Source organism: Bifidobacterium sp. UTCIF-39 (assembly GCF_006408715.1).
GTDB classification, from domain to species: Bacteria; Actinomycetota; Actinomycetes; order Actinomycetales; family Bifidobacteriaceae; genus Galliscardovia; species Galliscardovia tissieri.
The window spans coordinates 1-54,377 of sequence record NZ_JEOG01000023.1; the positions used below are offsets into that span (position 1 = coordinate 1).

The window sequence follows — 54,377 nt, forward strand, 5'->3', positions numbered from 1 at the left end:
CAAAGAATCCGCCATGAGACTGACGCATTTCCGCATTAAGAAACGTCCAGGAATGAGGGGATGAGGTATTTCCATGAGCGAAATCGATGAAGGGTACAACCTGTTCGTTCCGCTGGATGCTCAGGGGGAACAGGATATGCAGTACGCGGATTTTGATACCGAGCACTGTGCGACGTTTGAACTGCGGCAGGCCGAATACAATGCGCTCAGCCCCCTGTGGGACGCCTACAATTTTGCATTCCGGATCATCATTGACGAATACGAGGATGAGGAACTTCCCGCGCAATATATTGATACCGCTCTGACTATGGCAGAAACTGCATTGAAGAAGTGTACCAATGACGTGGAACGCAGTGGTCTGCATACCTTGATCGATGCACTTCGGGTCGCTCAGGAGCACCACACGTTCGTAGAACTGGTGTTCTAATGCACATGCACAAGAGATCTGCGCCGAAGGAGGCCTGGTACCAACATCTGACGGATGAAACAGGCATCCGACGCGGCAATGTGAGTCACGATCAAGATTCAGAAACGGCACAGCACATGAAGGATGACGTTTTTCATCGTAATGCGGAGGTTGCTCCTGAGTACGACCGCGCATCGGGAAAGATCAATGCGTCCAGTTTTGCCATTGATGAGTCTTCGTTCGGAGAACCCTACAATTTGTGGGATGCCGAACGGGGAACCATCATCCGCCATGTCAATGCTACATGGCTGGATGTCGCTGGTCAGACTGCGAGCGGTTTGGACGAGTTCCTTGACGCAGTTGAAAAGATGAATGTGGCAGAGATCGTCATCTATGATGATCGGCCACGATGTGGCAATCCCGCATATCGAGCGTTTTCTCGCCGTTCGCTTGACGCATTTCGTACGATGATTGAACGATCAGGAGCCGTATGCCGAGTCGTATGACATGCCCGCGCGCTCGTCCGTTTCTGGGCTGCGGCGTAGGCGTATACGAAAATACGGGCTAAACAAGACGGTTCCGGCGATTCGTAGTGGTGTACGGACGTTTTGGAGTCGTATAGCGTCCGTAACCCACTACGAATTCGGGATTTCGTCTTGTTTAGCCCGTATTTGTCTGCCTGTTGCGCGACGACTACTTGCGCACCTGGGTGAGCTGGTAGCCGACGAACAGGATCACCAGCCAGATCACGCCGGCGATCACGGCCACGCGGTAGCTCGGCGAGAAGCACATGAGCACCACGACGAGCGCGAGGAACGCGAGCACGATCCACGGGGTGACCTTCGCGAACGGCAGCTTGAAGTGGATCGCCGCCAGCGCGTCCTTGCCGGAGAGCCCGTGCAGCGCGGAATCCTCCGGTGAATTGCCAGCCTCGGCCACGCGGCGGAACTTCATTTCGGTGATCATGATCATCGTCCAGTTGATCACACCGGCGATCGTGGCGATCGACATCAGGTAGTTGAACGCGAACTCAGGCCACAGGAACACGACCACCACGGCGATGGCGGTGATCACGGCGGAGGTGATCACGCCGGCCACGGGCACGCCGTTCTTGTTGAGCTTACCGAGGTAGGCGGGCGCGTTGCCCTGCTTGGCGAGCGAGTACAGCATGCGCGAGTTGGCGTACAGGCCGGAGTTGTAGACGCTCATCACGGCGGTGAGGCACACGAAGTTGAGGATGCCGGCGGCCACGTGCACACCCACGGAGTCGAAGATCTGCACGAACGGGCTGGACTTGCCGTCGATCGTGTTCCACGGCACCACAGCCATGATCACGCCGAGCGCGCCGATGTAGAACACGAGGATTCGCCAGATGATGTCGTTGGTCGCGCGCGGGATCGTGCGACGCGGGTCCTCGGTCTCGCCGGCGGTGATGCCGATGAGCTCGGTGCCGCCGAAGCTGAACATCACCACGACGAGTGCCATGAGCAGGCCGGTCCATGTGCCGTCGGCGGTGTGGGACATCAGGCCGTTCGGGAAGAATCCGCCGTCGATGTTGAACCAGTTGGCGAAGCTGGCCTTGATACCGGAGTCGGTGGGCAGGCCGAAGACGATCACGGCAAGTCCACCGAGGATCATGGCCACCACGGCCACGATCTTGATGATGGCGAACCAGAACTCGAACTCACCGAACTGGCTGACGCCGAGCAGATTGGCGGCGGCGATGATGATGAGGAACGCGGCGGCGGACACCCACGTCGGGATGTCGGGGAACCAGTAGTTCACGAATGATCCGACGACCGACAGCTCCACCATCGACACGAGGATGTAGTTGAACCAGTAGTTCCATCCGGATACGAATCCGGCGCGCTTGGACCAGTACTGGGTGGCGTAGTAGCTGAAGGCGCCGGCCTTCGGGTCCTCCACCGACATTTCGGACAGCGCACGCACGATCATGAAGATCGCGAGGCCGCCGATCAGGTAGGCCAGCAGGATTGACGGTCCGGCGAGCGCGATGGATTCGGATGAGCCGTAGAACAGGCCCGTGCCGATGGCACCGCCGAGTGCGATGAGCTGGATGTGACGGTTTTTCAGTGATTTGCGAAGCGATGCAGGGACCGGCACGTCGTCGGTCTCGCGCGGTTTGGTCGATTGTTCGGCCATGGCGTTCCCTTCCTCTCTGATGGCTGTGCGAATGCCGCGCGTGGTCGCCGAGTGGACGTTCCACGTGAAACATTCGATACGGGCACCTTTGCCGATGACTCGGTTTGGGCGTCGTTCGAGCAACGTGTACCGAGGGTAGTCGCATGGCACGTCACTCGCGGGTTTGAACCCACTACGTGGAAGGCGCGTGGCGTGCGTGTGGAAGATAGTGTGACGAATGTGGAATGTAGTCGTATTTGCCGGGTGCGGCTTGATGTGTCAAAACCATTGAAATTTCAAGGGAAAACGCACGGAACGCCGAATGGTTGACACTATAAAATATTGATGATAAAAAGTATTCGGAAATCGAGAAAGGAACGATCATGGGATTTGCTGAGGACGCGGTATCGGAGATGTTTTCACTCACGATGAACGATCGCGGCAAGTCCTTTGACAGGATGAACCGCGGATCGCGCGGCGAACGCCCGGCGTTGCATATACTGGCCGCGTCGAGCGTGCCGTTGACGCCGGGGCGCATATCCGACGATCTGGGTGTCAGTCCGGGTCGCGTATCAGCGATTCTGGATCGGTTGGAGAAGAAGGGGCTGGTCGTACGCGAAACCGACCCATCCAATCGACGCAACGTGCTGGTGAGTGTCACCGAGCTCGGCCGTGAAACGGACGAGGCGATGTTTCGTGAGATCCATGATCGGTTTGTCCGCGTCTTCGAACGAATGGGGGAGGAGCATACCCGACAGTTTCTTGATCGTTGCAAGGAATTTGTCGACTGCATGCACGATGAAGGATTTCCCGGCCCACCTGCGGGTCCGCCATGCAAGATCTGAGTCGCGTGTCGTGCGAGCCGACCATACGCCCGGTGTTCAAGCCGGGTTTTCTATTGCAGAATACTGAACACTATAAATAATGACCACTCAAAATAATCAAAACAACCTATCCACATTCTTAGTGTGATCACACTAAAAATGTAATGTTCTGGTGAATGGGCCTTAAATCCTTGATATTGCAAGGATTCTGGGACTGCTTGCTTGGGGCCTGCCACCTTGGTGTGATCACACTAAGGATGAGGGGCCGGGGGATGTGAGTGGGATATGACATGAGGGGAGCGTAACCGTGCTGAAAATCAGTAAATACCTATCCAAGGCCGAATGGGGGCAGCTGTTCGTCGGCCTGCTGCTGGTCATCGCGCAGATCTGGTTCAACCTGGAACTGCCCGATTACATGGCCGATATCACCCGACTCGTGGAAACGCCTGGCAGCGAGATGCGCGACATCTGGATCGCCGGCGGCAAGATGCTCGCCGTATCGCTCGGCGCGGTCGTGTGCATGGTGTTCATCAGCCTGATCGCCGCGCGCGTAGGCGCATCGTTCAGCCAGCGTCTGCGTTCGTTGGAATTCCACCGTGTGGAATCGTTCGGTCCGGCGGAGATGAGTCGGTTCTCGTCCGCCAGTCTGATCACCCGCTCGACCAACGACATCACGCAGATCCAGATGTTCATGACCATGGGCCTGATGCTGCTCGTACAGTCGCCGATCATGGCCGTGTGGGCGGTGCTCAAGATCGCCGGCAAGGGCTTCGAATGGACGCTGGCCACCGGCGTGGCCGTAGCGGTCCTCATGGTGGCCATCGTGATCCTGATGGCGCTGGTCATGCCCAAATTCAAGGCCATGCAGGCCCTTACCGACAACATCAACCGCGTTTCACGTGAAAACCTTACCGGCCTGCGCGTGGTCCGCGCATACAACGCCGAGGCCTATCAGGAGGCCAAGTTCGACAAGGCCAACACTGATCTGACCGAAACGCAGCTGTTCGCCAACCGTGCGATGAGCGTGATGATGCCGCTTATGAACACCGTGATGAACGGTCTGATGCTTGCCGTCTACTGGATCGGCGCCTATCTGATCGACGCTGCCGGCATGATGGACAAGCTCACCCTGTTCTCGAATATGGTGGTGTTCTCCAGCTACTCCGTGCAGGTGATCATGAGCTTCCTCATGATGAGCATGGTGTTCGTGCTCTGGCCGCGCGCCGACGTGTCCGCCAAGCGCGTGCTTGAGGTGCTGGACACCAAGCCGACCGTCACCGACGGCGAGCGCGTCGACGGCGAGCGCACCGCCGATGGCCGCGAGCTGCGCGGAGAGGTCGAGTTCCGCGACGTGAGCTTCACCTACCCCGACTCGCGTGAGCCGATGCTTGAGCACGTGAGCTTCAAGGCCGAACCCGGACAGACCGTGGCGTTCATCGGTTCCACCGGCTCCGGCAAGTCCACGCTCGTGAATCTGGTGCCGCGCTTCTACGACGCCACTGAAGGACAGGTGCTCGTCGACGGCGTGGACGTGCGTGACTACACGCTCAAGGCGCTGCACGACCGCATCGGCTATGTGCCGCAACGATCCGTGATGTTCAAGGGAACCGTGGCGAGCAACGTGGCATACGGCGACAAGGATGCACGAAACGCGTCCATTGCCGCGTCCGCTTCCGATAAGGCCGATACCGATACCGATGCCGACGCCGTCGCCGACTCCGTGCACGCCGCCATCGATGTGGCGCAGGCCAGCGAATTCGTCGACAAGATGCCGCGCGGCATCGATTCCGACATCGCCCAGGGCGGTTCCAACGTGTCCGGCGGCCAGAAGCAGCGACTGTCCATCGCGCGCGCGGTATGGCGTCACCCCGAGATCCTCGTGTTCGACGACTCGTTCTCCGCGCTTGATTTCCGTACCGACCGCGAAGTGCGCGAGGCGCTCGCCCGCGAATGCGCCGACTCGACCAAGCTGATCGTCGCTCAGCGCATCGGCACGATCATGCACGCCGACCAGATCATCGTGCTCGACGGTGGCCGCGTGGTCGGCCACGGCACGCACAGAGAACTGCTCGACACCTGCGATGTCTACCGCGAAATCGCTGAAAGCCAGCTCAGCCAGTCCGAGCTCGCCGCCTGAACCGGACCGCCACATCACAGTCAAGTCGCACAACGTACAAGTCGTATAAGGAGAAACCAATGCCAGGACCAATGGGGCCGCGCCGGCCACAGGAAAAACCGCAGGACTTCCGCAAGATCATGGGCAAGCTCGTCCGCTTCTGCAAGAGGTACCTGCCCGTCATGGGTATCGCGCTGATCCTCGGCGCGATCGGAACGGTCTGCCAGATCATCGGACCGGACAAACTCAAGGAAGTCACCAACGAGATCACCAAGGGTCTTCCCGCCATGGTGAACGGACGTCCGATCGTGAACGCGATCGACATGGACGCCGTCACGCGCATCTGCGTCACGCTCGTGGCGCTCTACGTGGGCTACGCACTGCTCACCTACGTGCAGAGCTGGCTCATGGCCACCGTCACGCAGCGCACCGCCCAGCGTCTGCGCGACGCCATCTCGAAGAAGATCAACAAACTGCCGCTCAAGTACTTCGACAAGGTCAGCTACGGCGACGTGCTCAGCCGCATCACCAACGATGTGGACGCCATCGGACAGACGCTCGGCCAGTCGCTGGGCGCGCTCATCACATCCGTCACCCTGTTCGTCGGCTCGCTCGTCATGATGTTCTACAACAACGTGATCATGACGCTCACCGCGATCGGCGTGAGCGTGGTCGGCCTGCTGCTCATGCTGATCATCATGAAGGCGTCGCAGAAGTACTTCACGCTGCAGCAGCTCGCGCTCGGCGAGGTCAACGGCCACGTGGAGGAGATGTACGCGGGTCACACGATCGTCAAGGCATACTCCGGTGAGGATGCGTCGATCGCGCAGTTCGAGAAGTACAACGACCGTCTGTACGTGTCCGGCTGGAAATCGCAGTTCCTGTCCGGACTCATGATGCCGCTCATGCAGTTCATCGGCAACATCGGCTACGTGGCCGTGTGCGTGGTGGGTGCCGCGCTCGCCATGAACGGCGACATCGAGTTCGGCGTGATCGTGGCGTTCATGATGTACATCCGCCTCTACACGCAGCCGCTCTCCCAGTTCGCGCAGGCGTTCCAGAACCTGCAGCGCTGCGCCGCCGCATCCGAGCGCGTGTTCGGCTTCCTTGAGGAGCCTGAAATGAGCGACGAGACCGCGCTCGCCGGTCGTCACATCACCGACGAGGCCGGTGACGCCAACGGCCTGCGCGGCGACGTGGAATTCGACCACGTAAGCTTCGGCTACAAGCCCGGCGAACTCGTGATCCACGACTTCAGCGCCAGCGTGAAGGCAGGCCAGAAGGTGGCGATCGTGGGCCCGACCGGCGCCGGCAAGACCACCATGGTCAACCTGCTCATGCGCTTCTACGATCTCAACGGCGGCGACATCCGCATCGACGGCGTGTCCACCTCGTCCGTGCCGCGCAGTGAAGTGCACGACCAGTTCGCCATGGTCCTGCAGGACACGTGGACGTTCGAGGGCACGATCCGCGAGAACATCGTGTACTCCAAGCAGGGCGTGACCGACGAACAGGTGCGCGAGGCGTGCCGCGCCGTGGGCCTCGACCGGTTCATCAACTCGCTGCCCGACGGCTACGACACCGTGCTCAACGACAACACCAGCCTGTCCGCGGGACAGAAGCAGCTGCTCACCATCGCACGAGCCATGATTCAGGATGCGCCCATCCTGATCCTCGACGAGGCGACCAGCTCCGTGGACACGCGAACCGAGGAGCTGATCCAGAAGGCCATGGACCAGCTGACCGTGGGACGCACGAGCTTCGTGATCGCGCACCGGCTGTCCACGATCAAGAACGCCGACATGATCCTCGTGATGAAGGACGGCGACATCATCGAACGTGGTACGCACGACGAGCTACTCGCCGCCGGCGGATTCTACGCCGACCTGTACAACAGCCAGTTCGCCACCCTCGCCGCGTAAACGCGCACGTCGGTGTGCATGGTGCCGACGCGTAGTCCGTGCCGGCGTGCGCACGGTGCGCCACGGATTTGCCGGTCGATGTCGAATGAACGACGTCGGCCGGCAATGCCGTTTCGGATCCCCGGCGACATGCTGGAAACATTGGGGATACCCTGAACGGCTTCGAACGGCTAAGGTGTTGCCTTGAGAGACGATCGTGATGGAGAAGTGGCACGGTGCGTGCCGCAAGGTGCCGCGGGGCATCGGGGGAACGCACAACGCGTGAGCAACCGCCGAGCAGTTGAAAGGGGACTCATATGGCGCAGTTGGCAGGATTCGAGACACCGCGATTGGGTATGGGAACGATGGCTCTCGCCATCGAGGGGCGGCCGACCGATCGCGCCGAGGCGATCGATACGATTCATGCCGCGCTCGACGAAGGCGTGCGCTACCTCGACACCGCATGGTCGTACTATCTGCCAAGCCGTCCCGGCACCGGCGAGCCGGAGGATCTCGGCTACGGCGAACAACTCGTGTATGACGCATTGCGCACGTGGGATGGGCCGCGTGACGAGGTGCTGGTCGCCACCAAGACCGGATGGCTGCGCACGCTGTCCGCTCCGGTCGCCGTTGAGACTGTTGCGGATGGGGAAATGCTGGGGAACAATGCCGGCTCCGATTCCGATGCCGATCAGAATCGTGCCGTCATCGCCGATCGGACCGGCGCGGTCAGCGGCAACGCCTTCGGCGAATACGGATGGCAGGCCGACGCCCGACCGGAGACCATCATCCTTCAGGCCAAGGAATCGGCGCTGCGACTCGGCGTCGACACGTTGAGCCTGCTGTATTCGCACTGCAACGATCCGCAGGTGCCGTACGACGAGCAGATGGGGGCGTTCCGGCAGCTTGTGGACGAGGGCGTGGTGCGCTACGTGGGCATCTCCCGAGTGAACGCCGACGACATCGAAACCGCGAACGCGATTCTGGAAGACGCGTTCATCGCCGTGCAGAACCAGTTCTCCCCGTCATATCCCGACCCGGATCACACGCTGGAATACTGCGAGCAGTTGGGGTTGGCGTTCGTCTGCTGGTCTCCGCTCGGAGGATTCCTCGACAAGGTGGATCAGCGTCGATACGACGCATTCCGCACGGTCGCCGCTGTGCACGACTGCTCATATCAGCGTGTGGTACTGGCGTGGGAGCTGGCCCAGTACGATCAGCTGTTCACAATCCCCAGCGCCCGCAACCCGCACGAAATCAAGGATTCGTTCGCCGCGACCCGCCTCGTGCTCACCCCCGACGAACTGCGCTTCCTCAACGCCTCCGTGAGTCGGTGAGATTGCTTCTTCTACGGACGCTGGGATGGCTTAGAGCTCGATGACCACGCCGGTATTGTATTCGATAGCGCGGCGTGCGTAGTCATCGAGTTTGCGGTAGATCTCTGCCAATCGTGGTGTGATCGGCTGTGTGAGACGGGCCTCAATCCAGCCTGCCAGCAACCGACATTGCGTGGCGTCGAGAAAATCCACATCATACGGACCAAGTAATGCATCGCATAGATTGTTGACAGGGTCCACGAGATCGGCGTCCATCAGATCGCGATCGGCGTCCGCCGTCATACGAAAGATCTCAACCTGTGATGGAGGGCATCCGATTCTTTGGGGGATTCTGTGCCAGAACTTGACATTGTCGAAATTATGAAACAGAGCGAACATCATGATCGCATATCCTTCCTCTTGAGGATTTTAAAATGTGTTTCCGGATCATCGCCGGGTGTTCCATCAAGTTTGACGAACTGACTGGTACGTCGGTCGACGATACGTAGGTATCCGGCGATCATGTCTGCTAAAACAATGTAGTCCTTGCCAACATATTTATATTTATAGCCTTTCTTTTTTCCGGTGGATCCTGGGGCGAATTGTTGGATAATATCATTGAGATTGACCGAGAGTCTGCCCCAATCATCGTTATACTTGGCTTCGCGTTCCTTAGCCTTGCGGTACCGTTCCTGTTCAGTTGGTGATTTGGGGACGACATCTTTGATATAGTGCTTCGATGCTGCCGAATACGCGGTTTTCGTGTCGGACATGAAAACTCCTTATAGTGCATCCGAATCGAATTTTGGATAATGACAATTTGTAGAATATTTCCTAACAATGCCACATAAGTAAACTGCGGTATGAGGGATGTGCGAATCCTTGTGAGGGTACTACTGGTTAGCTCCGACTCATGATGAGCGTCTTTGTTGTCATTTGTTCAATTTGCACTCCAGTTCTGTCCGTAAAGAGAAAGAGTCTGCCTTGTACAATGTGTGAACATCGTCATATCGCCGATAAGGAATTTCGGCGGAATCCAGCTGCTGCTCCATGATAAGGTCCTCCTTGCCATAGAGCATGACCGCGGATGGTCTAAGCGTATGAAGCTTGACTGAATATGAGATATCTCCTTGTTGTGTCGGGGAACAACCAAGCGTGCTAGAAGCACACATGACATTTGCCGGTATGTTGAGAAGACACGCAAGAGTTGATGGCAAACCAATACGTAGATTCTGTGCAATTCTGATGCCGTTGACTGCGAGAATGGCATTGAATAATTGGTTAAGAAGGATGGTTGTTCGTTGCCACTCAATATCCATGTCCTCCGTAACGGTGACGTCTGAGCCAATGATGCCCATGAATGGCCGATAATTATCGATCTCATCTAGTGCGTGTTCGAGACGCGGATAGATGAGTCCGTCTGCACAGTAGAAGCACAATACGGTATTCGACGGATTCTTTACGAGCGTGGATTTGCGTTCCTTATACGTCACGATTACGTCTGGCCATTCTTTTAAATACCATTCGCGTCGCAGGTGAGGAAAGCCTTGACTGTCAAAGTTAACCCCTTGCTGTTCGAGGTAATGTTGATACTGTTCAATCAATTTCAAGATATCTACCAGCGTATGGATCATGAGACCGACTTTCGATTTGGTGGTTGCATCAATGTCACTGCAGTGTCTGGGACTAAGTCTTCCAACAAGCGGAGTGCCTGACGTATTCGATGTTGGAAGAACTTGTTAGCTATGCTCCCGTAAAACTCAGGTTTGTAATCACAGATGATGGCGATTGCAGTAACATTCAATAATTGTCGAGCAAGTGAATCGACTGCTGTCTGAGAGCTCAGTGAAAGCAGTTCGGTGAGGCTGATGCAACGGTGCTTACCGTTGTAATCGAATAAGCATTCTGGATGGCCGACCTTCAAATAAAATGGGTTATAAGCAACTGACTCTAGTGCTGAAATAGATTCTGGTCGATGATCCCAGAATACGCCGGGAAGACGGTATGATTTTTTCATTGATCATCTCCTGAAAATTAATGACTATATTGATGTCGTAGTTCTTGAATTTCTCGTTAATCTCCACCAGTTACAGCGTTACTGGTCACTGACAAGGTGGAATTCAGACCAGTTCATAAGAATCCGACGCTGTCTAGTATTGAGAAGTAGTGTCACTGTGATCTGGCGCAATGCCATATGCGCGTCTTTCTATGCCGGTGAAATCGATGTTCACTGGATTGTGGTTGCATCCATGTATGCAGTTTGCTTCAATGCGATAATATGGAACCGCCTTTCACGATGTACGATAATTAAATCGGGGATATAAAATGCGCTCATTCTCATGATGCTGGGAGATTTACAGTGTTCTCAGAGTGTTCTCGTGTATTCATTTGCTTATAATTGAAGGCATCTTTCCTCTGAAGTTCTTCCCTTTGCACGTTCTCCAAGTAACAGTCCTTGCATATAAAGATCGATGATGCTGTCATCAATTTGCTTATCATTGATGCGATGATTCTGCCATTTCATATAAGCGTTGAATGCATAGCCGGCACATTCGTTTGAAAGGCCGAATTGATCGGCTACTTCAGCAGCTGATCTCAGTCCTTTGCAATAGATGAGAGCTGGAGGAGCAATTGCATATCGTGCCCACAAATTGGCTTGTCGCTCAGCAAGTTCGCTATCTTCTTTATGACCAAGAAAGCAGTGGGCTGCCTCATGTGCGACAGTGAAGCGGATTCGGCCTTGTGACTCATAATCGTTATAAAACGCTAGTTTAGTGGTGTTCTTTCTCCCCTCGAGGGCGATCGACATGCCACTGGGACAGGCGCTCAGTGTCATTAAATCGTTGAGATTCCAAATATTGAGACCTATAGAGTAGGGGATTGCTTGGATGCCATCTGATGCTAGAAGTTCCAGCGGATCGACGGGGATGCGGATGAATCCCAGTTGTCTGTAAGCTTTCACTACATTCTGTTTTAGTTCGCAGTACATCTGATCATCGAGTTTGATCATTGCGCTCCTCTCGCGCTTTGAGCAGAGTTGTTATGAGTTCAGATACCTCGGCTTCGCTGAGCTCGCCTCCATGTCGAGCGCAATATTCCTTGACGAAGCCGAACGGTGTGACGATCGTTGGTTCGGGCTTACCCAAGAGATTGGCAGAGGTGGTATGCAATGCTGTCGCGATGTTTGCTAGAACGTTAGCGTTGGGTTCCTGCGTTCCGGACAAGTACTTCGATATGCTCGACTGAGATGTGCCCGCATACGCTGCGAGCTTTGCTTGTGTTATGCCGTATTTTGTCATCAGTGCTCTCATTCTTTCTCCCAGTTGCTCCGTCATGCGGTCTCCTTGCTGATATTTTGTTTCCGAATAACAGCATACACCAATTATTCGAAAATGAATAATCGCATGTGCTTGTATCCTGCTGCTATGTAGAGATAGATTGCGGCCATGAGTATTGCCGGCGTGCTTGGCCTCCGACCCCCGTTCGTGTGTGGCGGGGAGGGGGTTGCGGGTGATCGAGCGGATATGGGACGATGGATACGACGGACTGATTGGCTCCGTTGATGCATGAACGATGCCGTGTGCGCTTCCGATAGGGGTTTGGGTTGGATCCGCGTGGATGACGGCGACGCATGCCTCTGACAATGACGCCGAAAGGGGAGCGCCATGAACGCAATGTGGAACAAGGTTGGATGGAATGGGGCCGGAGTCCGCTCCGGTCGCGATCGCAGGTTTGCCGTGGTGATGGCGGCGCTCGCCGCCGTGCTGCTGCTGTTCGGATTGTCCGCGTGCGGCAGCTCCTCCGACGATGACGCTCCGGCGGATTCGCCGAGCCAGTCGTCGACCAGCGGTTCGAATGGTTCCGGTGGTTCCGATGCGGGTAATTCCGGAAACTCCGGCAATGCCGGCAATAGTCAGTCCAATACCGGAGACGACGATGCTGACGATCGTAACGACGATCAGGACGATCAGAATGACGACGCCGATGACCAGAACGATGATCAGGACGATCAGGACGATCAGGACGATCAGAATGACGACGCTGACGATCAGAATGATGATCAGGATGATGATCAGGATGACGATAGAGACGACAACTGACCCTGATACGAAACCCTGATATAGGAACCTGATACAACGGCGATGGCTGGCGGTAATTCGCCGGTCATCTCGTTTTGTGGCCCTTCCGCCATCGTGGTCTTTTCACTTCATGAAGAACCGTCCCGGAAAACCGGGGGATTTGGCGACCACGCGGTCGGCGGTGACGAGCGCGCACTGGAAATTGAATGATTCGGCGAGCGCGGCCGCCGACGTGACGAACAAGGCGGTTGCCAATCCGTCCGCGACCATGGTCGGATACGATTCGTGGGCGCTGACGTCGTTGTTGTTGCCATTGAGCATCACCCACGAGGCGCGTACCTCGTCTGCGGGAAGCCCGTCGATCGCGTTGAGCAGATGATGGGCTTCGCGCAGAGCCTCGGAGGTTCCGCGTACTGGCCAGTGTCGGCGACTGGGGGCCGATGCGCATAGCGAGGCGTTCGTGAGTGCGAGAACACCGATGGCCCGCGTGGTGTCGTCCGGGTCTTCCAATGCGATGCGGGCGGGGCGCTCGCCGAAGTCGGACTTCCGATCGTCGGCGTGATGTTCGTTTTCGGGCAATGCATCATGTACGCGTATTCTCAGGTCGCCGCCGGCATCAATCACATAACGCAGTGGGCTGCCGGTTTCACGGGCGTACTGCTCCAGCATGTCGCCGAGCAGATCCACCATGAGTCCTTTGCCCGCGGCCCCGAAATCCAGCCGCACCGGACCGGTGGTGATCAGCGTGGTGCCGTCGCGCCGCACCGAATTCCATGTGGCGCGCCCGTGCTCCCTGCCAAGGTGTGCGAACGCTTCGGATTCCATGCGAAACGTCAGATTCGCGTCATAGCCCAGTCGCGCAAGGTCCTCGCCCACGCACGGGTCGATCGCGCCCTGCGAGGCCGCATACAGCCGGTCATGGAACTCGAACAGGGGACGCGCGAAGCCAGGGAATTCGAATCGTCCCCCATGTACGGCCCGGGCCATATCCGCAACGATCGAATCATCTCGGAACCGCGACAATGCCCGCTCGAACTCCTTGATGCGCGCCGCCATGCGTTCGCGCAGCTCGGAGGGGACGCCTCTCGACGTGGTGACGACTATTCCGCCGCCCAGAGCTTTGGAAAAGGCGATCGAGTGATTCATGGGTTCGATGGTAGTCCCCATAGTGCGGTGAGTCGTCATGCTTTCACTTCCGCTCTCCCTCTCTATGCCGTGTCTGTGTTCCCTTTTGGTTGAAAACTTGCGATTGAGCTCTTGGGGGTGTGTGGTTTTGTGAATGGCTCGGGACGCGGTGACGCACAACTCGAAGGTATGAAAAACGGTGCCGCGGAATTCCAACGATCGTATTTGGGTATCTTCGAGTTGTGTGATTTCAACTATTGAGACAAGCCCTTGAGTTGTGCCAGTTTTTCCTCCAAATGAACAAAACATAGTGCGCACAACGGTTTATGAGCGCTCACATACGTGCAACTCATCCAGAACGGTGGCCAATATCATCCACTGTGAAAATGTCAAGACTTTCTTTTTCCCCAAAGTGGTTCTAAGTTTCCGTAACGGTTCATGGAAATGCTATGGAAGCCTTGGAAACATTGGTTTTCCTAACGTGCTTCCCTAGTGGCTGGAATTGAGAGGAATTATGCGTTCACTAAGCACCATACTTGTACGCTATGAGCGAAATGCCGAAATCGGCGGCTCGGCCCGTGGCGTCGCCCGCGTCTTCGCGGCCATGATCATGGCGGTGCTTATGGTGGCGACCCTGTTCGCCGCGCCGAACGCCGCCATGGCCGCCTCCGGTTCGGACGGCGTGCCCACCAAGGCATCGTTCGACTACACCACATGGACCCAGATCTCCGACAAGATCGCCGAACAGCTCAACGAAGGCTCCTCCGACTACAAGAACGGCGACCACTCCGGTGCCGCATCCGCCTTCAACTCGGCGTACAGTATCACCTACGTGTCCACCAACTTCTCGCAGGCCACAATCGACAAGCTCGGTCAGGAGAAGTTCCAGTCCCAGCAGCAGCAGTTCAACTCGCTCAAGTCCCTGGCCTACCAGCAGGGCAAGGAAGGCGACATCGATTCCGGCATTGCTGCGCTCACCGCCGACGTGGCCGACACCGCCACCCAGCTTGACAACGCCTCAGACCTGCTCAAGCCGCAGGAATACTACACGGCCCGCGCCGAGAAGACCAACGCCCAGCGCAAGACGCTCGAGGCCAACAAGGTCAACAAGAACACCGGCAAAGGCAACCGCTCCTGGACCGATGTGGCCAACGAAATGACCCCGATCCTCGACAAGGCCCTCGCCGCGGCCAAGGCCGGCGACGGCCGCAAGGGCTCCGACCTCGTCAACAACGCTTACTACCAGTACTACGAGAAGCTCGGCTTCGAAAAGAACGTAATGAACGCCATCGGAGGCGACCTCGTCTCCAAGGTGGAATCCACCTTCAAGGAGGCCCGCAAGGCCATGGTCGCCGGTGAAGACGCCACCCAGCACATCACCAGCCTCAAGTCCATGCTGGTGGAGGATGCCGGCAAGCTCGACGGCGGTGCCGCAGACAACGTCAACGGTTTCACCAAGTTCATCACCAGCTCGGTCGGTCAGGCGTTCCTGATCCTTATCCGTGAGGGTCTTGAGGCGCTGCTCGTGGTGGCCGCCATCATCGCCTACCTGATCAAGTCGGAGAACAAGCGCTTCGTCAAGTGGATTTACCTTGGTGTGGTGGCCGGTCTGGCTGGCTCCGGCATCATCGCCGTGCTCTTCGGCCTGCTCTTCGGCGGCAGCGGCCCGATCCAGGAGATCATGGAAGGCGTATGCGCCCTGATCGCCATGGGCATGCTGCTGTGGACCAGCAACTGGATGCTCAACAAGTCCAGCGTCGAAGCATGGAACACGTACATCAAGAACAAGACCGAATCCGCCGTGGCATCCGCCAATGCGGTGGCAGCCACCAGCACGAAGACCACGATGGGCACCATCGTGTCGCTTGCCATGCTGAGCTTCCTCGCCGTGTTCCGTGAGGGTGCCGAAACCGTGATCTTCTACGAGTCGATCTATTCGATGAGCCAGGATTCACGCGGTATGTGGATCGGCGGTATCGCGGCGGCGGTCGTGCTCGTGATTGTGTTTCTGATCATCCGCTTCACCTCCGTGAAGATTCCGATCGGCCCGTTCTTCCTGGTCACATCCATCCTGATGTCCATCCTCGTGGTCGTCTTCGCCGGCGGCGGCGTGCATGCACTGATTGAGGGTGACGCCCTGAGCGGCATGTACCTCAACGGCGTGCCTACCAATGACTGGCTCGGCTTCTACCCGTACGTGGAGACCATCGTGGCCCAGGCACTTGCCGCGGTCGCCGTGATCGTCCTGTTCGTGGTCGGCTTCATGAAGCAGCGTAAGGTCAAGGCCCAGCTCAAGGCATCTGCCGGAGCCGGAGCTGAAACCGGAACCGGAACCAAGTGACCAACTCGTGCCGGTGATACAACCGATCGCCGGCGGACAGCCAAACACAAATACAAGTTTTTTCCAAAATCACAACAGAAAAGGAAAAGAGAAATGATGAAGAACAAGATCAAGGCTCTGCTGGCCGTCGTGGCCGCTGGTGCCATGGCGTTCTCGCTCGCCGCATGCGGCAACTCCAACGCCTCTTCCGACTCCTCCGCCAAGAGCTCCAGCAGCTCCGAGACCACCGAGGCCAAGAGCACCGACGGTGGCGCCGGTTTCGAGGAGATTCCGATCGGTGACGATCAGGAGGTCGGCCCGCTGAACGTGGCCGCCGTGTACTTCCAGCCCGTCGACATGTACCCCGAAGGCCAGGGCCTGAGCGCCGCCGAGGCCAACCTGCACCTCGAGGCAGACATCCACGCTCTGAAGAACAACGAGCTGGGCTACGCCGAAGGCGAGTTCATCCCGAAGCTGACCGTGGACTACAAGATCGAGGACAAGAACGATCCGAACAACGTGCAGCAGGGTACGTTCATGGAAATGAACGCCGATGACGGCCCGCACTACGGCGCCAACCTGAAGCTCGACAAGGATGGCGAGTACAAGCTCACCTTCACCATCCACTCCCCGCAGGAGAACGGCTGGACCCTGCACGTGGATCCCGAGACCGGTGTGAAGGGCCGCTTCTGGACCGAGCCGCTGACCGCCTCCTTCGATTGGGACTACACCGTCCACCAGTGGTGATCTCCCACTGACTCCCATCTGACGTTGGTCGATACTGGGACATCCCAATTCCGATATCTGGAGGTCGGGCAATCGGTGGCGGATTTCGAAGCGTATGCTTCGACGTCGTAAGACCACCGGTCCGGTTGCTCCGGACGGCTCCTGCCAATGGGAGCGGGAACTTACACCAAGGGCATTCCGCCGATTCGCTCCCCACGAGGGAGGTGAATCGCCGGAATGCCCTCTACGCGTTTTGGGATGGAAATCAAAACCACACAACAGAACACCACGAACACCACAACGTGGTAACTACGGAAAGGCTGATGAATGCTTGGACAATACGTGCAGGCGTTGCCGGGTATGCTCTCGCCATGCCTGCTGGTCATGGTGATGAGCGTGCTGCTCACCGTGGGTGAGGGGCGCGACAAACCGAAAAGCGCAAACTGGCGTCTCATCGGCCTGATCGTGGGTCTGCTGGGCGCACTCGTATTCGCAACGCTGCGAGGCACCGCCATCATCGACCGGCGTTCCACGGTGAACCTGCCGGCGCTCATCCTCGCGGTCGTATTCGACGTGGCGATGATCGCGGTCGTGATCACCGCGCATCGTCTCACCAAGAACTGGCATGATCATCCGGTGGCACTGCATCTGGGCAACTTCGCCGCAGCCGCCGGCATCGCATGCACCACGTTCTACATCACTCCCGACGTGATCCTGCAGTTGACGAACTTCGTGGAGACCGGCAAGTCGCCGTTCACATCCGAAATGCTGTTGCGCGCGCTCGGCTTCCTGCTCGGCGTGGGCACGGCTGTGGTCACGGCGGCCATCTTCCGTACCATGCGTTCCACTGCGGTGCGCATGTCATTCACCGCGGCGGCCCTGCTACTGGTCGTGCTGATCCTCATCCGACACCTGACCGATCTGTTCTCGCTGATGATGAACATGCTCATTCTGGTGCTGCACGGTCCGGCGTTCCGTACGCTCATCTTCTTCCATAATCACGAGATCCAGTTCACGCTCGCGCAGGCACTCGTGTTCGTCATTCCGATGGTCGCCTCGCTGATCGCCGGATTCAAAATGCCTCGGACCGGCGCGAACGAGGCCATCGCCCGCTCGCATATCGCGTTCAAACGTCGCGCGCTGGCGGCCAGCGTGTGGAGCCTCGTCGCCATGATCGGCGTGACCGTGGCGCTCACGGTCGGCGTGTACGAGAACAACAAGGTGCCGGAGCTCTCGCCGCCGGAACCGTATTCGCTGAGCAAGGGCGTCGCCACGATCAACTTCTCCCAGGTGGAGGACGGCCATCTGCACCGCTTCGAATACAAGGCGAAGGACGGCACGACCATGCGCTTCATCATCATCAAGAAGAACGGTGGCGCGTATGGCATCGGTCTGGATGCCTGCGAGACGTGCGGCGACGCCGGCTACTACGAGGAGAACGGCAAGATCATCTGCAAACGCTGCGATGTGGCGATCAACCTCGCCACCATCGGATTCAAGGGCGGTTGCAACCCGATTCCGTTCAACTACAAGATCGGCAACGGCAAGATCACCATCCAGACGGCGGATCTTGACGCGCTGTCACAGCACTTCAAGTAAGGGGAGGTGAAGCGTGTTCTTTCTTCGTATGATTTTCCGGTCGTTCAGCCGGCAGCTCAAACGTCGTCTGCTCATCGCCGTCACCGTATGTCTGTCGGCCACGGTGAGTGTGGCCATGCTTGGCGTGGTATTCGACGTGGGCGACAAGCTCAACGCCGAACTGTCGACGTACGGTTCGAACATCACCGTGCAGCCGAAGTCCGACGCCGTGATCTCCGATTTGTATTCCACGGATGATACGGCGGGAGCGGCCGGCACATCCGATTCGTCGGGTGCATCCGCCACAACAAGCGATCCGACGTCATTCCTCAAGGAATCCGACGCCAAGAACATCAAGACGATCTTCTGGGCGTTCAACATCACCAACTTCGCGCCGCAGCTCAACATCCACGCGAACGTGGAAGGACCGGACGCGAACGGCCACAATCAGACCACCATCCCGATCGTGGGCACGTGGTTCAACAAGACGCTCAAACTCGACACCGGCGAATCCACCGTGGTGGGCGTGCAAGGCATGCGCTCATGGTGGACCGTGCAGGGTGCCTGGCCCAAGGACGATTCCACACAGGCCATGATCGGCGTGAATCTGGCCGACAAGCTTGGCGTGAAGATCGGCGATTCGCTCGTGCTGGACAAGGCCACCGCGTCCGGCAAGAACAACGTGCAGAAGGTGACGATCGTCGGCACGTACGATTCCGGCGATGACGCGGCGAACTCGCTGTACATGGCGAGTTCGGTCGCGCAGTCGCTGGCTGATCTGCCTGATTCCGTCGACAAGATCGAGGTCAAGGCGCTGACCACGCCGGAGAACGATCTGGCGCGCAAGGCCGCCAAGAATCCGGCCGCGCTCACGTCCGAGGAATGGGAGACCTGGTACTGCACCGCGTACGCGAGCTCCATCGCCTACCAGATCGAGGAGGTCATCCCCGGTGCGGTGGCCAAGCAGGTGCGTCAGGTGGCCGCGCTGCAGGGTGATGTGATGAACAAGACCCGTGCCGTGATGATCCTCATGACCGCGTTGAGCTTGATCGCCGCCGCCATCGCCGTGGCGAATCTGATGGCCGCGTCGATCGGCGAGCGCGGTTCGGAACTGGCTCTGCTCAAGGCCATCGGCGCTACGGATGGTGCGGTGTCCCGTCTGATGCTGGCCGAAACGGCGGTGATCTCGCTTGTGGGCGCGATCATCGGTGCCGGTCTCGGCTCGGGTGTGGCGCAGATCGTGGGACAGGTGGTGTTCGGTTCGGGCATCACCATGCGTCCCATGGTGTTCGTGCTGGTGTTCGTGCTGCTGGCCATTACGATTCTCATCGCCTCGGTGTCGTCGATTCGTTCGATTCTGAGGCTGCGTCCCGCGGAGGTGCTGCATGGCCGCTGATAGCAAGAGTGATCGCAAGAGTGAGGGCAAGACCGTGAATAGCGAATCCGGACGTTCGATGACGAATCGGCGTATGTTTTTCGCCATGATCTTCGGTGCGGTATTCCGTCGTCGTTCGCGTGCCGTGATGGCTGTCGTCTCGTCGATGGTGGGCGCGGCCACACTGTTCTGCCTGGCCGCCGTGTGTTTGGTGGTGCCGCAGCAGATGAGTGCGGAGATGCGCGCGTATGGCGCGAATCTGATCGTCACTCCGAATGAGACATCAAGCGCCGCCGGACTGAGTGCCGAAACGGTCGCGAACGTGGAGAAAACGGTCACGGCCGACGGTGCCGCCAAGTCCGCCACCTATCGGTACGAGACGGTGCGTATCAATTCGGCACCGTACGTGCTTGGTGGCATTGACGTGAATCAGGTCCGTGACCTCAACCGGCATTGGGTGGTCGACGGCAAGTGGCCCAGCGAGGGTCGCGTGCTGGTGGGCCGTGATGTGGCCGATGCGATGGGTCTGGAGATCGGTTCGGCGATCAAGATCGCGTATCGTGAGTCGGATAATGCGGCATCGTCGTCCGATTCCGGCACGACGAGTGGCACCGCATCCGGCGATTCGGGTACGTCGGGCACATCGGGCACGACCGCCGGCACCACGTCCGCCGAAACGCAGGCGCAGTCCACCGGCCAGTCCACACGCGACGGCCGTGTGTCCTCCGATATTCTCAACACCGACGGCACCGAATTCCGCGTGGCCGGCATTGTCGACACCGGTGGCAGTGAGGATGAGATCGTATACGCCACGAACGATGACCTGACCAAACTGGCCGGCGAGCGCGGCAGCGACGTGATCGAATTCTCGTCCGAAGCGTCCGCCGATCAGCTCACCCAACTGGTCAACACGATCAACAAGAACACGACGCTTGGCGTGAAAGCGCAGCAGGTCAGCAAGATCACCTCGTCGAACACGCGCATCATCACCATGCTGCAGACGCTGTTCTGGCTGGTGTCGGTGGTGGTGCTGGTGTTGACGCTGGTGGGCGTGAGCACGACCATGGCGTCGATCGTCTCGCAGCGGCGCAATGAGATCGGTCTGCGCAAGGCGTTGGGCGCGAGTTCCGCGTCGATCGGTGCCGAATTCTACGTGGAGTCGGCGCTCTACGGTCTGCTTGGCGGCGTGATCGGCACGGGCATCGGCTACGTGTTCGCACGCGTGCTGTGCCAGACCGTGTTCGATCGGTCGTTGGAATTCAACTGGCTGCTCGGACTGGCCTCGGTCGTGCTGAGCGTACTGATCGCCGTGGTCGCGTCGATCGTGCCGGTCCGCCGTGCATCCCGTATCGACCCCGCCATCGTGTTGCGAGAAGAATAACCGGAAAACCCCTGTCTCAAGACCTCATCCAAAGACCTCATCCAAAGGATTGCCAATGCTTCTTGAACTTGATCACATTTCCAAGATCTACGGATCGTTGCACGCCGTGGACGATCTGTCCCTCACCGTGCCGGAGGGCGAATGGCTCGCCATCGTCGGCTCGTCCGGCTCCGGCAAGACCACGCTGATGAACATGATCGGCTGCATGGACACCCCGAGCAAGGGCTCCGTTTCGCTGGAAGGCCGCAAGCTTGAGGACCTCAACGCCACCCAGCTGGCCGACGTGCGCAAGAACCTCATCGGCCTGGTGTTCCAGAAGTTCTATCTGGTACCGCATCTGACCGCCGTTGAAAACGTGATGGTCGCCCAGTACTACCATTCCGTCGTCGACGAGAAGGAGGCGCTCGCCGCGCTCGACCGCGTGGGACTCAAGGACCGCGCTCACCATCTGCCCAGCCAGCTCTCCGGCGGTGAGCAGCAGCGCGTGTGCATCGCGCGTGCGCTCATCAATTGCCCGAAGCTGATTCTTGCCGACGAGCCGACCGGTAATCTGGATGAGAAGAATGAAAAGATCGTGCTCGACCTGTTCCGTCAGCTGCACAAGCAGGGCACCACGATCATCGTCGTGACGCATGACGCACTGGTCGCCAGCTGCGCCGAACGCGAGATCATGCTCAACCACGGCGTGCTCGTGGGGGAGAAGTGGAACGACGACGACGCCCGCGCCAAGTACGAGGCGGCCGGCGGCAAGCCCGCGTCCACTGGCAGCACGGCCGAAGGCGCGCAGACCGGCGAGACCGCGATTGGATTCGCCGACCCCACCAAGGCGGCCAAAACCGGCGGTGAGTGATCGGCCGGCGGTGGGTGACTGACTGGTAGTGAGTGACCGGTCGGATGAAACGAAAGGATTTGCAATGACCAACAAGACCATGAAGACCGCGGCCGGCGCGCTCGCCGGTCTGGTGGTCGTCGGCGCGCTGCTCGGCGGATGCGGCAGCCCCAAGTCCAAGGCCGTGCCGATGAATGACGAATACGCCGGCAATTCAGGCGAATCGTCCGCCGCTCCGACGGAGGGCTCGGCTTCCTCGGACGGTTCGTCGGCATCCCCGTCCACGTCGACGGATCCATCCAAGGACACCGGCAACTACAAGGATGGCACGTACTCGGTCAAGGGCGTATACGGGCCGGTCAACGAGGACAGCATCGACGTCACGCTGACAATCGCCAACGGTTCGATCACCGACGTGCAGGTGGTCGGTCACCCGCTCACCAGCATTTCCAAAACGCATCAGGACGACTTCATCAAGGCCATTCCCGGCGTGGTGGACGGCAAGGAGCTCAAGGGGCTCAAGATCGACAACGTGGCCGGCGCCAGCTGGACGTCCGACGCGTTCAACTCCGCGCTTGAACTGGTACGCGAACAGGCGTCGCAGTGAGGTCGGCTGGTCGGCTAGCCGACTCGGCCGTTTACTGTAACGCCTGTGCCTATCCGTTCGGTGTCATCCGACATAGGCCGAGCCGTCGCCGGTTTCGATCTTGGGCATGTTGACGGTCGGGTCGGTTTCGCCATTGCCGAGCGCGTCGACGAACTTTTTGATGCTCGGCGACTGCGTGCCCGACGGATAGTACGTCATCGTCTCGTTGTTCGACAGGGTCCACGTGATCGTGCCGTCGCCGTTCTCCTTGTAGGAGTTGGTCGTATACGAGTAGGCACCGCTGGAACCGCTGGGGGTGCCGGCGTCCTGCATGCTGATGCTGCAGTCGGAGTTCACGGTGAGCTGCATGCTGCCCTGCCACATGCCGTAGTTGCCGGCGATGTTCTGGCACCGGGTCTTGTCGTCGGCCGCCTGCTTGGCCTTGACCGACGCATTCACCTTATCCATGGCGGTTTCCAACGTTTCCGCGGCCTTGTTCAACGACGACGCGGTGATCTTGGACGTGTCCGAGTCGGTGGTGAGGCTCTGCAGCATCGTGTTCGCGTCGCTGATGGCTTGCTGGAGCGCGGTGAGCGTGCTTTCATCGGTCACGTTGCCGGTGGCCGACGTCATGAGTTTCTTGGCCTTGCTGAGCGTGGACTCCAGTGCGCTCTTCGCGTCGGCCAGCGTTTTGTTGGCCTTGCTGCTCTTGAGCGTGGTCACCGCGTTGTCGATTTTCGATGCGAGCGTGAGGTTGGTTTTGGCCAGTGCCTTGAACTTGTCGGCGCTGCTGTTGAGCTCCGCCGTGGTGCGATCGGCGTTGCACGATTCCGACGAGCCGTCGTCCGTGGTGGTGTTCACCAGATTGTTCAGCCCGGTAAGGTCGTTCTGATCGTTCACCTCGTCGTATTGCGTGCCGCTGACCGCCTGCTTGCCCTTGGTGACCGAGCTCGACAGTGTGGTCGCCGACTTGTCGAATTCGGACTGCGCGTTGGTGCAGGCGCTAAGCGCGGTCTGATGCTGCTGGTTCGTCCACCAGAAGTATCCGCCGCCGCCCGCCGCGATCGCGATCACGCAGATCACCGCCGCCACGATCGCAGCGACGCGCCTGCCCTTGCCTTTGCGCTTGGGCTTGGGTGCGTTGGATGGGTTCTGGCCGGCTGGACCTTGCAGGCCGTTGGGGCCGTTCGGCGTGGGTAGTCCCGGGACGCTGGCACTGGAGCTAGGGGCGGCCGCGGCGTTCGCGTTGCCATACCCGGGGTACGCGGGATATGTGCCGGGCTGGTTGGGCTGACCGTATTGATTGGCTTGGCCGTACTGGTTGGGCTGACCGTATTGATTGGCTTGGCCGTACTGGTTGGGCTGGCCGTACTGCTGATACTGCTGTTCGCCGTACTGGTATGTTCCCGCGCCCGGTGCGAACGACGTCGGTGCCGCCCCGCCCTGAGGCTGATAGATGGCGGTCTCCGCTGCGGCATCGCCGGAACGATCACCGCCCGCGCGGTCCGAACGATCGGACATGGGAAACAGATCATCGTCTTCGTCGTCGGGCACGGCGAACTGTGCGAGTTCGTCAAGCGCCGACTCCGGTTTGGCCTGTGCGGAACCGGTCGGTGCGAGGATCGACCGGCGTGTGGACGATTGCACGGTCGGCTGCGAGGGATCCGATTCCGGCTGTGCGATTGACGACGCTGCGGACCGCGCAACACGACCGGTGGGCTGAATCGCCTGCGGTTGCACCGGCTGCTGGTCCGCCGGCTCATTCGCCGCCGTGGCAGGATTGCCCAGCACTGTCGTGCTGTCCGCTGACGGTTTCGGTGCCGGGGTGTTCACCGGTTCCGGCGCTGCCTTCGATGGTTCGATGACGACGGTTTCCTCGGCCGGATTCTCCAAAGTTTTTTCGTTTGACAAATCATTGTTCGGCAGATTCTGTGCCGCGTCCGGTAGTGGGATCGCCGTGGTCTTCGGAATGGTTTCTGCCTCGGACGCCTGCTGTGCTACGACTCCGGCCGCAGCCGTTCCGGCCGCGGCCGCAGCACCGGCCAGCAACGGCTTCAGCTGATTCGCGGGAATCGCCTGTGTGGGCTGCTCTTCCGATGACGACGGTTCCTCCGACTGCGAAGACTGCTGACCTGCGACATGATCGTCATGGTGAGGCAACGCGGTAGTCGGCGGAATCGGGGTCGGCGCTTCGGTAGTTGGCGTTGCACTGGTCGGCAATGCGGTAGTTGTCGGGACCGCTGCCGGCGGGATCACCGTGGTCTCCTCATCGGACGTTTCCGGTTTCTCCGGCTGTTCCAACTCCTCCTGATCGTCGTCAAACCATTCCAACGGATTGAACGCGGTCGTCTCTTCGACAGCGCGTGTCGGGTCTTCGTCGATGTTCGATGGACGCTCAGGCGTATCGGCCTTGTCGTCCGAAACCGAAACCGAAACTGAAACCGGAGCCGGGGTCGGAGCGGGAGCCGCATCCGACGTTGCCGACGGAACCGCGCCCGACGCCACATCGGACACCACGGTACGATCATCGATCTCCGGCTCGGACAGCACGGTGTCGTCGTCAATATCGGACTGCGACGGCACGGTATCGTCATCTATCGCGTTCGTGTCAGTCGCGTCATTGTTCACGGTGCCGCTGTCTGTAGCGTCCTCGTTCACGTCCGGCACCGAAACTGGAATCGTGGCCGGAGCGGGGACGGGAACCGGGGTCGGAGATTGCGGCTGTGCGGGCGCGAACGATACCGGCTGCTGCGTCGGCTGCGGGGCCTGCTCGTCACCGGCGGCATGTGATTCGGCATCGTTCTGTACGGCTGCCGCCTGCTCGGCCTCCTGCGCTTCCTCCTCCGCCAGCGCCGCCAGCGGATCGAACGCGGTTGTGGCTTCGCCGGCGTCATTGGCGTCGTCATCGTTCGGCGAGGCACTGGCCGTAGCGGAAGCGCCGGATTCAACGGGGATCTCATCAGCGTCAGCGGCTTCGCGATTCCGATTCGCCAACGGTGCCCGTGCCGCTTCCGCGCTGATGAGATTCTCGTCGCCATTCGGTTCCTGGACCGCCTGACCCGACGGAGTCTCGGCTTCGGCATCTTCCCGAGCGCGCTCCTCCTCACGGGCCGCGGTGATCGCCTCGGTACGGGCCACCAGCGATTCCAACGGTTGCACGTCATACACCGGCTGCGCGGCGATATACGGCGTGTGACGACCATGTTCCGTCTGCGCTCCCGGCACCGCCTCGCGGGCGGCTTCCCGGGCGGCCTCCTGTGCCGCTTCGTGCGCGGCCTCACGCTCTTCGGCGGTCACTCCCCATGGTGCAATATCGCTGGTCTCCTGGGCGATGCGAGGCTGACCGGCTGACTGGCCGTCTTGCTCCACACGCTCGGGACGAATGGAAATCGGTTGGGCCACGCCATCCTGCGTTTGCGGAACGAACGACGGTGGCATCTGCGCCGGTGCGGCCAGCGGGCGTTGTGTCGCATGCATCGTCGGCAGCGGCACAGGATCGGACGTTGGGGTATTCGCTCCCAGTGCGACCGGCGGTATCGGTGCTGCCGATCGCGTGCCATGTGCCGCCTGTGCTTCGTGTGCTGTCGGAGTCTCCCGTGCCGCTTGTGTTTCTCGTACGGTTTGTGGCTCCACCGTCGTCGGCGCCTCCGGTGTCGTCGTATCGTCCACCGGCGGAAGTGTTACGCTGGCGTCGGCGAAGCGATGCCCGCACTTCGGACAAAAATTAGCGCCCTCCATACGCGGGGTCCCGCATTTCGGGCAGAACTGTGCCTTCCCTGTTTCGCTCATCGACCTCACGCCTTTCCCTCGCGTCATTACGGATGCTCGTTACTCCCAGCCTAGTCGCTTGGGGCCTCCTCGCTCCACTACCCATTCCTATTATCGGAATTATCGGAGTTATCGGTATGAGCCCACCTCGCAGTGGCGGCCTCACGTGTGATGGTTAGACACGGAATAGGGAGCGGAAGCGGTGTCCGGTTGGACACAGGTCAGGCATCCGACCGGTACACCCTGCGGAAACCGACACCGAGACGCAACCCCTTGGGTGCGGGTTCGTTATCGTGACGCATCGAACCCGCAGCGTGGCGGCTCGTGCACTGCGGGTTCGTCGTTAGCTTGACGCAGACCCGCAGTGCGCTTACCGGCTGGGGGCGGGTTCGTCGACTATCTGACACAAACCCGCAGTGCAGACATTGGTTTGCTGCGGGTTTATCGTCGGCTTGATGCAGATCCGCAGTATGGCATCGACTCGGTGCGGGTCCGATATCGAATCGGTACGAATCCGCAGTGTGGCTGTTGGTTGATCGCGGGTGAATAGCGAACCGGTCTTCGACATCGCGTCCGTGGCATAGGATCGCGCATATGAGCGGTCCGCAATCCTCGTCCACGCCAGTCACACCCACGTCAGCAACCTCGCCGACGCCAGCCGCGCCGACCACGTCAGTCGTATCGGCCAACTCGGCAACGTCGTCCGCGCAGCCGCATGAACAACCGCCACATCAGCAACCGTCACACAGACAACAACCATCCGCGGACCGCGATCTGACACCGTTCGCGCTCAAGGCGCTCGAACGCTATTTCGGCTACACGTCGTTCCGCACCGGTCAGGCCGACGTGGTCAACGCCATCATGAACCATCACGATGTGCTGGCCGTGCTGCCCACCGGTGCCGGCAAATCCGTGTGCTACCAACTGCCGGCTGCCGCACTGCGTCTCACGCTGGTCATCACGCCGCTGCGAGCGCTCATGCGCGACCAGGTGCAGGCACTTGCTCGCCGTGGCATCGCCGCCGCGCTCATCGATTCGGGCACTGCGAACGCCGACCGTCGTCGCATATACGAGGACGCGCTCGCCGGACGGCTCAAACTGCTGTATGTGGCTCCGGAGCGCTTGCATACCAACGATTTTCTGAGTTTCGCAACCCATGCGCCCATCGATCTGATCGCGGTGGACGAGGCGCATTGCGTGCTGCAGTGGGGTCAGGATTTCCGCCCCGCGTATCTGGGAATCCGATCGTTCGTGCAGCAGCTGACCGCGTACATGCCGCGCCCGGTGATCGCCGCGTTCACCGCCACCGCCACGCCGGCCACACGCAAGGAGATCATCGCGAATCTTGGGCAGATCAGTCCCGCGCGCGTAACCACCACGTTCGACCGGCCGAACATCCGCTTCGATATTCGTGCCGTCAAACGGTGGCATCGCGAGCGCGTGATCGTGGATTGGGCGCGTATGCACAAGGGGCAGTGCGGCATCGTGTACTGCGGCAGTCGTGATCGTACCGAGGAACTGGAGCAGGCGCTGCTCGACGCTGGTATTGCCGCCGCGCATTTTCACGCGCGTATGCCGGAGGAGGATAAGGGGCCGGTTCAGGATCGGTTCCTGCGCGGCGAGATTCAGGTGATCTGTGCGACGAGCGCGTTCGGCATGGGTGTGGATAAGCCTGATGTGCGCTGGGTGATCAACGATGGTGCGACCGACAGTCTGGAGGAGTACTACCAGGAGGCCGGTCGTGCGGGGCGTGACGGCAAGCAGTCGGTGAGTCTGCTGTTGTGGTCCAGTGACGATTTTGAATGGTTGCATAAGCGTGTGGCCAAGTCGTATGCGAATGCGGCGATGGACGATGAGGAGTCGAAGCGTGCCAAGGCCGCGGCGATCGCGCGGTTGGATGCGATGCAACGGTATTGTGAGACGCCTGGCTGTCTGCGTGCCGAGTTGTTGCGATATTTTGGTGAGACGGCTGAGAGTGCGTCCGGCGCAACGGGCGGCGGCAAGGCCGGAGTGGGGAATGGCAAGGCCGACAAACAGCGGAGCAAGGGCAAGGCCGCCGCGCATTGCGGTTTCTGCTCGCATTGTCTTGGGTTGTACACAATGGAGGATCTGCTCGAGGACGACGATCGGTCCGGGTCCGGGTCCGGGTATGGCGGGCGCGGTGGTCGTGGCGGACGGTGGGGCAAACGTTCCGGCGGCGGCAGTGGCCGCGGACGGGACTTCGACGGCACCCGATACGAGGATCTTGACGTCGACTACGATGCCAGCTGCTCCGACGGCTGGGGTTCCTCCGATGATTCTCAGGATTCGCGAAACCGTTACGGTCACGGCAGGAAGTCGCGTGGCGGGCGTCGGTACGGGAAATCCGGCGGCGCGTATTCCCGCTACGGTTCCGGTTCCTACGGTTTCCGCTCTGGCAGTTCCCGGAGTTCTCGCGATGATGACGATTTCGACGCCTCGCAGACGTCCGGCAAGAGCGGCAAGGCCCTGCGCACATCCACCGATTCCGTCTACTCCGCAATGTTCGGCAGTGACTCCGACTGATTGGTGGGCTTGACTGATTGGTGGGCCGGCCTCCGACGGGCCGGCCGACTGTTCACAATTATGGCGATACCGTCGCTGACGCGAACCGAGACGGTATCCTGGACGTGATGATGGACCAGTTCGATAAATCCGAGGAACCCATGATCGACAACAATGTTCAGCCGGTACACGAATCGATGGGATCGACGCGATCGACGGGGGAGACCCAGAATGCCGCGGAGACTCCGGCGAAGCCGCGCAAGCAGATCCGCGTGGTGGGCGCGGCGATCGTGCGCGACGGCAAGGTGATGTGCGCACAGCGTGGTGGCGGCAAGCAGTTGAGCGGAAAGTGGGAGTTCCCCGGCGGCAAGATCGAACCGCATGAGACGCCACGCGAGGCCCTGCACCGCGAGATCGAGGAGGAGCTGCTGTGCGAGGTGGAGATCGGCGACGAGGTGTGCACCGACTCCTACGACTATGACTTCGGCACGGTCACGCTCACCGTGTTCATCTGCCATCTGCTCTCCGGCGAGCCACGCCGCACCGAGCATCAGGAATTCCGCTGGCTCGACCCCACCGACATGCCCACGCTCGACTGGGCCCCCGCCGACCACAAGGCCGTGTCGCTGATCTCCGCGATGAGTTTCGCGCGGCGGTAGGGTCATGGGAAATCTTCTTAATGCTGAGATGGGGAATGACACTAACGATGCAATAACATCGGTGAGCGTAATGCCCTCAAAGTTTCGAGGCTTTCGTTGTTGAAGGAAACTTAGCTGTTGAGACATGCATTTGCGATATCCTCCCCCCTATTCTGTTTGTCTCTCTCTGCTCCATGGGCAGTGTAGCGGTGTAATTGTCCAATGCGGTCAAAGAGACTTGGTGCCCGCTGTATTGATTGACGGTTTCACGAGTCGTTCCGGGGGAGTCTGCAATGTGAGTTGGTGAAAGGCTTGGCCCTTAGCGGTACTAGAAACCCTGGGGCGTAAGCAACACGTACACTAAATACTAGTGGCGTTATCAATCGGAAGGAGCAGGGCATGGCTAGTATGCGGAATACGGGCATTTGCTTCAACTCAAGTGATAGTAGCGGCGAACTGATGTCTCCAAAGGCGCTTGAGTTTTTTGCCGGAATTGGCCTTGCCCGTCTTGGTCTCGAGAGTGCCGGGTTCCGTGTGACATGGTCAAACGACATTGACCATGCTAAGTGTGAGATGTATAGGAACCAGTTCGGCAACAATGAGCTGGAGCACACACTGATTGAGGGTGATATGGGTGAATTGCGAGGATCTGACTTACCTCGAGGAATCTCTATCGCTTGGGGCTCCTCCCCATGTACTGATATTTCTTTAGCGGGGACCCGTACGGGTTTGAATGGTAAGCAGTCGAGCGCCTTCTGGCAGTATGTCCGTCTTTTAAAAGAGATGGGAGAAGACAGGCCGCCTATTGCTGTCCTTGAAAATGTTAATGGTCTTGCGACATCTCATTCTGGCGAGGATATAGCGGCAGCGGTGCAGGCTTTTAATCAGCTGGGGTATTCAGTTGATGCGCTATCGATTGATGCTAGACGTTTTGTCCCGCAGTCCCGTCCCAGATTGTTTTTAGTCGGTCTGATGAATCCCCCAAAAGGATCGCAAGCTAATTCTCCATTGCGGCCTGACTGGCTTCAGCAGGTGTTTGCTGATTCCTCTCTGCGCATGCACAGGGCAATTCTGCCGGAACCGCCTGAGCCTCTCATGGCGGGTTTTGGCATGTATGCAGAAGACATGTCGGACGATGATCCCCGATGGTGGTCTGAAGTCAAATTGGAAGCTTTCCTTAGTTCGCTGTCTGCTGTGCAAACGGCGAGGGTGGAGAAGCTGAGCAGCAACCCGTATATTTCGTATCGGACAGCATATAGGCGTACAAGAAACGGGAAGCCTACATGGGAAGTCCGTGCGGATGATATTTCGGGATGTTTACGAACTGCTAGGGGTGGGTCTTCGCGGCAGGCTGTGGTGCGCCTTGGCGAAGGATCTGTTGCGGTGCGTTGGATGACGCCTAAAGAGTATGCGGCGCTTATGGGGGCATCGCACTATAACCTTGATGGACTGCGTGTCAACCAAGTCCTGTTTGGTTTCGGTGATGCAGTTGCTGTACCGGTGGTTGAATGGCTGGGTGAGCACTATTTCAAGCCGGCACTGCGAGGCACATTAGACACGATTGAGCAGCGTGAGCTGCGGGCGACACGATAAGGCACTGGAGGAAAGAGAATGGATATCAGTTCCATTGAGATTTTTCAAAAAAGTCATCGTATTAATTCAAAAGGAAGCCTTGCTGCGGTACTGCAGCTTAATCGTGCGTTTTCAAGGGATGTCTTACCTATCAACCCGAATGATTATCTTACGGATAAAGAGGGGCAGGTTAAAGGGCTAAGCAAGGATAACTGTCAGAGTATTTTGGAAGAATACCAGATCAGACGGTTGCTAGCCGCTGAAGGTGGGCGTACTAGTCGTGGTTCTGTGGGCCTTATGAAAGACTATGCGACGCTCATCAATGAGAAGCAACCTTCGAGTGAAGATTTCGGCGAAATTGAACGTTTCTGGATTGAACAGATACGTAAGTTTTTAACGGTAAGCCTTTCAGACTGGAATCGGATGATTCGCTTTCGATTACCGCTGCCGTGGGGCATTTGCTGGACCAAGCCAAGAAACGGCAAAAGGAAAACCCCGGCACAATGTATGAGGGAATTGTGCTGCAGCAGTTAGTGGCAGCGAAGTTGTCTATCATCATGCCTGAAGTGGCGGTCAACGGCGCGTCGGTGGCGGATGATCCCACTGGAAGGGGCGGGGACTTTAATATCGGTGATACTGCGATACATTGCACTACCGCACCCGCTACGTTACTGATGGAAAAGTGCCAGAGTAACATTAAGAGCGGATTGCATCCAATTATTATTACGATAAAAGATCGAGTTAAAACAGCTTGGGATTTGGCTGCAGATATGGGATTTGCTGAAAGGCTGGAAGTTTGGGATATTCAGGCATTCTTGTCGACTAATGTTCATGAACATGGGCGCTTCAGCAAGGATGAACGTAAGGCTATGCTTGCTGACCTGATTGCGGCTTACAACAAAATTATTGATGCATGTGAAACAGACCCTAGTTTGCATATCGAGTATGGCAATTAGAAGCTGCTGATTGGTCGTGTCTCTGTATCTCTTTTTCCTTCACATAAAAGGGATACAGAAACACGAGTGTATACTTTTGCGGTTCAGTCTATTTGACGAGATAATGAGAGAAATTAAGTCGTATTTTTTTAATTAAAAAATCCTATTGCCTCAAGGTTAAGGTATTTTGCTACCACCTGAGCGATCTGCTGCGCCAAAAGAGGGGGGACGGCATTGCCGACTTGTTGATATTGTGCAGTTCGATTCCCCATAAAATAATAATCATCTGGGAATGTCTGTAAACGAGCAGCTTCGCGGACCGTCAAGCTGCGACATTGAGTGCAATCAGGATGAATAAAGTAATGCCCATCTTTGCAGATGTGCGAAGTAATCGTCGTTGAGCATCGATCAGGCATCTGGACGCGAAAACGATCAGCAAAAATCACTGCTTTCCCATCAGCAGCACCTTTGGCATTCTTATGATCGGGCAATAAGACTTCCGGAAAATCATACAGCTTTGCTGGTTTGCCATGCTTTGCGGCAAAGGCGGCACAAAATAGATAGCGTTCCAGATCCGAGGCCATATGGTTGCGCGCATGATGATTCACCAGCATCGATTGATTCTTGAGATGACCCCGGTACCATTTCTGATAAATATTGTGTACATATTTTTCCACCCGAGTTGCCTCTTGTGTCTCTGGTAATGGACTATGTAATACGGGTTTCAATACATCCTCCAGCTCACGCCCTTTCTCAGTAGCAAGAATTGCAGTGACGGCTTGGCGGATATATTCAGGCCAAGCGCAGCTAGGGTGCCCTTTGGCGGTGAATCCGCTCCTCACTTTAGGGATACCTTCAAGTGCAGCTGAGAAGGATATTCCTCGACGTTCCTTCAGAATAGTGGGTTTGCCGTATTGGGCAACATCGTTGCGTACGCCAAGTAAAATGACTCGATGCCGAGCCTGCGGGATCCCATAACGTTCTGCTTTTACTACGAAGTCTCTCGGTCCTTTAGGCTCATTAACCACCAAGGAATGCAGCGTATAACCAGCATCTCGCATATCCTGTTCAATGTGGACGAACACTCCTTGGTGCCCATGTTGTGCGGAAAGAATGCCCTTGACATTCTCCATGACAAATACGGTTGGTCGTAATTCATCGATAAAACGGAGATAGCATTTATAGAGGGTTTGTTTGGGATCCTTTTCCAGCCCTTGCTTATCCCGTGTACGTCTCGCTCTTCCTACTAGGGAATACGCTTGACAGGGAGGGCCTCCAATAAGAATCAAAGGCCCACTATATGTATCGCCATAGAGGGATTGCAATCTTTCTTGGGCGAGATCTACAAAAGTGTCCTCACCTTCCCTGAGTTCACCCTGAATAGCCTCTTCCTCGGCGGCAGCCCAAGCATCCGAATATTCCATTTGCATGGCCTGTAGGTTGTAAGAAGAAGGGTTTGCAAGGTATCTCAAGTAGCACTTGGGTAGTTGTTCGTCCGATTTCATGATTTTACGCACAAATGATCGAAGGCGTAACGTATCATGAGCGTTTTTTTCTTTTTCCACTGACATGCAAATTTGGAAAACGGGGGTTCCGTCTGGGCTGCGCAACGAAGAAAAACCTTCTCCTAGACCACCGGGACCTGCGAACAAGTCGATGACCGGTATCGCATTCACGTTGCTCACACTCCTTTTAGAGAGGCCGCGACTCCTACTTTATATTCGGCTCTCGGGTCCTGTCGTTGAAAAACACCACCCAGGCTACAACATGACCGGAACATCGATGTTATGAGGTCAAAAGGTTCTCGAACGAGCGGTACCGACGGCGTGAATGATGTGCTCCGGCAAAGATGAGGATTGTTGGCCAAACGTAGGAGTAACTCTATGACAACGCGTTGAAACGAAGACTCATGACCATATTCCAGATGAATTGCCTATCTCGTATTGTGTCGTCGGGCGATGTGCGCCCATTGTCGATTAGACTGAGATTGCAAATAGCTTCAGGAACAACGAGGTACAGCAGTGAGAGAACGTGTATGTGCGCCAAACCCAAGTTTGTTGGAGTCTATGCGTTCTGTTGGCTACGATCTGAACACCGCGATTGCGGACATTGTCGATAACTCGATAGCCGCGAGCGCAACTCGAATCAGTATCCGATATTTTGATCAGGGCGAGGAACCGTATATTGCCATTGTTGATGATGGTGTGGGCATGAATGAAGAAACCGCTTTTCGAGCCATGCAGCTTGCCGGCAATAGTCCCGGTGAGGAACGCTCTTCGAATGATTTGGGACGATTCGGTTTGGGTCTGAAAACTGCGTCGCTTTCGCAAGCTCGTTCCTTACTCGTGACGACAATGCAAGATGGCGTACGCACCACGTTGCGTTGGGATCTGGATTCTGTGGCAAGAACGGGCAAATGGACGCTGGAGCAGCTGAACGAGAATGAGACTTGGGCCGCTCTTCCGGAGAAGGTCCGTGATGCCATGCCGATTTCGCAGGGTACGTGTGTACTATGGCGTAACCTTGACAAGCTTGAAACGCTTGAGGGTAGAACTCTCAGGGACATTGACAAGGCCATGGATGAACTCACGAAATATCTTGCACTGGTGTTTCACCGATTCACGCATCCTTATCCCGGTGACGACATTGCTCCGATATCCATTGACGTCAACGGATTCCCTCTTCCTCGGCGTGATCCATTTCTTGATGACAATCCGGCTGTGCAAAAGACGGCGTTGCAGTATATCGGTCCGCCGGGCGCAACGTTACGTGGATATACACTTCCATACCAGAATCGTTTGAGTGACGAGGATCGCAAGCTTCTGGACCTTGGTGAGCAGCGTGGAAAAACGTTGACCGATACTCAAGGTTTTTATGTGTATCGCGCTTATAGGCTGATTACGTGGGGTAATTGGTTCCGCATGCTTCCCAAGAAACAGGAGACCAAACTGAGTCGTGTGCGGGTGGATATCCCGAACAGTCTTGATGCCGAATGGACTCTTGATATCAAGAAGTCTCAAGCTACGCCGCCTAAGAGTGTGCGAGAAGTCATGCGGCGGTATGTGGATCGTTTAGCGAAACCGAGTCGTAGAGCTCAACGGTTTCGTGGTCGTAGGAAAAACGATGATCCCTATGCTCCGGTGTGGGATGTCGTGAACGACCGGGATGGCGTATTCCGTTACGAGATCAATGGAAGTAACCCATATATCGCATCCTTCTTGGACACACTGACTGATACACAGAGGAAAGCATTTGCAGATGTAGCCAAGGTGTTATCGTATACGATCCCATATGAAGATATGCAGTCCAGATTCGCGATGGATAAACGTGCTGGTGATCCAGATTTCGATGAGTATCAGGCCCGTGTCTTTGCCGAGCAGATGTGGGCATTAACCAGAAGTCGTGGTTTGTCTCCGGAACAATTTGTTGAATATTTCAAAAATACTGAGCCCATGTCCCTCTACCGGAATGGAGAGACGATACTCAAGGAGGTATCTCGTGACTGATTTATGGGATGAGGCCATTCGCCGGACAAGGAATGCGCTATCCTCTAACTCCTTACGGGATGAGGAATTAATCGGTGGAATGTTGCGCGTCTTTGCATCGAATCTTGGACTGAACTGTGATACGGATGAATACGCGAATGCCGTCAGACAGTTGAGAGACATGTTCCTTGAGAAGATCCCCGAGGGGACTACGTTAACCGATAATGGGGAAACTGCTTGGGAGTGGCTGCCCGCATTAAAACCGGGCTTGGATCCACAACGGTGGCTCGCATATTGGCAGTATCTGCAAAAGAGTCAGAATGCCGACTTTGTCCAGCTCCAGTCATTGGACAGGTCTACGGACCGAATACTCAGTCTGCTGCCCGATCCGCGACGTGACCATGCTGCTGTACGGCGCAAGGGACTTATCTTGGGTGATGTGCAATCGGGTAAGACTCGTACGTACATGGCGCTTATGAACAAGGCTGTGGACTATGGGTACAAGATGATTGTGGTACTCACCAGCTCCGACGAGGGATTGCGTAGGCAGACTCAGGAGCGCATTGATTCCGATTTTCTTGGCGTCAGACAGGTGTCGAGAGAGCCAATGGGAATTGGTGAGTACATCAAAAGAGGTGTTCCTATACCAGTTTCGTTGACGAATGAGGACGATTTTACTACTCCGAGTATCAAGGCTCTTCAAGGGTTGCCGCGGCCTGGGTGGGATGATCGTCCGCTGGTTGCTGTCATGAAGAAAAACAGCAAGGTTCTAGGCAAATTTAACAAGTGGCTTGATAGTCCGGAGCTATCGAAGGATTTGCCGATGCTTATCATCGATGACGAGAGTGACTATGCGTCCGTGAATTCTGCCAAAGAGGACGAAACCCCTACTGCCATCAATGGATTGCTGCGCGCTCTGTGTAATATCAGCGAGCGCTCTGCATACGTGGCTGTGACCGCCACACCGTTCGCCAATGTGTTCATTGATGATGAAATCGAGGAGGATCTGTTCCCGAGGGACTTTATCCATATCCTGCCTACGCCTCCTGCCTATATTGGTGCACGAAAACTGTTTGGTGATCTCGATGAAACCGGTCAGCCGGGGCCGTGTGTGCGGCTTCTTGACGAAGATGAGCTTACCGACTGGCTTCCGCTGTCGCATAACAAAGAGTACCGGTTCGATGACAACGGATGGCATGCACTGAATCGGCAGGTCGCCTATGCCGTTGACTGTTTCCTCGTCGCTTGTATACTGCGGCCTAGTGCTGAGAACAAACGGCAATCGATGCTAATCCACATGTCACGATTCACAGCGGTGCAGGAACAGATCGCCGACATGGTTAATCAGCACGTAGGCGACGTCGTTTCTGCACTGAAGTTCCACCCGAATGAATCTGATCCGCGTATCCAAGCATTGCACCGCGCATATGGCGAAGAATATAAGGCTCACGGTCAGACCAACGAGTTGTCTTGGCAACAGGTTCTCCACAAGATGCGTCTGACAACCGAACGTCTACAAGTGCGTCTGGTTAATTCCACTGCGTCAAAGTGGAACGAGACCAATCAGGTACCATCCGACCTCGCTAAGAACGAATGCACCATTTATGTGGGAGGCAACCGACTTTCCCGTGGCATGACCTTGGAAGGACTGATCTGCAGCGTTTTTTATCGTAACGTCACTTCCGCGGATACGCTGCTTCAGATGGGACGCTGGTTCGGCTATCGGCCGGGATACGACGATTTGCAACGTATCTGGCTGACCGATCAATCTATTGCCGATTTCCGTTACGCATGCTCAATTACCGAGAACCTCAAGGAGCAGGCTAAAAAGATGGAGCGACAGGGACAGACTCCCAAACAGTTCGGTCTCGCGATTATGAAAAATCCGGAAAGGGGCGTGCGTATCACCAGTGCTGCAAAGATGCGTAGCGCTGAAGAAGGAGGTGCTGGCGTGCTCGCCAGTTTCGACTTGGAAGGGACACGAATTGAGGCCGTTCGCATCGGCATTACGCCGAACGTTTTGTCGGCCAATGATGTCGCGCTTAATGGATTGATCGACGCATGCAATTCAACTCCAGATGTTGCCATCCGAGATGAGCCGATGCATATCTACCAGCATGTCCCGATCGATGTGGTGGCAGAGTTTCTATCTCAATATCGCGCTGGCTATGACGACACATACTTTGGGTGTACACTCCTGCAATACAAAAACCAAGTTAGGGAACTCGAAACGACCAAGGCTTTCGAATATGCAAAAACCCAGAAAAAGACGAATCCAGATATTTGTTGGAACGTCGCATTTATCAATGGTCGGGGCGATCCCGTTAGTGGAGTCAAATTCCACTGGACGCAGGTGGAGCGTAAGAGCACATATGACGGAGAACATGAACTGTTTCGGCTTTATGGCAAGAGCATGCGTCTTGCAGGCAAACAGGATGTACGTAATGTCGCCAAAGCAATTTCACCGGTGCCATTGCCGAAAAAAATGACCAGTAGCGAGAGCGAGATCGACTACTATCTCACTAAGTACTTCGGGTCTAGTCCCACCCTCATGCTGTATCGCGTCCATATCAAACAGGATGGTAAAAAAATTCATCCCGTGATGGATGATGGCGATGGCGTACTCGCCGCTAAGCTCGTCGTTCCAACTGATGAGATAGAGGATGGTCGTCACAGGGGCGACGCGACCTACTACTACAACACGGTCGCATCGCGGCAGCAGTATCGCGCTATACGTGAACAGTATGATATCGACGGAGAGAGGGAAGAGGATTGAAGTCTTGGGCTGATTCCAGCGTCCTTGAACAACTCTGGCGACAACTAACTGAACGAGCAGGAACATGGAACCAGGAGTTGGACTTGTCTCTGCAACTTCCGATAGTCGTTGGATGTACGGCCGAGTGTCGGCCGTACATCATGCTTCTGTGCAGTATGCGCCCCGAGCCATTGGACAGCTTAGATGTGCTTGACGTGCGTGTTGCTAAACGGCAATCACCTATTGGAGAAAACTGGTCCTTAATGTTTATTCTCAAGGACTGGAGTTTATTGCATGCGTTCGCTGAGATTTGCCTTGCGTTCATTGCACGAATACGCAGGTCGCCATCTCAACGAGCTGCGCTGCGCGAGGTCTATGCAACATTGGATCAATGGCGACGCTTGTTAAAAACTAACAGTGGCACCGGTATGGAAATATTGCGAGGTGTATGTGGAGAACTGCTTGCGGCGTTCGAAATTGCAAAGCTTACGGGCAGTTCGATCGATGCGGCATGTGCAGCGTGGACAGGGCCATATGGTTCTCCGCAGGATTATTCGTTCGAGTCGGAGCGTCGCTACTGGGAAATCAAAACAGTTCATGGCAACACTAAGAAGATCAAGATATCTTCGCCCGAGCAACTGGATACGTCTGACCGGCATATCGATTTGATCACCGTCGTTCTCGATGAGCCGACAAGTGCGGACAAGAAACGTTTAGTGAACTTACCGAAGATTCTAAGAGCGCTATCATTCGTCTCGAATGATCCTTATCGAATGGGGTTATGTATAGACAACGGATTAGATGCTTTGGGACTGGATCGATACTCAGACTTGGCCGCCCACACAATGTTTTCCGTGGGGACGGTCACTGTGTATGCGGTCGATGAGGATTTTCCACATATGTCCGTCGAAACAGTGCCGGCCGGTATAACAAAATTAACGTATGAAGTCGAAATCGCCGTGATAAAGCCGTTCATTACGGGAATCGACATCAATCCCATGCCCGTACTACCGGAGGAGTGATGGAACTAACAGACTACAGGCGTGAACTCATCGCTAGGGTTCAGGAGAAGGCTCTTGACGAGAACCTCTTTGATCAAGAGGCATTCTTCCACGTCGTCTGCGATATGTTACGTGACAGTGAGGCCATCACTGATTACCAGCCCATCGAGCCGGGATACCGATTCGGCGAGGGGACAAATCGTTTCATGGCTGTTGACGGTTATGATCAGTCTTCGTTTGAGATGGACGAATCGATCATTGTCATCACGTGCGATGACTATTCAACTCGTGCTGGTGATGAACAAGTATCGACAATCCAAGCTAAAGATTGTATGCGATACATCCAAGCCATGAGACGATACATTCAGAAAGCAGTAGATGGGTCATTCCTTGAACAGGCGGAAGAGAGCAGCGCGGCATGGGAGTTCGCCTCGTTCATCCACGAGCATGTGAAGAGCATATCTCGATTCCGCCTTTACTTCGTCACTGACCGGAAATATACAGGACGAGATTCCAGCATCAAGGATCCTACTGATTTTTATTTAGAGGACAGAGATAACGCCATCAGCTTCGAAGCCCACGTATGGGACCTGCGTCACCTCATGGAAGCATCACAGGCCGCAGCTCCGCTCGAGCACCTTACTGTGGATCTCGGATACAAAGGCATTCCCGCGGTCAAGGCTCCCGACTCAGGCAATGGTATGGAAACGTATCTCATGTTCGTGGCCGGACAGACTCTTTCCGACTGGTACGAGAAGCACGGATCCAAACTCATGGAAGCAAACGTACGCTCGTTTTTGTCCTTGCGAGGCAAAGTCAACCGTGGCATTCGTAACACGTTGGAGAAGGAACCTGATCGGTTTGTTGCTTACAACAATGGATTATCAGCCACTGCCAGCATGGTCGACATGAATGGACAAGGATACATCACAGCGATACACGATTTGCAGATCGTCAATGGCGGACAGACCACGGCGTCAATCTTTTACAGTCAAAAGGGGGGTGGGATCGACTTGTCCAAGGTCGCAGTCCCCGTCAAGCTTGTCGTGGTTCGTGAAGATGTCGCTCGTGAACTCGTCCCATGCATTTCTCGATACACCAATAGCCAGAATAAGGTCGCTGAGACTGACTTCTCATCTAACAGCGAATACCAAGTACGTCTTTCCGCGCTCTCGCAGCAGGTACTTACGCCACCCCTTCCAGGTGCGAACCCAACACATTGGTACTACGAGCGTACTCGAGGGCAGTATGATAGTGAAAGGAATCGCAGAAGTACTTCCGAACGCAAGCAGTTCGAAAAACTCAATCCTTCTAAACAGCGTATCAAGATGATAGACGCACCAAAATACCTTATGTGCTGGGAAGGATATCCCCACGTTGCGAGTCTTGGCTCGCAGAAGTGTTTTGCTCGATTTGTCGATATGGAGGCAGCAAAAGGACAGAAGAGCGTCGAAGCACTCGATGCGGATTTCTTTAAACAACTAGTATGCAAGCGTATTATTTTCGATGCTATTTATAAGAGCATTAAGACCGCGGACTGGTATAAGGGTGCCTATCAAAGCAATATCGCCCAATACGCTGTGGCCAAGTATGCATTCGATCTGCGCCGGTCCTGCACTGGTTTCGGCTTCAACGCGATTTGGCGCGCACAATACATAGATGATACTTCTCTTGCGTATCTCATGAAAGCTGCTGAGCAGGCCAGCGAGGTACTCAACGATCCGAACCGTCCAGTCCAGAATGTCAGCGAGTGGGCAAAAAAAGAAGCCTGTTGGGATATTCTTCGTCAACGTCCATCCTGCCTCGACGCTGTATTTGTGGATTTCGCTCCCCGAAGGAGTTCATCTAGCGCGGCTGATGTGGCCACCGTCCGATCTGTAGACGACAAGGACACCCCTCAGTCGGCTATCACTGATAGTAAACAAGATGAGTTGATGCCCCGTGTGCCATCGACTTCGAAACGGACAGTGCCACGCCATAAAGCGGCCGTGCAGCCTGAAGCTGCGAGGATAGATGACTGGACTGCGGCTCCCGTCGACTTGTTGCGCAAACTGTACTCTTTCGGCCGGGCACGAAATTTGCTTAGCCCCAAAGCCGAAATGTCATTGAATCATCTCATGCGTGGAGATACAACTGGCATCAATATCAATGCGCTGGATTTTCTACTGTCGAATGCCAACAAATGCGGTTTTCGATATGAAGAAGATAGCAAGATAATTGCCAAAAAAGCTGCAGTCCGAAAAAAGAAAACTGTTGCAGCTCCCAAGACTGCGGCAAAGAAAAAACCTGAGACTCAAGTTCTCGCGAGCGCCGAACACGATCTCAACTACCAGAGGAATTTCCTCATGGCAATTCCCGTGGAGAGCTGGCGGACTATCCTTGACGGAGCCCGCTATAGGAATATCCTAACCGCCGAAGTAATGGACGGTATCATGTCGATTGATAAACACATACCTCTAACCGATCAGCAGACACGTTGCCTTTGGTCATGGCGGCAGAAACTTATTAGTAGAGGATTCCCCGAAAGCCAGTTTGCGCCAAGACCCGGAACAGGTATTTCAGCGGTTCGATTTTGATGATTCGTTGCATGCGTTTGGATCGTCCGCTCGATCCCGAACTGTATCGGCACATCACCGGAACGTACATCGGGTAACGCAGGCTACTGGCTACTGTTGTAGGCGGAGGCGATGATGGTGACGGATACGAATGCGATGAACGGATCTCGGTCCGATGGCGAACCTCGGCCGAACAATTCCGGCGTCCCTGACTCTGGCACCGGCTCCGGCTACTCCGCGTGGATCGCGGACATGCTGGCTCGGCTGGGCACGTCGAAGTTCCGGGCGAAGTTCGTGCTCAGCGACAAGGACCGGGCCTACGCGCGGGCGAAGGGCAAGGCGGTGATCGACCGTCATGCGCACGAACTGCTCGCCAAACGCGTCGGCCCGGCGCATCCGCTCAAGGATGGCAAGCAGACGCCGTGGCGCGGGCATCCGGTGTTCACCGCACAGCACGCCACCGCCACCTGCTGTCGTGGTTGCATTGAGAAGTGGCATCATATTCCCCAGGGCCGGGAACTCACCGACGAGGAGATCGACCGCCTGTCCGCACTGGTCATGGTCTGGATCGAACGCGACCTCATCAACCATCCCGTCCGGTAGGTAATCCAGTCGATACCGTTCACCGGAATACGGGTTCCGTATGACGTAGCCGGGGACTAAGCTGAGAACATGACGAATTCCGAAAATGAGCCACAGGTCGACAACACGGGGGTACGGCCTGACGGAACGCGGTCCGAGGGGGATGGCGTGGCCGAAGCGGCTCAGTCGAAACCCGATACAACGCCGGAGCCGATGCCGGAGTCGACGTCGTCATCAGACGTTGCTCCAGCCGCTGTAACTGATCCGGCAGATGGTCATGCTGCGTTCGATGCCGAATCGAAGCCCGAACCTGATGCCGAAGGCCAGCCGGCCGGCGAGCGCTTCTCGCAAGAGGACTGGTTTGATCATGCCCTGTCATCGCCCGGTGCCGATTGGGGCAATGGAACGAGCGGTGCCACAACCAGTGCCGCGCCGACGCCTGGTTTCGACCCGGTGCCGTGGCCGACAGTCGACATTCCGCAGCCTCATTTTGGAACAGCCGTGCCGGACACCGCCGTCCCGCCATCGCCGGCTCAGCAGCCATCGCAGCCGACACCGGTGCAGCAGCCGACCGCAGGAACGCAACAGTCGATGCCGCAACAGTCCGTGTCTCAACCGTCTGTGCCGCAATCGTCTGCAATCCCGCAGCCGCCCGTCGTGACGGCATCACAGCCGGCATCGCAGCCGTCGTCAACGCCGCAACCGGAACCGACCTCGCAACCGGCTCCAGCACCAGCTCTCGTCGCATCGACTCAGGTACCTGCCGTACCTGCGAAGGACATACAGCAGGCGGGATTCTACGACCGCAAGGGCAATCTGGTCATTCCCGATGTCCCGTCGGCGAATACGTCGTCTGTGCCGCCTGTGTCGCCTATGCCTACCGCGTCTGCCGTGCCGCCTGTGTCTGCTGTGCCGCCTGTGTCGCCTGTGCCTGCCGCGCCGCAGCCATATCAGTCACAGCCATATCCGAACGTAAACGGTCAGCAGTTCGGCCAGACAGTGCCGCCGCAGCCCGTACCGACACCGCCGCAGGCTTCCTCTCCGCAACCGGCTTCAACGTGGCCCGCACCCGCCCAGCCGCAGCCGGCCCAGCCGATGCCGCGCTCGCCGTATACGCAACCGACCTATGCGCCGAATCCCAACGTTGCTCAACAGCCACCGCAGTTCCAGCCTCCGGTGCAGCCGCAACCACAGCCGGTCCAGCCGCAGTTCCAGCAGCCGCAGCCGCAGGTTCCATACACGCCGTCCTATCTTCCGCCGCAGCCGCAGCAGCGCAACAGCCACACCGGCGTCATTATCGCCGTGATCGTGGTGGCGGTGATCGGGTTGATAGCCGCGATCGTGTTCTTCATCGGCGTGGTGTTCGGCGCGCTTGACGCCGGACAGGATGACGGTTACGATTTCGACTTCGGCAGTGATCCGTATGGATTTGAAGACGGCGGTTCCGGTCCGGATGACAACATCCAGGCGTCGATCAGAGCCGCGTTCGATCAGCTGAATCAGTAAATCAAGTCATCGAACGAAGACAATCCGGGACCGGTGTCCTACGCGGCGATGGTCGGCCAGATCAGATTGGTCATACGGGCCGGCCATCCGTCGTCGATCGTGCCGGTCAGCGCCTCGCAGGCGATCATCGATCCGAGAATCGTACCGAACAGGAACTTCGCGTCGATACCCGTGCGGAACAGTCCGTTCCTCACTCCGCGATTGAAGAACGATTCGAGCGTTTGCTCCTCCGGCGCGATCGCCTGTTTCACCAGCGGCTGGAAGAATGCTTCCTCCGAGGAGAGGATGATGCCGATGGCTTTCACGCCGATCCCGCTGACGAACCGTTCCACCATCTTGCGCATCATAAGCTCCAGATTGTCACGCGACGGTTCCAGATCGGCCAGTTCGGGTGATGACGACATTTCCAGCGCGCTCACCTTGTTGAGCAGATCGGCGGTGTTCTCGTACCGACGGTAGATCGTGGTCTTGGCCACGCCGCTCCGCCGGGCGATCTCCTCGATTGAAATGCCGCCGATGCCCTTGGTCATGGCGATCTGCAGTGTCGCCTGCAGGATCTTGCGATCGGTTTCCTTACGCGTCTTCTCTCCGCGTTGCGATGTCATCGTATCCTCCCATCAACGCAACTCTCATCGTCGATATTCGATATCGTTCGTGCCGGTTCACGACGATGTTCGCCGGCACGAACGGATTTCTGATTGCTGATTTCCTAGATCAGCTTGGTGCTTTCCACCTGTGCCACATACCATGTGTTGAATTTCACCAGCGGCTTGCGCAGCACCAGACCGAGCAGCAGCGTCGGCAGGACGAACAGCAGCAGTGCGCCGATGGCCCGCCAGTAGTCGTTGTCGTAGATGCCGAACATGGATGCGCGGATGGCGTTGATCGTATGCGTGGCGGGCAGGAACGGACTGATCTGCGTGAAGATGTCCGGCAATACGACCAGCGGATACGCGCCGCCCGAGCCGGAGATCTGCAGCACCAGGAACAGCACGCCGATGGCCTTGCCCACGTTGCCGAACGACACGACCAGCGTGTAGATCATGAAGATGAACACGAGTCCGCTCACCCAGCCGGTGAGCAGATACAGGAACGGATGCTCGCACTGCACACGCAGGAACAGCAGATTGCCGAGGAACAGGCAGGTGGTCTGCATGAGTGAGATCAGTGCGAAGATGCCGAACCGTCCGAGATACATCTGATACGGGCGGAGCTCGCCGGACCGCGCCTTGCGCTTGGCGGATTTGGTGGCTTTTGCAGTCTTAGCGGTCTTGCTGGCCTCGCCGGTCTCGCCGTTGCCGGCATCCTTCGCCTGCCCGCCATCGGTAGCGCCGGCTCCTGCCCCGGCGTTGCCGTTCCGGGCGAGCGATGTGCGAATCTTCCTGCTCACCGACGTCTTCAGCGTGACCGCCATGAGCAGCGATCCCACCCACAGCGGCAGCGTGGTGTAGAACGGGCTGAGTGCCGAGCCGAAGTTGTCCGCCTTGAACACCGCATGACGCGTGACGCCTACCGGCGCGGCGATGTAGTCGGCCAGCTGTTCGGCGTCCGTACCCAGCGCCTGCTTGATCATCGAAGTGTCGCTGCTGGTCAGCGCATCGCCGAGCTTGTCGTGCAGGGTCTTGAGCTTTTCGGCCGACTTGTTGAGATCGTCGGCCACGCCGGCAAGCGTGGTGCGCATGGTGCCCAGCTGCTTGGACGCCGAGCCGCTCGAACCGGACAGGTCCGTCACGGCACCCTCGAGCTTGGCGGCCCCGCCGCTCAGCGTCTGCGCGGTGTTCGCCACGGTGTTGGCAAGCGAGGTGATCTGCGGTTTGAGGTTGGCGTCATAATCGTTCGTCAACGACGTGATGTCGGACTTCGCCTGCGCGGCAAGTGCCTTGATGTCGTTGCGTTCCTGTTGTGCGGAGCTGTTGCCGGATTCGATCTTGCCGGCCGCGTCGTTGAGCTTGTCGCGCAGCCCCTGCTGTAGTGTGATCACACCATTGAGCTGGCTGATCATGGCATCGGTCTGCTTGGTGACGTTGTCGATCACGTCCTGACCGATCTGCGTGCTCGGCTGCGTGGCGGCGATATCGCTGCGGAACTGGCTGAGATCCTTGACGATCAGCTGGTATTCGACGATCTGTTTGTCGATGCTCGTCGCCTGATCGCGCAACGCGGTCGCACTATCGGCGGCCTGCGTGTTCACCGAATCGAACACGGCGTCCACTCCGCCGGCGACGGCACCGTAACTGTCCGCCGAGTCGTTCAACGCCGTGGACAGAGAGGACGCCGATCCCTTCAGCGCGTCGGTGATCGTGCCGCCGGCCGCCTTGGCGTCGCCGATCGAATTCTTCGCATCGCTTGCCGCACCGGACGCTTGCGTGAGTAGCGTCGACGAATTGGTGATCAGCGACTGTGCGGAATCGGTGAGCGACGAATATGTGGTGAGCATGCCGGACGCGTCGGTCATCTGTTCGGACAGTTTGCCGATATGGTCGTTCATCGTGCCGAGTCGGCTCTGCACGTCGGCGTCGTCAAGATAATCGGACAATGACGACACGATGTTGAGCGCCACGTCGCTGAGCGTGCTCGCGAACATGTTGTTGATCTGCGCGGCCACCTGATCGGCGCCCTGGCCGGTCACCTTGGGGGCGAGCGCGTTCTTCTTCTCGTTCGTGTAGTACGTGAGCTTGGCATGCTGCACGTCGGAGTCGAAGAACGTCATCATGTCCTTGCTGAACGATTCGGGGATCACCACGGATGCATAGTATTTGCCGGATTTCACGCCGTCCACCGCGTCGTCCTTGGTGGTGATCGTCCAGTCGAGCTGGTCGTTGGCGCGTAGCGCGTTGAGTACCTGATCGCCGACGTTGATCTTCAGCGGCACGAGGTCGCTTTTGTATCCTTCGTCCACGCTGGCCACGGCGAACTTGAGGTTCTTCGTGTTGCTGAACGGATCCCAGCTGGCCACCACGTTGAACCAGGTGAACAGCGAGGGGATGGCCACCAGGCCGATCACGATGATGATCGACACCACGTTGCTGGTGATGCGCTTGACGTCGCCGATGAACAGTCGCCAGATCTGTCGCATGATTCCTCCTTCTCCTGATTCCTAGTGCTGCTGGTTGGTATGGGTGCCGGATGATCCGGATGACGAGCCGTGGGTGTGGGTCGAACCGTGTGCGTCCGCGTGCGCCGGCCTGGTCGGCAGTCCGAATGACGGCCGCTGGATCGTCTTCAGGTACTTGCGTACGGAGAACAGGTCGCGGATCTCGTCGTCGCTCATCGCGCCGAGCAGCATCTGCCGTTCGATGGTGTCGCGAATGTATTCGATGGCGAGCAGGAATCCGATGATGATCAGCACCCATGCCACCCAGGCGCCCAGCATCAGGGCCTTGCGGCTGGTGTCCGCGAACGCCGGGTTGAGCGAGAACAGCAGGGTGAGCGCGACCGGCACCACGAATCCGGCGATCAGGCCGCCGATCTTGAGACGCGGATAATGCCGGGCGAATCGCATGGCGCGACGGTGGGTGCCACTGCGGTAGCCGGCGTGATCGGTCATGGCGCTCATGGCCTGCGAGAAGCGGTACGCGCGGTACGGCACTTCGCTCTGCTCGCCGATGATGATGTCGCTTTCCTCGATCTCCCTGGCGAACAGTCCGTTGAGATTCGTCAGGTACGGGCGCAACACGAGACCGAGGATGAAGCTTGCCACCACGAACAGCAGCAGGTGCCCCACGGCGGTCGCATACTGGTTGCCGTAGAAGCCGCCGATCGTCTCACGGAGCGCGTCGATGCTGTACGTGAACGGGAAGAACGGGTAGAGACGCTGGAAGAATCCGGGCATCATCTCGATCGGGTACAGGCCGGACGCGCCGGGGATCTGCACGATCACGAGCACCACGCACAGCGCCTTGCCCACGTGCTGGAACGTGACCGACAGCGCGTACGTGATGCTCAGATAGGTGAGCGACGTGATCACGCCGGTGCCGATGAACGCGGGCACGTTCGCCGCCTGCACGCCGATGATCAGATCACCCACGCAGCATACGATCGCCTGCAGGACGGCCAGGATCGCCAGCAGCAGCCAGCGGCCCATGTACGCCTGGCGGACGGTGAGCCCGGGGATATCCTCGTCGTCCACTTCGAGCTTGACGATCACCATGAGCACGAACGCGCCCACCCACAGCGACAGGTCGGTGAACAGCGGTGCCATGCCCGAGCCGTACGCGTTGAGCGGGAAGATCGTCGTGGTCTTGAGCGTGGTGGGGGAGAACATGAAGTCGGCGATCTTGGAAGCGTCCAGATTGCCGCCGGACGTGATCTTGCTCCAGGTGTCGGAGCCGACGAGCGCGTTCACGTCGGTGCGCACGGTATCCGTGTCGTCGCGGAGTGTCTTGATGCCGGCGTCGGTCTGGTCGAGCGCCTTGTCGGTGGCGTCGAGCGTGGAGATCAGCTGGTCGAGGATCGTGCTGGTCTGGTCGATCAGGTTCGACTGGCTGGTGATGCCGCCGGCGAGGTTGCCGCTGACTCCGGCCAGCTGCGTGAGTCCGGAGTTGATCTGCGGGATCGTGGTGCCGGACAGCGTGCTGCGGTAGCCGTTGACGTTGTTGAGCGTGTTCTGCACGGTCGCGTCGAGTGTGTTGGTCGCGCCGGCCACGGTGTTGGCCGTGTTGACGGTGTCGGTGTTGAGCTTGTCCAGATTGCCCAGGGTCTGGGCGAGGGACTGGTTGCGCTGCTTGAGTCCGCCGTTGCCGGTCTTGCCGTTGACGATCTCGTCGAGACGGGTGCGCAGCTGGGAGTCGGCGGGCAGTGAGGCGATTACCGATTCGAGTGAGTTCAGTGTCTGCGCGTTTTGATCGGTGATCGTCTTGCCGGTTTCGATTGCGCCCGACACTGTACCGCTGGCCGTGGTGATCGTGCCGGCGACCTTGCCCACCGACACGTTCGCCTTCGACGAGGTGTTCGAGATCAGGGACGATCCTTTGTCGAGCGTGCTCGACGTGTTCGCCGCGAACGAGTTGATCGCGTTCGTGCTGTCGGTGAGCAGCGACGATGTCTGCTTGAGCCCGTCGGTGAGCAGTCCGGTCTGCGTCTTCACGTCGCTGAGGGTGGACTTGGCGTCCTGTGCCTTGCCTTTGGCCTTGCCGACCGTGGTCTTGAGATCCTTGACCGAGCCGCGGGCGTTGTCGAGCTTGGTCACTGTGTCGTCGAGCGAGCTCGACGCGTCGGTCTGCGCCTGCGTGATCTGCTGTGACGTGTCGTTGAGCTTGGTGTTGAGCTGCGAGACGATCACCTGACTCGCGGTTGACACGAACGTGTTGTTGATCGTCGTGTCGAGCGTGGTGGAGCCGACGTCGGTGATCTTGGGTGCCACGGCGTTCGCCTTCTCATTGACGTAGTACTGCAGTTTCGGCTGCTGGAAATCGCCGGACAGCAGCGTGGCCAGATCCTTGCTGAAATCCTCGGGAATCACGAATGCGGCGTAGCTTTTGCCGGACCGTACCTCGTCGAGCGCCTGATCGCGGCTCACGTAATGCCAGCCGAGCTGGGTGTTGCTTTTCATCGCCTGCACGATCTGATCGCCCAGATTGAGCTCGCCGAGCAGATCGTTCGTCGTGCCCTTGTCCTCGTTCGCCACGGCCACCTGAATCTTGTTGGTGTTGCCGTACGGGTCCCAGAATCCGTAGATGTTGACCCACGCGTACAGCGATGGGATGACGATCAGGCCAACGCAGATCACCCATGCCGCGGGCACTTTGGCCAGCCGTAGCAGATCTCGTTTCACCAGCCGTAGAACATTCCTCATAACAACCCCTCGTCATGTCCGGTCGGTCTTGTTGTCGAACCTTGTTGCCGACGCCGTTTGATCTGTTGATCGTGTCATCGATCGTTTGCCGATCGCATTATCGATTTCCAACCCACTACGTTTACCGTAGCACTACGACATCCGTAGCGCTAGGGGATTCTCGGCAGGCGGTTGGCGTACATGGCGTTCTGTGGGACGATCGCGTTCGGAGAACCGCCATGTCATCCCGTCGGATTATCGAGAAACCACGTCCGTCGCACTACACTGGAGACCAATACCGGCCTGTCGTCGCGGCATCACGGACTCGTCGGCGGGTGTCAGGACGACTATTCATTGCCGATTCATATCGGGCATATCGAACGTATCGAGGGGGCTGAGCATGACGGTGTATCACGCAGGGGACTACCGCAAGCATTCACGCCGGGGAAGTCATCGCGGCAAAGGCGGTGCCGGTGGCAACGGGGGCAATGGTGGCGGCAAACTCGACCGCAACGGTCGCGTCTCACTTGGCCCGTGGAATCCGCTGTGCGCCATCGCCGGCGTGCTCGCGGTGCTGTCCGGATGCGCCACAGCGGCTCGTGCCATCGCCCCCGCGCGCATGCCGGAACTGTTTGCAGGCATTCCCGTCAACGCGTTGATCATCCTCACCGTGGCGCTCGCCGTGATCACGCTGATTCTGGTGATCGTGGCGCGTAGGGTCGCCCACAAGGCCGGGGTCGGCCACGGCATCGCCAGCACGTGGGGCATCATCGCCCTGGTGCTGTCCCTCATGCTCGCCGGATGCGGATGGGCCGCGAACACGCTGTTCCCGCAAGGCGTGGTGGAGGAGAAGGTCCTCGACACGGCGCCGATCGACGATCCCAAGGCCATGGAGGCGGATCTGGACAAGGTGTTCGGCACCTGCACCAGCGGCTGGCAGGGTATGGACGCCAGCTCCTACCCGGGCGTCAAGTCCGTTGAGATGTGCAGCGACACTCGGGTGGTGTTCGCCGTGTTCGACAATGACACGTCCGTGGGCATCTACAAGGCGCCGATCGCGTCCAAGGCGAGGGAGGTACTTGCGCAGTATCAGGATCAGGCGGGCAACGCCAAGTATTCCATGCTCGCCGGCAAGCGATGGGTCCTCGTGGGAGAGCAGAAGGGTACTGAGACCCTGCAGAAGACGTGGGGTGGAAGCATCAGCAACATCGAGTAGGTACGCGGTCCCGAATCGGCGTGCACTATCGGAGCGCTGACAACAACCCCTCACATGGAATCGTATCTCCGGTTATCGCACTGACTTATTTCAGTCGAATGATCGGGGGGCGGTTCAACGTGAGGGGCTTTCGTTTGTATTGTCATCGGTCCGGTCGGCGGCCGGAAACTGGTCTGGTTGGCCGCCGCCGGTTGGTCGCCGGTGGGGCTTACAGGCCGTACACCTCGTGGGCGAACTTCTCCAGCACCGGAATCGAACGCTTCACCTTCTCCGTATCGATGCAGTAGGCCATGCGGAAGTAGCCGGGCACGCCAAAGCTTTCGGACGGCACCAGGATCAGGTCGTACTCCTTGGCCTTGAGACAGAACGCGGTGGCGTTGTCCTCCAACGCCTTCGGGAAGATGTAGAACGTGCCGCCGGGGCGCACCACATCGAAGCCGATGCCGGTCAGCGCGTCGTACAGCAGGTTCATGTTGGTCTCGTACACGGACAGGTCGCTCGTCGTGTCGAGCACCTTCGACACGCCCAGCTGGATGGAGCTCGGCGGGCAGTTGTGTCCGGTGCCTCGCGAGATCTGGCCCATCATCGGCACGAGCAGATCGGCGTCGGTGGCCTTCGGGTTCACGGCCACGTAGCCGATGCGCTCGCCCGGAAGGCTCAGTGACTTGGACCACGAGTAGCAGGTGAGCGTGTTCGCGTAGAACTTGGCCGGGTAGGGCTGCGTGCCGCCGTCAAACACGATCTCGCGGTACGGCTCGTCACTGACCAAGAAGATGTCGTGGCCGTATTCCGCCTGCTTGGCGGTGAGGATCGACGCCAGCTTCTCCAGCGTGGCCGCCGAGTACACGGCTCCCGACGGGTTGTTCGGCGTGTTGATGAGGACCACCTGCACGTTCGGGTTCAATGCGGCCTCGAACGCCTCGAAGTTGATCTGGAAGTTCTCCGTGTCGGCGGGCACGATGGTGAGCTTCGCGCCGGTGCCCTTCACGTACGGCTGGTATTCGGGGAAATACGGGGCGAACGTGATGATCTCGTCACCGGGCTTGGTCACCGCGCGCATGGCGTGGGCGAGAGCGCCGGCGGCACCTGTGGTGGGGAAGATGTGATTGCCGGTGTACTCCATGCCAAAGCGGCGGTTGAGCGAGTCGGCGATCGCGTCCTTCACCGAGGGGATGCCCAGCGAGGGGGAGTATCCGTGGATCGCCACCGGGTCACCGTGTTCATACAGGTCGACCATGGCGTTGGTGAAGCTGGCCGGTGCCGGTACGCTCGGGTTGCCGAGGCTGTAGTCGAACACGTTCTCGTAGCCGATCTCGGCTCCGCGGGCGGTCGCGTATTCGCTCAGCTCGCGAATCACGGACTTGCCTCCCAGCATCGCCTTGTAATCCTCGTTGATCATTGTTGTCTGCTCCTTTTCGCTCGATGATTGCCGTTTTATCATGACGCGGAGAAGTGGAGGTGGTCGTGTCGGCTTGGTGAGATGCCGGTGCATATGCGCGGTGCGAGGCGTCGGTTTGCGGACTTTGAGGTATAACCGGCCTTCGCTAGGCAGATTAGGGCTCTTGTCAAGATCTATGTGCCGTTCGCTAGGCAGTCGTCCACTACAACCTTGTCAAAATCCTTGGGGTTACAACACGGCGATGGTTGAAATGCCGCAGGTATTCGGAACCATGTGCCTAGGGAAGAGGGGTTAGACCTCTGCAAGAGGCTGAATCTGCCTAGCGAAGCAGGGATAGCACCGAGGTTGCCGGCCGGCTGCCTCGTCTGGGGGTACTGGTGTCTAGCTATTCGTCGGTTTTCTTGTGATCATCAGCGTATGCTGGCCGCTCGCCGTGGTGGTGGCGAAGATGTAGGTGTCGCCGCCGTCCTTGAGCTTGAGCTTCTTGCGCAGCGTCGCCACGGGCATGGGGAAGTTGCGCACCGCGATGTTGGCATGCGTAATGCCGGCCAGCGCGGATTTCAGCTCCTTCTTGCCCATGCCGGTGACGCGGTCGATGAGAAACGCCCTCCCTTGGGAATCCTGGAATCGGCTCGATCGAGGTGAACAGGTGACTGTTGGGACCGATCTGTCGAAGCCCGTGCCGCGCATATCGCCGTTCAAGCAGATCGAAGCATCCCGCCTTCATGATCGAGGCATTGGGCTCGAACAGGTATCGAGGCTCGGTTTTGTCGTGGCCTATGGAATCAGCTTCTGCGGAGACGACGTTGGTGGCTTCCGCGTTGAGGATTCGTCCCTCGGCATCGACCGTGTACTCGAGCACATCGCCATCATTCACGCAGACCACGCGAATGGAACGCTCCTCCGCCGCATCGCCTGCTCCCACGGCGGCGTGCATCCGCGGGGATGCCAGCACCACGAGCAGCTCCTTGCATTCATTGCCGGCGGATACGATATGAACCTCCCGCACGCAGCTCCCATCGGCCACGGTCTTCCGCCAGTCAAGCATGGGGGAGAGCTTCACCATCACCCAATCCGCCTTGGAGAGCAGCATGCTCTTGAGCGCGAGCACATCCGGCGTGCAATCCGCGATCGCGTAGGTGCGCGCCCCATGCGCATCACGTCGGGCCGGATCAAGAAAGATAAGCGTGAGCTCGGTGGCATCGGAGGGATCGTCCCCGCGCGTTGCACTCCGATCCGGCATTCCCGCGAGATACTCCTCTGCATCCCCGTTCACGATCATCACATGATCCAAGCCAAGCGCACGCATGTTATGCTCGGCGATCTCGCACAAATGCGACTGCCGCTCCACGTACGTCGCATGCGCAAATCCGCGCGCCATGTAGGAGAAATCCACGCCGAATCCGCCGGTCAGATCCACCAGCGTGCCACGCGGCTCTTGCGATCCGGTTACCGCGCGCACCACGCTCGCCTTGTACTGCGCGGTCGACTGCGACGAACACTGCTCCATGGAGATGTGCGGCGGATAGATCACCCCATCGTGCGCGGCCCACTCCGGTAGTTTGGTACGCGCTCGCTGCCATCCCGCGATCTGATCAAGCACGAACGGCATGTCGATCTCGCTGCCGTCCCTGCCCGCGTGCAATGCCAGATCGCGTACGTCGTCATTGCGGTGCGATCGAATGAATTCCCAAGTCTGTGCGCTGATCTTCACCCGCCCATTGTACGAAAATCTTTCGAGCCATATGGGTTGAATTATTCGGAGATGCCGTGTATCTTAGAAATGTTGCCCCTCTAGCTCAACGGTTAGAGCAGCGTCCTTTTAAGTCGTGGGTTGTGGGTTCGAATCCCACGGGGGGCACCGCGAATAAGCCTCGAAGCCAATGATTCCAACGGTTTCGAGGCTTTTGCATTCCCGGCAGAAACGGCGTTCTGGTAGTTAAAAGGACGTGATGCATCATTTAT

39 protein-coding genes, 1 tRNA gene and 4 pseudogenes are annotated in these 54,377 nt (G+C 57.8%); 28 read left to right on the top strand and 16 right to left on the bottom strand.

What is annotated here, in order from left to right:
• Window positions 1-73: 73 nt before the first annotated feature.
• Entirely contained in the window at window positions 74-427 is a 354-nt protein-coding gene (locus EP30_RS09030; RefSeq protein ID WP_094664054.1) for a hypothetical protein, read from the top strand.
• Window positions 427-912 carry a hypothetical protein gene (locus tag EP30_RS09035; RefSeq protein WP_140558038.1) on the top strand — a complete coding sequence of 162 codons (486 nt, stop codon included), beginning with the start codon at window positions 427-429 and terminating at the stop codon, window positions 910-912. Before EP30_RS09030 ends, EP30_RS09035 begins: the two co-directional genes overlap by 1 nt.
• A 187-nt stretch (window positions 913-1,099) precedes the next feature.
• Here EP30_RS09035 and EP30_RS09040 read toward each other — a convergent pair whose 3' ends face one another.
• Window positions 1,100-2,569, bottom strand: coding sequence for an amino acid permease (locus tag EP30_RS09040; protein WP_140558040.1), 1,470 nt, complete (start codon window positions 2,567-2,569; stop codon window positions 1,100-1,102).
• Between the two features lie 407 nt (window positions 2,570-2,976).
• Here EP30_RS09040 and EP30_RS09045 point away from each other — a divergent pair, with 407 nt between their 5' ends.
• The 5 genes and pseudogenes from EP30_RS09045 (at window position 2,977) to EP30_RS09060 (ending at window position 8,726) form a co-directional block, all read left to right on the top strand.
• Entirely contained in the window at window positions 2,977-3,393 is a 417-nt protein-coding gene (locus EP30_RS09045) for a MarR family winged helix-turn-helix transcriptional regulator (protein WP_181160857.1), read from the top strand.
• A gap of 286 nt (window positions 3,394-3,679) precedes the next feature.
• A pseudogene (locus tag EP30_RS11355) lies at window positions 3,680-4,543 on the top strand (ABC transporter permease); the annotation flags it as partial.
• Between the two features lie 132 nt (window positions 4,544-4,675).
• Window positions 4,676-5,509, top strand: a pseudogene (locus EP30_RS11360) (ABC transporter ATP-binding protein); the annotation flags it as partial.
• Between the two features lie 71 nt (window positions 5,510-5,580).
• Window positions 5,581-7,410 (top strand): ABC transporter ATP-binding protein, encoded by a 1,830-nt coding sequence (locus EP30_RS09055; RefSeq protein WP_375137753.1) that lies wholly within the window; start codon window positions 5,581-5,583, stop codon window positions 7,408-7,410.
• 296 nt (window positions 7,411-7,706) lie between these two features.
• Complete coding sequence (locus tag EP30_RS09060; RefSeq protein ID WP_140558051.1) at window positions 7,707-8,726, top strand: aldo/keto reductase; 1,020 nt, start codon at window positions 7,707-7,709, stop codon at window positions 8,724-8,726.
• 30 nt (window positions 8,727-8,756) lie between these two features.
• Here the strand turns inward: EP30_RS09060 and EP30_RS09065 are convergent, their stop codons facing one another.
• The 6 genes from EP30_RS09065 to EP30_RS09090 all read right to left on the bottom strand — a co-directional run bounded on the left by EP30_RS09065 (window position 8,757) and on the right by EP30_RS09090 (window position 12,040).
• Window positions 8,757-9,107, bottom strand: a complete 351-nt coding sequence (locus EP30_RS09065) for a hypothetical protein (protein WP_094664042.1) — start codon at window positions 9,105-9,107, stop codon at window positions 8,757-8,759.
• Window positions 9,104-9,478 (bottom strand): hypothetical protein, encoded by a 375-nt coding sequence (locus EP30_RS09070; protein WP_094664040.1) that lies wholly within the window; start codon window positions 9,476-9,478, stop codon window positions 9,104-9,106. Before EP30_RS09070 ends, EP30_RS09065 begins: the two co-directional genes overlap by 4 nt.
• Before the next feature lie 159 nt (window positions 9,479-9,637).
• Window positions 9,638-10,339, bottom strand: coding sequence for a DUF4417 domain-containing protein (locus tag EP30_RS09075; protein WP_140558053.1), 702 nt, complete (start codon window positions 10,337-10,339; stop codon window positions 9,638-9,640).
• Window positions 10,336-10,722: a hypothetical protein gene (locus tag EP30_RS09080; protein ID WP_140558055.1), complete on the bottom strand. Its 387-nt coding sequence runs from the start codon at window positions 10,720-10,722 to the stop codon at window positions 10,336-10,338. The genes EP30_RS09075 and EP30_RS09080 overlap by 4 nt, the downstream gene beginning before the upstream one ends.
• Window positions 10,723-11,097: 375 nt before the next feature.
• The gene (locus EP30_RS09085) at window positions 11,098-11,715 is read right to left on the bottom strand and encodes an ImmA/IrrE family metallo-endopeptidase (protein ID WP_258185445.1); all 618 of its coding nucleotides are present in this window, start codon (window positions 11,713-11,715) and stop codon (window positions 11,098-11,100) included.
• Window positions 11,699-12,040: a helix-turn-helix domain-containing protein gene (locus EP30_RS09090; protein WP_140558058.1), complete on the bottom strand. Its 342-nt coding sequence runs from the start codon at window positions 12,038-12,040 to the stop codon at window positions 11,699-11,701. The genes EP30_RS09085 and EP30_RS09090 overlap by 17 nt, the downstream gene beginning before the upstream one ends.
• 330 nt (window positions 12,041-12,370) lie before the next feature.
• Here EP30_RS09090 and EP30_RS09095 point away from each other — a divergent pair, with 330 nt between their 5' ends.
• Complete coding sequence (locus EP30_RS09095) at window positions 12,371-12,805, top strand: hypothetical protein (RefSeq protein WP_140558060.1); 435 nt, start codon at window positions 12,371-12,373, stop codon at window positions 12,803-12,805.
• Between the two features lie 102 nt (window positions 12,806-12,907).
• On the opposite strand, the gene EP30_RS09100 is transcribed toward EP30_RS09095, so the two are convergent.
• Entirely contained in the window at window positions 12,908-13,930 is a 1,023-nt protein-coding gene (locus EP30_RS09100) for an FAD:protein FMN transferase (protein ID WP_258185446.1), read from the bottom strand.
• Window positions 13,931-14,513: 583 nt separating this feature from the next.
• Between EP30_RS09100 and EP30_RS09105 the strand changes: the two genes are divergently transcribed.
• The 7 genes from EP30_RS09105 to EP30_RS09135 all read left to right on the top strand — a co-directional run bounded on the left by EP30_RS09105 (window position 14,514) and on the right by EP30_RS09135 (window position 22,725).
• Window positions 14,514-16,250: an FTR1 family protein gene (locus tag EP30_RS09105; protein WP_140558104.1), complete on the top strand. Its 1,737-nt coding sequence runs from the start codon at window positions 14,514-14,516 to the stop codon at window positions 16,248-16,250.
• A 93-nt stretch (window positions 16,251-16,343) separates the two neighbouring features.
• Window positions 16,344-16,976 (top strand): iron transporter, encoded by a 633-nt coding sequence (locus EP30_RS09110; protein ID WP_094664028.1) that lies wholly within the window; start codon window positions 16,344-16,346, stop codon window positions 16,974-16,976.
• A 306-nt stretch (window positions 16,977-17,282) separates the two neighbouring features.
• Complete coding sequence (locus tag EP30_RS09115; protein WP_140558065.1) at window positions 17,283-18,554, top strand: Fe-S-containing protein; 1,272 nt, start codon at window positions 17,283-17,285, stop codon at window positions 18,552-18,554.
• A 13-nt stretch (window positions 18,555-18,567) separates the two neighbouring features.
• Window positions 18,568-19,929 (top strand): ABC transporter permease, encoded by a 1,362-nt coding sequence (locus EP30_RS09120; RefSeq protein WP_140558068.1) that lies wholly within the window; start codon window positions 18,568-18,570, stop codon window positions 19,927-19,929.
• Window positions 19,930-19,987: 58 nt separating this feature from the next.
• On the top strand, window positions 19,988-21,289 hold the full coding sequence (locus EP30_RS09125) for an ABC transporter permease (protein ID WP_140558106.1): 1,302 nt from the start codon (window positions 19,988-19,990) through the stop codon (window positions 21,287-21,289).
• A gap of 55 nt (window positions 21,290-21,344) precedes the next feature.
• Window positions 21,345-22,139 carry an ABC transporter ATP-binding protein gene (locus EP30_RS09130; RefSeq protein ID WP_140558071.1) on the top strand — a complete coding sequence of 265 codons (795 nt, stop codon included), beginning with the start codon at window positions 21,345-21,347 and terminating at the stop codon, window positions 22,137-22,139.
• Between the two features lie 64 nt (window positions 22,140-22,203).
• Window positions 22,204-22,725 carry an FMN-binding protein gene (locus tag EP30_RS09135; protein WP_094664020.1) on the top strand — a complete coding sequence of 174 codons (522 nt, stop codon included), beginning with the start codon at window positions 22,204-22,206 and terminating at the stop codon, window positions 22,723-22,725.
• A gap of 63 nt (window positions 22,726-22,788) precedes the next feature.
• Here the strand turns inward: EP30_RS09135 and EP30_RS09140 are convergent, their stop codons facing one another.
• Window positions 22,789-26,106 carry a hypothetical protein gene (locus tag EP30_RS09140; RefSeq protein ID WP_219846813.1) on the bottom strand — a complete coding sequence of 1,106 codons (3,318 nt, stop codon included), beginning with the start codon at window positions 26,104-26,106 and terminating at the stop codon, window positions 22,789-22,791.
• A gap of 303 nt (window positions 26,107-26,409) precedes the next feature.
• Window positions 26,410-26,520, bottom strand: a pseudogene (locus tag EP30_RS11365) (zinc-ribbon domain-containing protein); the annotation flags it as partial.
• A 546-nt stretch (window positions 26,521-27,066) separates the two neighbouring features.
• Here EP30_RS11365 and EP30_RS09145 point away from each other — a divergent pair.
• The 5 genes from EP30_RS09145 to EP30_RS11190 all read left to right on the top strand — a co-directional run bounded on the left by EP30_RS09145 (window position 27,067) and on the right by EP30_RS11190 (window position 32,161).
• A complete protein-coding gene (locus EP30_RS09145) occupies window positions 27,067-29,016 on the top strand; it encodes an ATP-dependent DNA helicase RecQ (protein ID WP_140558076.1) in 1,950 nt (649 codons plus the stop codon).
• A 176-nt stretch (window positions 29,017-29,192) separates the two neighbouring features.
• Window positions 29,193-29,654, top strand: a complete 462-nt coding sequence (locus EP30_RS09150) for a (deoxy)nucleoside triphosphate pyrophosphohydrolase (RefSeq protein ID WP_140558109.1) — start codon at window positions 29,193-29,195, stop codon at window positions 29,652-29,654.
• Window positions 29,655-30,032: 378 nt separating this feature from the next.
• Entirely contained in the window at window positions 30,033-31,226 is a 1,194-nt protein-coding gene (locus tag EP30_RS09155) for a DNA cytosine methyltransferase (RefSeq protein WP_258185447.1), read from the top strand.
• An 18-nt stretch (window positions 31,227-31,244) separates the two neighbouring features.
• Window positions 31,245-31,739 (top strand): DUF4928 family protein, encoded by a 495-nt coding sequence (locus tag EP30_RS11185; RefSeq protein ID WP_258185448.1) that lies wholly within the window; start codon window positions 31,245-31,247, stop codon window positions 31,737-31,739.
• Window positions 31,655-32,161: a DUF4928 family protein gene (locus EP30_RS11190; protein ID WP_258185449.1), complete on the top strand. Its 507-nt coding sequence runs from the start codon at window positions 31,655-31,657 to the stop codon at window positions 32,159-32,161. Before EP30_RS11185 ends, EP30_RS11190 begins: the two co-directional genes overlap by 85 nt.
• 128 nt (window positions 32,162-32,289) lie before the next feature.
• Here the strand turns inward: EP30_RS11190 and EP30_RS09165 are convergent, their stop codons facing one another.
• Entirely contained in the window at window positions 32,290-33,825 is a 1,536-nt protein-coding gene (locus EP30_RS09165) for a DNA cytosine methyltransferase (RefSeq protein ID WP_258185450.1), read from the bottom strand.
• 381 nt (window positions 33,826-34,206) lie between these two features.
• Here EP30_RS09165 and EP30_RS09170 point away from each other — a divergent pair, with 381 nt between their 5' ends.
• From EP30_RS09170 to EP30_RS10940, 6 genes are all read left to right on the top strand, one after another.
• Window positions 34,207-35,646, top strand: a complete 1,440-nt coding sequence (locus tag EP30_RS09170) for an ATP-binding protein (RefSeq protein ID WP_258185451.1) — start codon at window positions 34,207-34,209, stop codon at window positions 35,644-35,646.
• Window positions 35,639-38,401, top strand: coding sequence for a Z1 domain-containing protein (locus tag EP30_RS09175; RefSeq protein WP_181160859.1), 2,763 nt, complete (start codon window positions 35,639-35,641; stop codon window positions 38,399-38,401). Before EP30_RS09170 ends, EP30_RS09175 begins: the two co-directional genes overlap by 8 nt.
• Complete coding sequence (locus tag EP30_RS09180) at window positions 38,398-39,402, top strand: PD-(D/E)XK motif protein (RefSeq protein ID WP_140558084.1); 1,005 nt, start codon at window positions 38,398-38,400, stop codon at window positions 39,400-39,402. Before EP30_RS09175 ends, EP30_RS09180 begins: the two co-directional genes overlap by 4 nt.
• Window positions 39,402-41,957, top strand: a complete 2,556-nt coding sequence (locus tag EP30_RS09185; protein ID WP_258185452.1) for an AIPR family protein — start codon at window positions 39,402-39,404, stop codon at window positions 41,955-41,957. Before EP30_RS09180 ends, EP30_RS09185 begins: the two co-directional genes overlap by 1 nt.
• A gap of 231 nt (window positions 41,958-42,188) precedes the next feature.
• Window positions 42,189-42,539: a DUF4186 domain-containing protein gene (locus EP30_RS09190; RefSeq protein WP_258185455.1), complete on the top strand. Its 351-nt coding sequence runs from the start codon at window positions 42,189-42,191 to the stop codon at window positions 42,537-42,539.
• A gap of 69 nt (window positions 42,540-42,608) precedes the next feature.
• Complete coding sequence (locus EP30_RS10940) at window positions 42,609-44,024, top strand: hypothetical protein (RefSeq protein ID WP_181160860.1); 1,416 nt, start codon at window positions 42,609-42,611, stop codon at window positions 44,022-44,024.
• A gap of 38 nt (window positions 44,025-44,062) precedes the next feature.
• Here the strand turns inward: EP30_RS10940 and EP30_RS09200 are convergent, their stop codons facing one another.
• The 3 genes from EP30_RS09200 to EP30_RS09210 all read right to left on the bottom strand — a co-directional run bounded on the left by EP30_RS09200 (window position 44,063) and on the right by EP30_RS09210 (window position 49,818).
• A complete protein-coding gene (locus EP30_RS09200; protein ID WP_140558089.1) occupies window positions 44,063-44,629 on the bottom strand; it encodes a TetR/AcrR family transcriptional regulator in 567 nt (188 codons plus the stop codon).
• Window positions 44,630-44,733: 104 nt separating this feature from the next.
• The gene (locus EP30_RS09205; protein WP_140558093.1) at window positions 44,734-47,100 is read right to left on the bottom strand and encodes a YhgE/Pip domain-containing protein; all 2,367 of its coding nucleotides are present in this window, start codon (window positions 47,098-47,100) and stop codon (window positions 44,734-44,736) included.
• Between the two features lie 21 nt (window positions 47,101-47,121).
• Entirely contained in the window at window positions 47,122-49,818 is a 2,697-nt protein-coding gene (locus tag EP30_RS09210; RefSeq protein WP_258185453.1) for a YhgE/Pip domain-containing protein, read from the bottom strand.
• 379 nt (window positions 49,819-50,197) lie between these two features.
• On the opposite strand from EP30_RS09210, the gene EP30_RS09215 reads away from it, so the two are divergent.
• Window positions 50,198-51,013, top strand: coding sequence for a hypothetical protein (locus EP30_RS09215; protein ID WP_140558096.1), 816 nt, complete (start codon window positions 50,198-50,200; stop codon window positions 51,011-51,013).
• Between the two features lie 208 nt (window positions 51,014-51,221).
• Here EP30_RS09215 and EP30_RS09220 read toward each other — a convergent pair whose 3' ends face one another.
• Together EP30_RS09220 and EP30_RS09225 are read right to left on the bottom strand one after the other, a co-directional pair.
• A complete protein-coding gene (locus EP30_RS09220; protein ID WP_140558099.1) occupies window positions 51,222-52,412 on the bottom strand; it encodes a pyridoxal phosphate-dependent aminotransferase in 1,191 nt (396 codons plus the stop codon).
• Between the two features lie 381 nt (window positions 52,413-52,793).
• Window positions 52,794-54,126: pseudogene (locus EP30_RS09225) on the bottom strand (SAM-dependent methyltransferase).
• Window positions 54,127-54,200: 74 nt separating this feature from the next.
• On the opposite strand from EP30_RS09225, the gene EP30_RS09230 reads away from it, so the two are divergent.
• Window positions 54,201-54,273 (top strand) — tRNA-Lys (locus EP30_RS09230).
• Window positions 54,274-54,377 lie beyond the last annotated feature (104 nt).

What these genes read in the sequence shown, in the direction of transcription:
- EP30_RS09200 (WP_140558089.1), bottom strand. Translation starts at nt 44,629, where the DNA reads ATGACATCGCAACGCGGAGAGAAGACGCGTAAGGAAACCGATCGCAAG.
- EP30_RS09215 (WP_140558096.1), top strand. Translation starts at nt 50,198, where the DNA reads ATGACGGTGTATCACGCAGGGGACTACCGCAAGCATTCACGCCGGGGA.
- EP30_RS09150 (WP_140558109.1), top strand. Translation starts at nt 29,193, where the DNA reads ATGGGATCGACGCGATCGACGGGGGAGACCCAGAATGCCGCGGAGACT.
- EP30_RS09060 (WP_140558051.1), top strand. Translation starts at nt 7,707, where the DNA reads ATGGCGCAGTTGGCAGGATTCGAGACACCGCGATTGGGTATGGGAACG.
- EP30_RS09030 (WP_094664054.1), top strand. Translation starts at nt 74, where the DNA reads ATGAGCGAAATCGATGAAGGGTACAACCTGTTCGTTCCGCTGGATGCT.
- EP30_RS09110 (WP_094664028.1), top strand. Translation starts at nt 16,344, where the DNA reads ATGATGAAGAACAAGATCAAGGCTCTGCTGGCCGTCGTGGCCGCTGGT.
- EP30_RS09065 (WP_094664042.1), bottom strand. Translation starts at nt 9,107, where the DNA reads ATGATGTTCGCTCTGTTTCATAATTTCGACAATGTCAAGTTCTGGCAC.
- EP30_RS09125 (WP_140558106.1), top strand. Translation starts at nt 19,988, where the DNA reads ATGACGAATCGGCGTATGTTTTTCGCCATGATCTTCGGTGCGGTATTC.
- EP30_RS09145 (WP_140558076.1), top strand. Translation starts at nt 27,067, where the DNA reads ATGAGCGGTCCGCAATCCTCGTCCACGCCAGTCACACCCACGTCAGCA.
- EP30_RS09100 (WP_258185446.1), bottom strand. Translation starts at nt 13,930, where the DNA reads ATGAATCACTCGATCGCCTTTTCCAAAGCTCTGGGCGGCGGAATAGTC.
- EP30_RS09205 (WP_140558093.1), bottom strand. Translation starts at nt 47,100, where the DNA reads ATGCGACAGATCTGGCGACTGTTCATCGGCGACGTCAAGCGCATCACC.
- EP30_RS09045 (WP_181160857.1), top strand. Translation starts at nt 2,977, where the DNA reads ATGAACGATCGCGGCAAGTCCTTTGACAGGATGAACCGCGGATCGCGC.
- EP30_RS09035 (WP_140558038.1), top strand. Translation starts at nt 427, where the DNA reads ATGCACATGCACAAGAGATCTGCGCCGAAGGAGGCCTGGTACCAACAT.
- EP30_RS09185 (WP_258185452.1), top strand. Translation starts at nt 39,402, where the DNA reads ATGGAACTAACAGACTACAGGCGTGAACTCATCGCTAGGGTTCAGGAG.
- EP30_RS09115 (WP_140558065.1), top strand. Translation starts at nt 17,283, where the DNA reads ATGCTTGGACAATACGTGCAGGCGTTGCCGGGTATGCTCTCGCCATGC.
- EP30_RS09190 (WP_258185455.1), top strand. Translation starts at nt 42,189, where the DNA reads ATGCTGGCTCGGCTGGGCACGTCGAAGTTCCGGGCGAAGTTCGTGCTC.
- EP30_RS09055 (WP_375137753.1), top strand. Translation starts at nt 5,581, where the DNA reads ATGGGGCCGCGCCGGCCACAGGAAAAACCGCAGGACTTCCGCAAGATC.
- EP30_RS09130 (WP_140558071.1), top strand. Translation starts at nt 21,345, where the DNA reads ATGCTTCTTGAACTTGATCACATTTCCAAGATCTACGGATCGTTGCAC.
- EP30_RS09070 (WP_094664040.1), bottom strand. Translation starts at nt 9,478, where the DNA reads ATGTCCGACACGAAAACCGCGTATTCGGCAGCATCGAAGCACTATATC.
- EP30_RS09080 (WP_140558055.1), bottom strand. Translation starts at nt 10,722, where the DNA reads ATGAAAAAATCATACCGTCTTCCCGGCGTATTCTGGGATCATCGACCA.
- EP30_RS09135 (WP_094664020.1), top strand. Translation starts at nt 22,204, where the DNA reads ATGACCAACAAGACCATGAAGACCGCGGCCGGCGCGCTCGCCGGTCTG.
- EP30_RS09095 (WP_140558060.1), top strand. Translation starts at nt 12,371, where the DNA reads ATGAACGCAATGTGGAACAAGGTTGGATGGAATGGGGCCGGAGTCCGC.
- EP30_RS09220 (WP_140558099.1), bottom strand. Translation starts at nt 52,412, where the DNA reads ATGATCAACGAGGATTACAAGGCGATGCTGGGAGGCAAGTCCGTGATT.
- EP30_RS09210 (WP_258185453.1), bottom strand. Translation starts at nt 49,818, where the DNA reads ATGAGGAATGTTCTACGGCTGGTGAAACGAGATCTGCTACGGCTGGCC.
- EP30_RS09170 (WP_258185451.1), top strand. Translation starts at nt 34,207, where the DNA reads ATGCGTTCTGTTGGCTACGATCTGAACACCGCGATTGCGGACATTGTC.
- EP30_RS09040 (WP_140558040.1), bottom strand. Translation starts at nt 2,569, where the DNA reads ATGGCCGAACAATCGACCAAACCGCGCGAGACCGACGACGTGCCGGTC.
- EP30_RS11185 (WP_258185448.1), top strand. Translation starts at nt 31,245, where the DNA reads ATGGATATCAGTTCCATTGAGATTTTTCAAAAAAGTCATCGTATTAAT.
- EP30_RS09155 (WP_258185447.1), top strand. Translation starts at nt 30,033, where the DNA reads ATGGCTAGTATGCGGAATACGGGCATTTGCTTCAACTCAAGTGATAGT.
- EP30_RS09075 (WP_140558053.1), bottom strand. Translation starts at nt 10,339, where the DNA reads ATGATCCATACGCTGGTAGATATCTTGAAATTGATTGAACAGTATCAA.
- EP30_RS09090 (WP_140558058.1), bottom strand. Translation starts at nt 12,040, where the DNA reads ATGACGGAGCAACTGGGAGAAAGAATGAGAGCACTGATGACAAAATAC.
- EP30_RS09085 (WP_258185445.1), bottom strand. Translation starts at nt 11,715, where the DNA reads ATGATCAAACTCGATGATCAGATGTACTGCGAACTAAAACAGAATGTA.
- EP30_RS09105 (WP_140558104.1), top strand. Translation starts at nt 14,514, where the DNA reads ATGATCATGGCGGTGCTTATGGTGGCGACCCTGTTCGCCGCGCCGAAC.
- EP30_RS10940 (WP_181160860.1), top strand. Translation starts at nt 42,609, where the DNA reads ATGACGAATTCCGAAAATGAGCCACAGGTCGACAACACGGGGGTACGG.